Raw genomic sequence first — 41,086 nt, 5'->3', positions numbered from 1 at the left:
TCGGCGGGCTGTCTCCGCGCGACCGTGGCGCGTGCGGCCGCGGAGCGCGCGACCCTGGCGCGACCTCGGCGCGCGCGGTCGTCACGGCGGGAGGAAGCCGAGCGCCCCGGCCCGCGTGATCGCCTCGGCACGGCCGGAGACGCCGAACTTGCGGTAGAGGGCCGAGAGCCGGTTCTTCACCGTCCCCGGCACCTGGTGGAGCTCCGCGGAGATCTGGGCGATCGAGCGGTCGGTGGCGAGGAGATCGAGCAGGTGGGCTTCGGCCTTGCTCAGCTGCGGCATCGACACCTCGGACACCGACACCGCACCGACCTCGCGCAGCCGCGTGAGGAGCTGGGCGCGCCTGGTGTCGGCGAACGCCCGGAACACCGGCTCCCACGCCGGGTCGCCGGCGCTGAGGTCGAGGAGTCGGGCGCGATCGGTCCGGGGCAGCCAGGCCAGCGGCAGCAGGGAGCTGACGAGCGCGGTGAGCCCGAGGGCCGTGCGGAACTCGTCGCGCGCCTCGGCGTCGCGGCCCAGCCGAGCCTGCGCCGCCGCCCGGATCGCGGCGAGCTCGGCCCGTCCGGTGGGGGTGAGCATCGGGTGGTAGAACCACGCCTCGACCTGGGCGATCGCGGATTCGCTGCGTCCGGCGATGAGTTCGACGCGCACGCTGCCGACGACGCGGGCGGCGGAGTCCGGCGACATCTGCTCGAGTTCGACCTCGGCCCACCGCAGCTGACCGAGCGCGGTGAAGACGGCGCTGCGGCTGCCGGACACGAGGTCGCGGCTGAGCCGGGGCAGCGTGGTGGCGCGGTCGTCGAGGTCGTCATGGGCGACGTCGTCGTTGGCGATGATGAGGTCGGCCGGGGTGCGGGCGGCGAGCACGGCGAGTCGCCGCCCGATGACGGGGATCCAGATCCGCAGTCCCATCCCGTCCGGTGCCCGGTCGACGTCGGCGAGGCAGTCCGCGGCGAGGTCGAGATCGAGGCGGTCGAGGGCGCGCAGGGCCGTGGCGATGCGCCAGGGCGAGCGCACGACGTCGTCGACGAGGGTCGGCCGCGGCGCCGTCCGGGCCAGTCGCGCCAGCAACGCGTCGGTGCGCTCGTGGTCCCCGGCGACCGCTGAGGCCAGCGCCGACCACGCGACGGCGGCGGGCACGAGGTAGTCGCCGTCGACGTGGCGCGGGGCGGCCTGGACCTCGACGTCGTGGAGGATCGCCCGGGCGCGGGCGACGTCCCCGTCGTGGAAGGCGCAGATCGCGGCCACGAGGCGGATGCTCAGCTGGGCGCGCTTCGCGCCGGGCCGGATGCGCGCCGACAGGCCGAGGTCGGCGGCCTCGCTGTGGCGTCCGGCGGCGACGAGGGCCGACATGTCCCGCAGCACGGACCCCGGCCCCACCTCGGTGGCGATCGCCTCAGGCTGCGGCGGTGGGGCGGTATCGGGCACGGCGAGGAAGCAGAGCTCGCGGAGTCGCCCGGTCCGCGTCTCCCCGATGAGCGCCTCCTGCAGTCGCGCCTGGTCGAAGTCTCCGCCGAGGAGGTCGATGATGTCCTCGGCGATGCGGGCCATGAGGGCGAGGTCGGGTTCGACCGTCATCGCCTCGGGCGGGAGTCCGCCGTAGGCGGCGCAGGCGGCCTGCGGGGCGAGGAGGAACATCGGCAGTCCGACGGAATCGGCGAGCCGGAGGAGCACGTCCCAGTGCCGGGCGCGGCGGGCGAGGTCGAGGACGTCGGCGAGCACCTGCGCATCGATCGCCTCGGCGGTCTCGAGATGGTCGACGAGAGCGGGGACGAGATGGGTGAGGAGGCCGGACGCCTCGCTCCCGCTGTCCGCGGCGGCCGCACTGCGGCGCAAGCTCGCCGCAAGGAGGACGGGCACCCGCAGGAGTCGCCGGCCGCCGTCGGCTCCGGCATCGGCGACGACACCCGACATGCGCAGGCGCATGAGCACGCCCTCGGGGTCAGGGGGGCCGGACCTCAAGTCGGCCGGCGGGGGCACGGAGGCGAGCGCGAAGAGCGCAGTCCGTTCGGTGAACGCGCCGAGGTGGGACAGCACCGTCGCGACCCAGAGGTCCTCGGCGGAGAGGCCGAGGTCGAGCGGCGGCGCCTGAGCGGCGACGTAGTCGGCGAAGCTGCGGGAGGTGGGATCGACGGAGTGGTCGACGCGGGCGGCGGCAGCGGCTGCGATCCGCCCGAGCGCGAGGCACCCGGCACTCGCGGCGAACAGCTCGGCCGCGAACTCGTCAGGAGCGAGACCGAGTTCGCGGGCGAAGCCGGCGATCTCGGCCGCCCGGCCCGTCGGCGCGGGCCCGCCGGCCGGGCCGCCGGCCTCGGCGGGGTCGGTACCGGGGACCATCTTCTCCAGACCTCCACCTCGGCGGGGAACCACCGCGCTGAGTTGATCGATGAACATCTCGCAGCCTCTCCTCGATCTGCGTCGCCAGCGGGGAGCTCCCCCGTGGGCGGAACCGCTGCTGTGGAACCAGTCTGGGGGACGTGCCCGCCTGAGGCCGCCGTCGCGGGGCCGGCCTGCGGGAAGCCGTCAGGGTTGTGCGGGTCGGCGAAAGAGTCCGCGGGAGCCATGGAGTCGGGCAGCGGGCCTCCCTACGCTTGAGGATCATGCACACGGTTCGCACGATCGCGACAGATGACTACTGGAGATTCCTCGACCGCACGGGGGACGCCAGCTATCAGCAGACCCCCGAGTGGAGTCGCGCCCGCAGCACCGACTGGGAGCACGAGCCCGTGGGCTGGTTCGCCGGCGGCCACGAGCCGGTCGCGGCGGCGGTCATCCGGTATCGGCGGATGCCCGGCAGCCGCCTGCGGTTCGCCTACATCCCCCAGGGGCCGCTCATCGACTGGGCGTCCCCGGACGTCGACGATCAGCTCTCCGCGCTCACGGCCCACCTGCGCGCCCGCCGCGTCTTCGGTGTGCGCATCACTCCCCCGCTCACCGTGCGGCGGTGGGATTCGGCGACCGTGCGCGCGGGCCTCGCCGATGGCGCGGTCCGCCGCTTCTCCGACCTCCCGCCCGATGCCGTCGACGCGACGGCCCTGCAGCTGACCGAGCTGCTGGCCCGGCGCGGGTGGCGGCCGATCGTCGGCGACCCCGACACCGAGGCGAGCCAGCCGCGGCTGAACTTCCACCTGCGCTTCGACGACGGCACCGAGGAGACGGCGCTGAAGAAGATGTCGAAGACGTGGCGGAAGAACATCCGCAAGGCCGCGCGCGCCGAGGTGGAGGTCCGTCCGGGCGGTCGCGAGGACCTCGGCGAGGTCCATCGTCTCTTCGTCGAAACGGCCGAGCGCAACGGCTTCGAGCCGCAGCCGCGCGAGTACTTCGAGGCGATCTGGGCGACGATGGGCGAGGCCTTCCCCGGGGACTTCGCCCTCCATATCGCCCGTCACGACGGGGACGCGGTCGCGGCGAACGCCACCGCGCGGATCGGCGGCCGGGTCCAGGGGGTCCTCGCCGCGACGAGTGCGGTGCGCCCGGAGGCCCGAGGGTCGAACGCGGTGTACTGGGCGATCATCCGCCGGGCCGTGGCTGACGGCGCGCAGCTTCTCGACCTCGGCGGGGTCGAGGACACCCTTGACGCCGGGGACCATGCGTCCGGTCTCATCCGCTTCAAGGCGGAGATGGGTGCCGATGCCCACGAGTACATCGGCGCATGGGACCTGCCGCTGCGGCCCGTCGTCTACCGCGCCTTCACGACGGTGCTGCCGCTGCGCTCCCGCCTGCGGGCGCTCCGGCCGACGACCGCACGCGCACTGACGACCGCACGCGCACTGCGGAGTCCCGCAAAGCCGCTCCGGAGCGAGACCGAGAGGCGGGCATCGCCAGTAGCATCCCGATAAGCGGGGTATGCACCGCCTCCGCCTTCCACCGACAGGACACCCGATATGCCGAAAGCCTCGCTGCTGTTCGTGACTGTCGGCAACATCGCGACGGCCGCCGCGCAGTGGTACCTCGTGTGGCTCTTCGCCCGCCAGGACGGTCCCGCCGCGGTCGGCCAGTATTCGACCCTCATCGCGGCTCTCACGCCGGTGTTCATCCTCTCCCAGCTGGGCCTGCGCAACCTCTATCTCACCCTGCAGGCACGGGTGCGCTGGGGCGTCTACCTCGGTGTGCGGATCTGCAGCGCCGCCGTGGCCGCCGGGATCGGCCTCCTCGTGCTCGGGCTCGTCGTCCCCGAGCTCTCCTGGCCGATGGCGGCCGCCGTGCTCGTCATCAAACTGTGCGACACGATCGCCGACCTCTTCTTCGCCCGCCTGCAGAGGGCCGAACGACTCCGGGCCTTCGGGCTCATCCTCATCGGCAGCGCCGTCGTCACCGCCGTCACCGTCACGCTCGTCATGGCGGTCACGGGGTCCGTGGTCAGTGCCCTGTGGGGAGTTGCCGGAACCGCCCTGCTCGTCACCGTCGTCACCGCCGTCCTCGGGCAGCGCGCCCCCGCCCCCGAACGCGCCGCGGACCCCGGTCCGGCGGCGGACGCCACTTCCACCGGCACCGAGGTGCGCGCCCTCCTCACCGCGGGAGTGCCGCTGTCGCTCATGCAGGGGATCTACTCGCTGACGTCCTACGCCCCGCTCGGCGTCGTCGCGCTCTTCGGGGCCGCCGACGACGTCGGACGGTACGCCTCGGCGGCGTACCTCGTCGTCTTCGCGAACCTCGTCGGAGCGTCCGTCGAGACCGTGATGCTGCCCGTCTACCGCCGTCTCCACGAGGACCCCGCGGCACCGCCCCTGCTGCGGACGTCCCTGGTGCGGGGCGGGATCATCATGGCAGCGCTCAGTCCCCTCATCATCGTCGCCCTCGTCCTCGGCAGTCCGCTGCTCGTTGCCGTCTACGGTGAGGCGTTCGCCCTGTCGGCACCGGCGATCGGCATGCTCGCCGTCGCCGCGGTCATCACCGTGCCCACGTACCTGCTGTCGGCGACGCTGCTCGTGCTCAACCGGTACTGGGCGACGACGTTCGTCGGTGCGTTCTCGGTCGCCGTCGCACTGCTCAGCGGCGGGATCGCCGGAGCCGCCGGCATGCCGGCGGTGGAGGCCGGGTGTCTCGCGCTGCTGTGCGGTTCGGTCGGTCGCTATGCCGGTGAGCTGGTCCTCGCGTGGCGGCCCGCGCGCCCTGCCCGCCGCCTCGATCCGGCCGCGGACCCGGTGCCGAGCCAGGGCGGCAGCCGCTGAGGGTCACCGGTCGACGAGGACGTCGAACGACCCGAAGTACACCGCCCACAGGGTGAACGCGACGAGCAGGCCGAGTCGGACGACGGGGGCGGCCGTCCCGCGGTAGGCGAGGAAGGGGATCGACACGACGGCGGGCACGAGCGACCACGAGTACGCGGCGAGGCGGTCGCTGAAGAAGACGAATCCCATGAGCAGGAAGTACCCGTTGAGGAGGATGAAGGCGTTGAGCAGCTTCGGATACCACTCGGGCAGCACCGTGAGCTTCTTGAAGGCGACATAGGACACGGCCAGCGGGCCCGCGCTGAAGAGCCAGAAGCTCGGACGGTTCGTGCCGCCGGTGTACTCCGCGGCCAGTGAGGGATCGGAGTAGACGTCGACCTGCTCGACGCTCGCGCCGAGCGGCCCGGCCAGGCGCTCGTTCATGCCCGTGAAGTAGGCGGCGGAGAGGATCACCCACACGCCGAGGAGGATGTCGGTGCGCATGCGGATGAGTCGGATGAGGACGATGATGAGCGCCGCGGGAATGGCCGACCAGTGGAAGAGCAGACCGACCCCGACGAGGAGGACGATCCACACGACCCTGGCGCCGCGCAGCACGAGGGCCAGGGCGAGGAAGAGGAACGAGATCGACAGCCCCTGCCGGAGCAGGAAGCTCGAATAGTCCATGAAGAAGCCGAAGCAGAAGGTCACGTAGAGCACGACGGCCGTCTGCCACCCGGAGCCGAGGACGAGCCACAGGGTCGCGGCGAGCATGATCCCGCAGAAGGCCGCCGCGACGACGAAGTAGACGCGGGCATCATGGGTGAAGAGACCGACGATCCAGTTGAACAGCAGGTATGCCGGCTCCCTGCCGTCGGCGACGGTGTCAGCGAAGATCTCGTCCGGCGACGCGAAGCTCATCGACTCGAACTCGAGGGCGTAGCGGTTCTTGTCGACGACGTCGTAGTTCGCCGCCGAGGCGGCGAGCACCGTGATCGTCACGAGCGAGAGGATCGGGAACAGCGCGTTGCTCCAGTGCCGGAACTTCGAGGTCTCCCCGACGACGCAGAAGCCGACGATCCACAGGGTGGCGAGCACGAACCACGAGACGAGGAACATCGCTCACGCCTCGATTCGGTCGAACTGCTGCTCCCATTTGAGAAGCGTCCGGATCGCCGGCATCATCTCATCGAGCATCGTCTGGTGGACCTCGTCGGTGCCGCCGATCGGGTCGACGACGTCATCGTTGCCGCCGTCGCCGGGAGCGGCGTGGCGGTACCGCTGGGCCAGCGCCGCGAGCGACTGCCACCGCTCCGTCGGCGACGAGCCGTTCTCGGGCGGCACGAGGGGCAGGATGCGGGCGAACTCGCGCAGCGTGAACGTGCGCTTGAGGGCCGCCGGGAGCATCTGCACGACGGCAGCGCGCTGTGCCCGCTCCATCGTGAGGACGAGGTCGGCGGTGCGGATGTGGCCGGGTTCGAGCCGCCGCGAGGCGAATCCGTCGAAGGTGAGCCCGTAGCGTCCGGCGATCTGGGCGATCTCCGGGGTCACCGTGTCGTCGGGGAGTCCCTGCGTCCCGGCACTGGAGACCGCGAACTGCATGGGTGCCAGCTCATCGAGCCCGTCCTGGAGCACCCGTTCGGCGAGCGGGGACCGACAGACGTTTCCGGTGCACACGACGAGGATGGCAAATGGCCCCAGGTCGACGTCCCATCCCCCGTTCATCGGCGGCCTCCGACGAGACCGGTGAGACGGAAGAGCGAACGGTACCCGAGGAGGTTGTAGGCGGAGCCGAGCATCCGCCGCCCCGGTCCGAGACCGTCCATCCGCACCGAGGGCACCTCGATCCGGTACTCCCTCGCCCGTGCCAGCCGCTGCTCCCTGGGAACGTCGCAGTCGGGGCGGTGGAGGTCGCGCACACAGGAGAAGACGTTCTTCGCCCTGATGAAGTCGACGGCCGCGACGAGTTCGGGCGATCCCGTGCCCTGCGCCCAGTCCGCGAGCCGCGTCCCGACGATCGTGAGATCCGTGAACTTGTCGGGAAGGTAGCGTCCGGTCGCCGAGGCGGTCCCGCCCCGCCGATAGAAGTGACCGCGGATCGGCACCGTGCGCACCACCTCGGCGCGGGAGATGCAGTCGAGGTTGAAGAGGAGGTCCTCACCCATCCGGATGCCCTCGAGGAAGCGGGTGCCCCCCGCGTCGATCAGGGTGCGCCGGTAGGCCTTGTCCCACACCGCGTTCGCGGTCTCGGCGGCGATCATCGTCGCGATCTCCCGGTGGTCGAGGACGACGTCGACCGCCTCGGCGAGCGCCGCCTGCAGCCGCCGGTCGCCATCGCCTCCGGAGTTGCCGATGGCACCCGGGTCGTCGGTGGAGGCGAAGCCCACGATGTCCGCGTCGTCCCCGCCGGCCCGGACGAGCGCCGTGAGGAGCAGCGGGTCGATGAGCAGGTCGTCGGCGTCGAGGAAGAGGATCCACTCGCCGTGCGCGGCATCGAGGCCGCGGTTCCGGGCGGCGGAGACACCGCGATTCGGCTGGCGGAGGGTGCGGACCCTGGTGTCCGCCGCGGCGAGGTCGGCGAGGAGCGCGGGCGTGGCATCGGTCGAGCCGTCGTCGACGACGATGAGTTCGAGGGCTCGGTGGCGCTGGGCGAGCACCGAGTCGAGCGTCGCCTGCAGGTGCGCCTCGCCGTTGCAGACGGGGACGATGACGGAGACGAGGACCTCGGTGCCGCTCATCGCTCTCCCCGACCGACCGCAGTGCTCGACGCAGGCCGGGACGTGCGGTCGACGAGCGTCTCGAGGAAGACCCTCACCGACTCTGCGGTCTCCGTCGAGTCGAGGCGGGAGCGGTCGTAGGCCAGGGGTGCCGTCATCCTCCCTGTCGACCAGTCCTCGGCGAGCGCGGTGACGAGGGCCGCACTGTCGCGATCGGTCACGAGCCGGGCCTCGGGAATGTCGCGCACGCCTTTGACGTCGAAGGCGTACGAGCGCCGCCCCACGGCGACGGCTTCGAGCATCACCCGCGGCAGACCCTCCCACGCCGCCGTGTGGAGGAGACCGTGACTGCCGCTCAGGGCGTCGACGACCGTGCCGAACCCATGGGCGGTGACGGCATCGGCGAGGCCGAGGCGGCGCACCCGATCGGTGATCCGGGCTCGCAGCGGCCCGTCGCCGAGCATCCGCAGGCGGACGTCGACTCCCACCGCCCGGAGACCGGCGACGACGTCGACGGCGAGATCGGGACGTTTGCGGGGGCTGAACTCGCCGATCCAGACGAGCTCGAGCCGGTTCCCGGCCACCGGGAGCGCCGGTGCCGCAGCGTAGCGCTCGAGGTCGAGTCCGACCCCGGTCTCGAGACGGAGCAGCCGGTCGGACTCCACGTGGGGTGCGAACCACGCATGGTCGTCGGAGTTGATGGTGATGATCCCGCTCGTGCGTCGCAGCAGCGAGCGCTCCACGGTCTGCCACATCCGGTCGGCCGGCCGGGTGCCGGTGTTCCAGTGCAGTCCGTGGCAGAAGTAGACGACGGGAACGTCGAGCGAGGCGGAGCGCACGAGCCCCGACGCCGTTGCGGAGTTCGTGACGACGACATCGATCCCGGCGTCGCGGACCCAGGACCGCAGCCCGGCCCGGGCCGCGACCATGCCCGGCCCCGGGCGTCGGCCGAGGCCGGCGATGACGACGCCGTGACCGTCGGCGGTCGGGGTCCCGGCCGCGGTCGACACCGCGTGCCCCGCAGCCGTCCACGACGCGATGATCTCGGGGAAGAACGAATCGATCATGTGCCCGACGCTGGCGAGCAGGCCGATCCTCATGGCAGTCGTCCCATGCTCTCCCGCCGCGTCTGCCCTCCGGTGCGGGCCAGCCTCCGCGGGCGCAGGTGACGTCCTGCGGTGGCGTCGTCGCTCGTCGTCCAGGTCGGGCTCGCCGCCTCGGCGGTCTGCTCGCTGCCGCGACCGGACCAGGCGTCCTCGGTGCTGCCCGGCCAGGTCCGCGGCACATCGGACGGGGGCACGTCGGAGGGGATCTCGGGTCCCGGCCCCGCGGTCTGCTTCTGCGCCCGGCTCGAGTAGCACTGGTAGTAGCCGTTGGCCTCCGCCGAGGTGCGCGGCACCCGGTTGAGGACGACGTCGACGGGCACATCGAGGACGTCGAGGCTGCGCACCGCCTCCTGGAGGTCGTTCGTGCGCACCTGCCCGACGCTGGCGACGAGGAGGACCCGGCCGACCTGCTTCGACAGCACGAGGCTGTCGGCGACCGGCAGCAGCGGCGGACCGTCGAGGATGACGATGTCGAACTCCCCGGTCAGGCGCTTGATGAGTGTTCCCATCGCTCGCGAATCGAGCAGTTCGGTGGGGTTCGGCGGCATCATCCCGGCGGTGAGGACGTAGAGCTCGTCCTGCCCCCAGGGCTGCATGAGCTCGGAGAGGTCGGCGGACCCGACGAGGGCGGTCGTCAGTCCCACGGAGTTCTCGAGGCCGAGCTTCTCCGCGACCGTCGGCTGCCGGAGATCGACGTCGACGAGGGCGACCCGGCTGCCGGCCTGGGCGAGCGCGATCGCGAGATTGATGCTCGTCGTCGACTTGCCCTCCTGCGCTCCCGCCGAGGTGATGAGGACGGCGGAGTTCGTGTCGTCGACCTGGGCGAAGCCGAGGTTCGTCCGGAGTCGGCGGTAGGCCTCGCCGCGGACGTTGTCGAGCCCCATCTGGGTGAGCAGCGGCTGGTCGGTGATCTTCGGGTCCGTGGGGATCGAGGCGAGCACCGTCGCCGAGGTGATCGCCTCGACGTCCTCCTTCGTCCGCAGCCGGCTGTCGAGGTTCGAGCGCAGCAGGGCGATGCCGAGTCCGATCGCGAGTCCGACGGGCAGTCCGAGGCCGATGCACATCCACAGCGGCAGACCGTCCGGGACCGTCGCCGGGACGGCGGGGTTGGCGACCTTGAGTTCGATCTGCCCGGTGTCGGCGCTGCCCGAGTTCTCCATCTCGCCGATGACCGTGACGAGGCTGCCGGCGATGGCGTCGGAGAGCTCCGCGGCCTCGTCGGGGGTGGCCGCCGCGGCTTCGACGGTGATGAGCACCGTGCGCGGGTCGCTGTACGAGTTGACCTGTCCGGCCAGCTCCTCCGGCGTCTCGTCGAGGTTGAGGCGGTCGATGACGGGTTCGAGCACGGGCCGGCTGCTCGCCATGTCGACGTAGGTCTGGATCCGCTCCTGCATGAAGCTCGAGGCCATCTGCAGCTGGTAGGGATCGCCCGAGGTCGACACCGAGGCGAAGAGCTCCGTGCGCGAGGAGTACGTCGTCGGCAGCAGCGCCCAGATCCCGAATCCTGCGGCGCCGCCGAGCACGGTGGCGATGACGAGGAGGGCGACGTTGCGCCGGATGAGGCGCAGATATTCTTTGAGTTTCATGGCTCGTTCCGCTCCGGTGGGCGACTGCGGGCGATCGGCGCCGCCGCTCGTCGACGAGGTGTTCGTCCTGGTCCCAGGCTATGGGGGTGCCTGAGTGGTCTGATATGCCCCGTGCTCCGGGGTACGGGCGCCCGCATCACCGGTGCGGCCCTCCGCATCGGAACGCCGCGATGGCGGTGAGCACCCGGTCGAGCTGTGCGCTGCTCAGGGCTGACCCGCTCGGCAGCGTCAGCCCGGTCGCGAAGAGCGACTCGGACATCCGCCCGCCGTGCATCGTGCGCCCGCGGTGGACGGGCTGGAGGTGCATCGGCTTCCACAGCGGGCGCGTCTCGATGCTGTGCGCGGCCAGCCACTCGCCGAGCTCACCGGCGGTGAAGCCCGCCGTCTCGGGGTCGACGAGCACCGCGCTCAGCCACGCATTGTCCGCGTGGGGGTTCTCGCGACCGAAGAGCTCGACACCGGCCCAGTCCCCGAAGAGCTCGCAGTAGCGGGTCCGGTTCGCCCGGCGGGCCGCGATCATCGAGTCGAGACGGAGAAGCTGAGCCCGGCCGAGCGCCGCGAGCAGATTGCTCAGACGGTAGTTGAAGCCGATGTCCGTGTGCTCGTAGTGGGCCACCGGTCGCCGGGCCTGTGTCGAGAGGTAGGCCGCGCGGGCGGCGAGGTCGGAGTCGTCGGTGAGCAGCACCCCGCCGCCCGAGGTCGTCATGATCTTGTTGCCGTTGAAGGACACCGCTGCCGCGTGTCCCATGCTCGCGGTGGCCCGGCCGCCGCAGTGGGAGCCCAGGGATTCTGCGGCGTCGACGAGCACCGGCACCCCGAACTCGGCGGCGATCGGCAGGATCCGATCGTAGTCGGCGGGCCTCCCGAGCAGGTCGACGGGGACGACGGCCGCCGGCAGGCGTCCGGCCCGCGCCCCCGCACGCAGCGCCTCGTGGAGGAGCCCGGGATCCATGTTGCCGTCGGCGGTGCAGTCGACGAAGACGGGTTCGGCCCCGCAGTAGATGATCGCGTTCGCGGTCGCCGCGAAGGTCATCGTCGACGTCACCACGGTGTCACCGGCGCCGACGCCGAGACCGAGGAGACCGAGGTGGAGGGCGGCGGTTCCCGAGGCGAGACCGACGGCGTGCCGGACGCCGACCCGCGCGGCGAGTTCGGCTTCGAACGCGGTGAGGTCGGGGCCCGTCGGGGCGATCCATCCGGAGCGGAACGCGCGGATGAGGTACTCCTCCTCGAGCGCTCCGACGTCGGGAGTCGACACCGGGATCGGCTCGAGCTCGGTCGGTGTCGCCGAGGCGGTCGGCTGGGCGTTCGAGATCGTCATGACGCCATCCTCAGGTCGGGGTTCGGTGCGGTCTCGGGCCACAGTGCGCAGCAGAGGAGCTCCCCTCCGACGGCGACCGCGGCCGGCTGGGGCAGGGCGCTGAGCGGCGGCGCCTCGGTGACCGGGCGGAAGCCGTACGAGAGGTAGAGATCCGCCGCCGCGCCGGCCGTGGCGACGGGGCAGAAGGCGAAGTCCGCATCGGTGCCGCGCGCCCGGTTGAGCAGCAGCCGCAGGACCTCGCGGGTGAGCACCTCGTGCTCGTCGGGGGCGAAGGCGGCATCGACCGGGTGCGGCAGGAACCGGATCAGCCGGGCCGATTCGCCGAGGCTGACCATCTCGCACAGCCCCACCCGCTGACCCGCACGGGTCCTCGCCATCCACTGCGTGAGGTCGCGGGTGCGGGCGATCTGCTCGAACTCGATGAGGTCGGAGCGCAGACTGCCGCCGTAGCTGAACGTCGTCGCCGCACCCGGGTGGCTGACCCCGGTGCGCCGGACGACCGTGCCCACGGTCCGGGCGAGGATGCGCAGATCGGTGCGCAGGCTCATGGTCTTCACGTACTCGAGGTCGAGGTCGAAGCGCTCGTCCCACGACAGCGCGTTGCGGCCGCTGACCTGGGCCAGTCCGCTCAGGCCGCCGCGCACTGCGTGACGACGGGACTGCTCGGGGGTGTAGAGCGCGAGGTAGTCGGTCGTCAGGGGACGCGGGCCGATGAGGCTCATGTCGCCGACGAGGACGTTCCACAGGCTCGGCAGCTCGTCGATGCTCGTCGCCCGCAGGAGGCGGCCGAAGGCGGTGAGCCGCGTGGCATCGCTCGTCCAGCCGCGCGCGGGGTCGAGCGGTCGCATGCTCCGGAACTTCCGCAGCCGGAAGATCCGCCCGCCCTGGGTCACCCGCTCCTGCGCGAAGATCACCGGAGCACCGTGGAAGGCGAGGACGAGGCCGGCGGTGAGCAGCAGGAGCGGGGCGCACACGAGCAGTCCGAGTCCTGCCCCGAGGCAGTCGAACGCACGTTTGATGCGGGAGTAGGGCATCTCAGGACCTCGCCGGCTCTGCCTGCCGGGCAGGTGTCGACTCCTCTGACAGTGCGGCCGGTGCCGACCCGCCGGTCGACGGCGACCCGCCGGCTGACGGCGCTGTCTCGGCGGCCTCCGGTGTCAGGAGTTCGGCGCCGCGGCGGTAGGCCGGGAAGAAGTCGCTGCTCTCGTCGAAGTCGAGACCGCGCGCGGCCAGCCGCTGCCGGTGCGCGGCGAGGAGTGCGTCGTAGGCCGGGGCGGAGATGATGCGCTCCCCGGTGAGGTAGTCGACTCGGCCGTGCGGGGCGAACCCCCGCTTGTACCGGTCGAGGCTGTCATCGGGTGCGGCGGTGACGCCGCCGCCGAGCACATAGCTGCGGCACCCCCGGGCCTTGAGCCAGGTCATCGACTCCATCTTCACGAGGTCGTTGGGGCGCGCGCGGAACGCGGCCGCCTCGGTGCCACCGAGGAAGTAGTAGCTGGTGTCGGTGCCGAAGAGGAGGAGGTCGGCGGAGACCAGCCGCCCGTCGAGCTCGGCGTAGACATAGGCGAACTGGCCGGCGAGCGCCGCGTGGAGGCCTTCGAAGAACGGGCGTTCGAAGCGGTACCAGTCCGCGCTGTCGCGGCGCTGCATCGTCTCGGTGTAGATCCGGACGAAGTCGTCGACGAACTCCCCGTCGGTGTCGATGACGATGGTCACGCCCTCGCGCCGGGCGCGGCGGACGTTGCTGCGCACCTTCGGTGCGACCTCCCAGCCGAGCTCCTCGACGGAGACGCTGAGGTCCCGCACGTAGTTGTTCTGACGCTTGCGGGTCGCGCCCCGGTACGGCAGCAGCGTCTCCCCGAAGAGGGACAGGCGGGAGAACTCGCTGACCACGGAGTGCTCCAGCGCCCACGCATCGAAGCGGTGCCAGAACACCTCCGCAGTCGCCTCGACGTCGGTGAGCCCCCAGTGCATCGGTCCGCCGTAGCCGTAGGGGGAGACGATGTCCCGCCAGCCGTCGCTGCCGCTGATCTCGCGGAGGAAGAAGGGGTAGAGGACGTGTCCGCCGCCGTGGGACAGGGCGACCGCCATGAGTCGACCCTCGGCCGGACGCAGGAGGGAGCACACATCCGGGTGGGCGAAGGGCTGGCGTTCGTCCGACGCCGCCCACAGGGCGATCCACGCGTCGCGGTCGGCGGGCACCTCGGCGTCCCAGACCTGCCACTGTTCACTCATGCTGACACCTCTGATTTCACGTGCTTGCGCAGACGGGCGATGGTCAGTCCGGAGGCGGCTGCCGCCTCGGCGACGCGCTGCTGGCGCGCCGCCGCCGGCTCGGCCGGGGTGGTGTCGGCGTCGACGGTGTCAGGTCGCGCAGCCTCGGCGCGCACGACCTCGGCGGCCGCCTCGGTCACGGCCCTGGCCTCGGACGACGGAGACGGGACCGCCCGCTTCCGGGCGGGTGCCTCCGGGGTGCAGATCTGCGTGCAGAAGAGGTCGATGACCTCGCGGGAGGCCGACCGGCTCGGCAGCACCCGCGGATCGAGCTCCGGCGCCTCGACCCGGCTGATCTTCTCGTGGATGCGCATCACGGTGCCCTCATCGACGCCGAAGAGCTCCTCGTCGAGCTTCTCGCCCTCGCGCAGGCCCGTGTAGATGATCTCCATCTGCCGGTCCGACATCGCGACGAGGCTGCGCGCGATGTCGTCGATGCGCACGGGCTCTCCCATGTCGAGGACCATGACGTTGCCGTCCTGCCCGATCGCCGCGGCTTCGAGCACGAGCTGGCAGGCCTCGGGGATCGTCATGAAGAAGCGCCGGACCTCGGGATCGGTGACCGTGACCGGACCGCCGCGCCGGATCTGCTCCTGGAACGACAGCAGCACCGAACCGCGGGAGCCGAGGACGTTGCCGAACCTCACCGAGAGATAGGTGCCCGGCGAGCGCGAGGCGAAGCCGCTGACGAGCTGTTCGGCGATGCGCTTGCTGCGGCCCAGTTCGCTCGTCGGCGCCGCCGCCTTGTCGGTGGAGATGTTGACGAACGTGTCGACACCGGCAGCGGCTGCGGCCTCGAGGACGTTGAGCGTGCCGTGGACATTGGTCTTCCACGCCTCCTCGGGGAACCGTTGGAGCATCGGCAGGTGCTTGAGCGCTGCGGCGTGGAAGACGATCTGCGGTCGCGTGGCCGCGAAGATCCGCTCGAGCGCCTCGGGGTCGCGGATATCGGCGAGCACCGTGTTCGGCGAGGTCAGCAGGGCGGAGCCGAAGAGCGTGAGCTCGACGCCGTGGAGGGCTGACTCGTCCCGGTCGAGGAGGATGAGGGACTCCGGTCCGAGCGCTGAGAGCTGGCGGCACAGTTCGCTGCCGATCGACCCGCCGGCCCCGGTGACGAGGACGCGGCTGCCGGCGATGGTCGCGGCGATCTCCGTGAGATCGGTGTGGATGGGACTGCGGCCGATGAGGTCTTCGACCCTGAGGTCGCGGATGTCGGCGATCTCGACCCGGCGGTCGACGAGTTCGGCCAGCGGCGGGATCGTCCGCAGCCAGCGTCCGGTCATCTGCAGGCTGCTGCGGCAGGCCTGCAGGAACTGCGCGTCGGAATCGGCGATCGCGACGATGACACCGGCGACATTGAGCGCTTCGACCACCTCGGCGATGTCCTCGCTCGTGCCGCGCACGCGCACGCCCTGGATGCTCAGGTGCCGCTTGCGCGGATCGTCATCGATGAGTCCGACGGGCAGGTAGGCGCCCGCCGGATCCGAGAGCATCTGGCGGATGAGGGAATCGGCGGCGTCTCCCGCACCGACGACGAGGACCCGCTCACCCTGTGTGGGCCGCGTCGTCATCTGGTGGATGTAGCGGATGACGTACCGGCTGCCCGACATGAGGATGAGGGCGGAGAAGACGAGGAGCAGGACGAACGGGGAGTCACCCGCGGTGACCAGCAGCAGGACGACGGTGACGGCGAGGCTGAGGAGGACGAGACCTCCGTATTCGGAGAAGCTGCCGTAGTGGTAGCGGCTGCGGTAGAGGCCGAGGCTCAGGCCCCCGAGCAGCTGGAGGGCGAGGGCGACGGCGAGCACGAGTCCGATCGTCCACCCGTCGATCCAGCCGAATCCGAGGACGAACCAGGTGAGGCCCGCGGCGAGGACCCACGCGGCGGCGTCGAGCACGATCTGGAGGCGCGCCCTGCGCTCCCAGACCGCCAGTGCCAGTCGTGACGACCGGCTGCCTGCGGTTCCTGGTTCGGCCTCCGGTTGTGCCGATGCTGTCATTGCGATCTCCAATGCTTCAGTGAGACCGGCAGCGCCGTTCTCGGTTCTGCAGACGCCCGGGCCGCCGAGGGGACGGCAGTGACCTGACCGCTGAGGGGGAACGGCAGGGCCGGGCGATTCGCGATTGCTTCCCAAGCTATTTCCGAAGCGGTGGTGTCGGACCCGTGTGCGCCGGTGATCTGCGGTCATCCGCGATCAGTGTGCGGACTGCCGCCACACCGGGCGCACCGGCAGACGAGGCTCAGACGACCGCGAGGCTCGGGTTGCCGGCCAGGCGGGAGATCAGCTCGGTGCGGGACCCGACGCCGAGCTTCCGGTAGGCGGCGGTGAGGCGCAGCTCGACGGTGCGCAGGGACACGAAGACCCGCCGGGCGATCTCCTTGTTCTTCAGCCCCGCCCGCACGAGTTCGACGACCTTGAGCTCCTCGTCGCTGAGTTCGCGCAGCTGCGGCAGCTCGGGCGCGGCGGTCTCGACCGGGGCGGGCGGTGCCGTGTGATGCCGGGCCAGGCCGTCGGCCCCGAGTTCGAGGAAGGTCGCCGAGGCGACGCTCAGCTGCTCCCGGGCGCGAGCCTGGGCGCCGATCCCGCTCAGCCGCCGGCTGAAGGCGAGCTGCGTGAGCGCCTTCTCATAGAGCGAGTCCTCGGACCGGAACGCCCCCAGGGCGAGCGTGAAGAGCTCGAGGCTCTTCTCTCCGGTGGCGAGCAGCGCCTCGCAGCGGCGCAGCGCGTGTGCGGCCCAGCGCGAGGGGCAGCGGTCGACGCGGCGGCGCAGCTGCGCGACGAGCATCCCGGCGTGTTCGCGCCGTCCGATCTCGATGAGCGCCTCGATGAGGTCGGCTTCGTGGCGCCGCACGTTCGGGTTGAGCTCATGGGCGGAGAGCTCGTCGCAGCGCCGCAGATGGCGGACGGCCTCGGCCGGGTAGCCCAGACGCAGCAGGCAGCTGCCCTGGAGGGCGTTGAGTTCGGCGAGGAGGCGTCGGTTGTCCGTCGTCGTCGCGAGTGCCGCGAGCTCTGCCTCAACGGGTTCGGCGGCGCAGGCCTCACCGCGCATGAGCAGCTGCCAGCAGCGCAGCTGCAGGATCCGGTCGGGCCTGACCTGGCCCGCGCCGGCGGGCGCGTGGCCGATGTCGTCGATGAGCTCGCTGGCCGCCCGCAGGCTTCCGGCCCGCAGGGCGATCTCCGCCTGCAGCCCCAGCGCCCGCGTGCGCCAGATCGTCGCCCCGTCGACCTCCCCGCGCAGCAGGGCGAGCGCGGCCTGCGCGGACTCGTAGTGCTCGGTGAGCATGAGGCCCGTGGCGACCGCGAGGACGAAATGGGGCTCGCACTCCTCGATCTCACCGGTCCGCAGCGCGGTGAAGCACCGCAGCGCCGTCTCGTCGCGACCGCGGGCGGCCTCGAGCCTGATCGTCGCGGCGTCGAGCAGCTGGTCTTCGGCGTCGCCGAGGTGGTCGCCGGCGTCGCGGGCGGCGGTGAGCAGCTCCTCGGCCTCGGCGTACTCGCCGCGATCGCAGCGGCCGATGCTGAGGAGGAGCTGGAGCCGGGCGACGTCGGCCGGGGCATCGCGGAGCTCCTGCTTCGACCAGCTGTTGACGAGGTGGGGCGGAAGCGTCTGGCGGCGGGTGAACGTGATCTCGACGTCGAGGGTCCGCGCCCGCACGGCGAGCGAGGGCTGCCGGGACCGCGCCGCGAGGTGCCCGTAGCGGGAGGCGAAGACGAACTCGCCGCGGTCGTAGAGATCGCGGGCGACGGCGAGGAGGTCGGCGGCGAGGGCTTCGTCATCGGTGCTCACGCGGATCGCGCGTTCGACGAATTCGATGCCGTCGGCGGTCATCCCCTCGCGGATGAGGAGACGCGCGTCGGCGATGAGGGTCGGCGCCGAGTCCTCCGTCGGCCGCGAGAAGGACGCGTGCCAGTGAGCCAGCCGCGGATCGACGCCCGCGCAGTCCTCGGCGAGCCGGACGTGGCCGGCGATCCGCTCGGTCGCGCTCATCGTCTGGTGGGTCCACGCCCGCACCAGGCCGTTGGTCAGTCGCAGGTGCGCGTCGCGTCGCTCGACGAGGTCGCGCATCTCGAGGTCGTCGACGATCTCCCAGAAGCCGTCGACCCGTGCCGCGAGCGGGCCGCAGGGCGTCGACGGAGCCAGCGCCAGCAGCCTGAGCAGGCTCTGCGTGTCAGCGTCGGGGGTCCCGACGATGTCGCGCACGAGCGCGTCGGCCTGCGCGCCCGGGCGCGGCGGGATCGTCAGCGGGAGTTCGCCGAGGCGTTCACGGCGATTCATCGCATCGAGGATGTGGCGCAGCGCCAGGGGCAGCCCGGACGACGCCGCTGCGGCGACGTGGGCCGCCGCCTCGGAGAGTCCGCCGCCGCATTCCTCCTGGGCGAGCGCGACGAGTTCGCCGTGGTCGAGCTCGCGCAGCTCGACGGTGGGCAGAGGCGCCAGCGGACTGTCGGTGGGCAGGGCGTTGACGGAGATGACCATCCGGGTCCGCCCGGACTGCGATCGTCGCAGCCACTGTCCGAGGACGTCCTGGGAGGGGCGGTCCATCTTGTCGGCGCCGAGGATGACGATGAGGCCGTCGTCGGGCAGCTCGGCCGCCCGCAGTGCGCTCAGCACCGCATCGGGGACGGCGGCCGCGTCCTCGATGCTCGGGGCGCCGAGGGAGGCGAGCAGGACGTCGATGCCGGAATAGTCGGTGCCGGCCTCGGCGCGGTTGTAGTGCACGCGGAAGACCGGGCCCTCCCAGCGCGCTTCGAGGGCTCTGAGGAGTCCGGTCTTGCCGAGGCCGACGCGACCGACGACGGCCGCGGCCGTATGGCGATCGAGCAGGGTCTGGAGATGGTCGGGGTCTGGGGTGGGGATTGTGGGGATGTGCATGAGGTCCATCCTCGTGACCTGCGAGATCGGTCACTAGGTGGTCATTACGGGATGTTCTTCGGTCATTACTCGACTCGGGGCGCACGCGCACGGGCAGTCACTACTCGGTCATCGTGCGATGTCGATTGCGTGACCTTCGGCGACTACTCGAATCACGTGCCTGTCGTTCTCCGCTACTCGCTCGGCGCCGGTCGGCATGCGCGCTGAACTGGGATTTCACCGCGCCCGTCAGCGGCTCGTCGACGGCGGCCGCTCACGCGGGTGCGTCATTGCGCAGTCGTGTGATCGCCTCGGCGACCTCGGACCGGGAGGTGATGTCGAGCTTGCGGTACAGCCGGTAGGTGTGGCCTTCGACGGTGCGCACGGCGACTCCGAGCTCGTCGGCGATCTCGGCGTTCGTCAGGCCCGCGATGATGAGGCGGGAGATCTGCTGCTCGCGACTCGTCAGCTCGACGTCGTGCACGCGGTGGCGGTGGGGCGGCGGGCTCTCCGCCCAGGACTCGGCGTGGGTGAGGCAGCGGTCGACGAGCGCGGGCAGCTGCGGCGACAGCCGCTGAGCGAAGGCGACGAGGCCTCGGCGTCCTCGGCGCACAGGGCGGCGCCGAGCTCGCCGAGGAGGCGCCCGTCGCGATCACCGCCGTCGAGGGACGCGGCCAGTCGGCACATCGCCTCGACGTCGTAGTCCCCGAAGTGGACGAAGATCTCGATCCGCGCGCAGGCGGCGGCCGCGAGCGCCCCGCGCTCCTCGACGGCCAGCAGCGCCGCATCGAGCTCCTCGCGATACCGCTGCCGGCCGGTGAGCTTGGCGCGGACGACGAGCCGGAGGATCTGCGCGCGACGGGACTCGACGTAGGCGGCACCCGGCGGCAGGTCGAGGTAGCGGGCGTCGAAGTCATCGGCGGCCTCGGCGTTGCCGACCATCATCGCGGCGTACTGGGCCTGGGCGAGGGCGAGCGCGGCGAACTCGTACTGCTGCCAGTACTCGATCGCCTCGGCGGCGGCGCAGGCCCGGCGGAACGCCCGGTCCCAGCGTCCCGCCTCGGCGTGGAGCCGGGTGACGATGAGGTCGCGCGCGCCGCTGCCCGCCGCCCGATACGCGAGGTCGGTGCTGCGGGGCACGGCGAGCACGGCGGCGGCAGCCTCCCGGTCCCCGCTCTGCAGGTGGGCCCACGAGCGCGCGAGGTCGAGGATGATCGTGCCCGAGCCGATGTTCTCCGAGACGCCCTCGATCCGGTCGAGGAGGTCGCCGACGACGTTCCCGTGACCGCGTTCGAGCTCCTTGGCGGCGACGACCATGGTGATCGCCACCCGCAGGGTCTCGGGGATGCCCTCGGCGCCGAGCCAGGTGAGCACCGAGCCGTCGTCGCCGGGCAGACCCTCCCACGAGCTCTCGCTGACCCGCTCGAGGGTCGCGCGGGCGAGGTCGATGGCGTCGACGGCGTCGTCGAGGCGCCCCGCGGCGGCGGCCTCGGCCTGGATCCGGTCGAGGGCGGCGACGAAGTCGGCCCCCGACAGCGGCGGGGAGATGCGCTCGACGTCCCGGAGCACCCAGACGACGAAGGCTTCGACGACGAGGAACGGGTCGTCGGTCTTCCGGATCGCCTGGGCGAGGACGTCGCAGCCGACGGGGATGAGGTTGACGTCGCAGTAGAGGGTGCCGAGGTCGAAGAGCGCGGGGGCGTCCATGACCTCGGAGGGCACCTCGGCGAGGATCCGCAGCGCCCGCTGCCACTCCCCCATGCCGGCGGCGACGCGGGCGGCCTCGACGGAATCGGCGACCGAGACCTTCGCCCCGCAGCTGAGCGCCCAGTCCGCACGCAGCATCCGCGCCCGCTTCGACGGGGTGCCGGGGTGGGATTCGACGAGGGCGAACATCTGCCGGCTGCGTCCCACGGGGACCGTGTTCCGCACGGTCTCCGTCGAGTAGCTCTCGATGCACGTGTAGATCGGTCGGCCGCGACCGCCGAGGTCGAGGACACCGGCGGCGACGAGCGAGTCGGCGGCTTCCCCGAGTCCCGCGGCGAGCATGAGCTCGACCTCGACCTCACCGGCGAGGACGACGAGTTCGAGCGCTTCGCGCTGCTCGTCGGTGTACCGGGAGAGATCGCTGCTGACGAGGTCGCGGGCCCGCTGATCGTAGTCGATGTCGAGGCCGTCGAGCAGCCACACTCCGCGCTGGAGGACCAGACGGCGGCGCCGGCGGGCGTAGCGGAGCAGTTCGATGATGAGGCCCGGGACTCCCGAGGACTGGAAGGCGGCGACGTCGAGGGCGCCGTGGGAGACGATCCCGCCGAGGTGGTGCTCGAGCATCGCGGAGACATCGTCGAGGGTGAGCGGTTCGAGGAGGATGTGGTGGACGACCCCGTCGGCGACGAGTTCGCCGAACGACCCGGTCCGGCCGTCGACGGTCGGGGTCATCGTCGCGACGACCTTGATCTCCCCGTCGCTGGCGAGCTGCCACAGTGCCGAGAGGCTGCTCTCGTCGAGGCAGTGGGCGTCGTCGGCGAAGACGACGGGAGTGCCGGGCCCCTCCGTCAGCGCTGCGACGACGCGGGCGAGGACCGTCTCGGGTTCGCCGTCGAGGTCGACGAGGAGCCCGAAGGCCCCGAACGGCACCGCCTCGAGCACCCGGTCACCGCGGATCCAGGTCTCCTGCCCGCCGCGGTCGGCGTGCACCCGCGCGGCGATCCGGGACTTGCCCATTCCGTGCTCGCCCTCGATGACGACCCCGGAGACCTCAGTGCCGCGCAGGGCGGCGTCGATCTCGGCGAGTGCGCGATCACGGCCGAAGATCGCAGTGTCGACGACGTCGCTCACGGATCATCCCCCCACGCGGCGACGACGTCGCGCAGTTCACGGCGGTTGGCCACCTGCAGTCGGCGGTAGATGCGGGTGAGGTGCCATTCGATCGTCCGGGCGGAGAGATGGTGGAGCTCGCCGAGGTCGTGGCTGCTGCGTCCGGCCATGACGCCGTCGACGAGCTTGCGCTCGAACTCGGTGAGCACGGCATGGAGCTTGGGGCCCGGAGTGGAGAAGCGCACGGTGCGGGTGCTGTTGCCGATGAGGATGCGCGCCTCCCGCGCCGCCGTGCGGTCGCCGTCCTCGACGGCCCGCTTCTGGGCGCGCTTGGCCAGTTCGGCGCACGCGACGACGGCGCCGAACTCGAGGGCGAGGCGGGCGGCGTCGAGCAGGGCGGAGGGATCGCTGCCGCCGATCCCCTCGGCCGTCGCCCGGGCGAGGTCGCCGATGCCGCCGTCGATGCGGTCGGCCACCTCGGCGAGCGCATGGGCGGCCGTCTCATGGCCGAGCCGGGCGGCCTCCATGAGCGCCCCGGCGGCCATCGTCGTCGCCCCGATCTCCGCGGCCTCGACTCCGAGGGCGTGCAGGCGGGCCGCCGCGGGGTCGGGGCGGGTGACGGCGAGGGCCTGGAGGTCGAAGAGCCGCGCCTCGAACTCCGACCACCACGAGTACTGGTCGGGACGGGTCTCGACCGAGGTGGACTCGAGGAGGGCGTCGGGGTTCGACAGGCGACCGAGCTGGGCGTCGACGTAGCGCTTGGCGGCGTGGCCGACCCGCGTGATGTCGATGAGGTCGGTCTCCTGGAAATGGCTGAGCAGCGTGTGCAGGGTCGACTGCGCACGGGCGGGGTGGCCGGTGCGCGCATCGACGAGGGCGCCGGCGAAGTCGATCATCCGGTCCCCGGTCCGCGCCTGCCGAACCGAGCGGCGGGCACCGGCCCAATCCCCGGCGAGGTACCGCGCGACGAAGATCTGCGGGGCGGCGTCCTCGACCTCGTAGCTCGTCAGCCCGGCGAGGCCGAACATCAGCTCGGCCTGGTCGATGTAGCGCAGGCCGAGGTCGACCTGCCCCCTCGTGACCTGCCCGATGCCGATGATCGCGCAGGCCCGCAGGCGGTGTCGGGTCAGGCACGCGTGATCGCGGTACACCGCCTCGGCGAGCCGCATCCCCTCCTCGAAGCGGCCTCCCCGCTGTTCGTACCGGGCCCGGGTGACGTCGAGGCGGCCGGTGTCGGCGGGACTCGTCAGCCTCTCGCGCGCCCACTGCACGACGAGGTCCTCCGGCGTCCGGGGATCGGTCAGCCGGATGTCCATGCAGGCCAGGCGCGACAGGTAGCTCGCGTCATCGGCGTCGGAGCCGGTGACGTCCTCCCCCCGCGTGCTCGCCCCGTCGGGGCTGCCGTCGGCGAGCCGGGCGACGAGGCGGTCGAAGGTCCGACGCCCCTCGTCGACGTTGCCGCGCTCCTTGTCGGCGCGGACGAGTTCGAGGAGGATGCGGCTCGTCTGCCACCGGGAGGCGGTGATGAGCTCGGCGGCGTCGGAGTACCGGCCCTCCGTGTTCGCGGCACCGACCGCGGTGAAGACCGTGTCCTCCGCCTGGCCGAAGCCGAGGGAGAGCCCCCAGCGCAGGTAGCCGAAGAGCGCGCGGCCGGCCAGCGCGGCGACGTCGACGACGGACTCGTAGACCTTGTAGAGGCTGAGGCTGTGGGCGGGCATGACATGGGCTTTGAGCGTCTCGGCGATGACGCGCTCCGACAGGCGCACCCCGGACCCGCGTCCGCGGTCCATCGTCACGAGTCCCTTGTCGGCGAGATCGTCGAGCTCATCGGCCGAGCAGAGCTCGGCGAGGGCTTCGTAGGGGGCCGCGTCGACCATCGCGATGATCTCGAGGATCGGCCGCAGCTCGCTCGGGATGTTCCACAGGATGCGCTCGTGCGCCCGCGTCTGGTCGAGGCCGAAGACGAGCTGGTTGACCAGCCGCGGATTGCCGCCGGTGTCCTGCAGCACCTCGGTGGTCGACCGGTCGATCGCCCCGGGCGATTCGAGGAGGGCGGCGATCGCCCCCTCGTCGAGGCCGTCGAGGTCGATGCGCACCATCGACCCGCCCAGCCACAGCGTCGCGATGAGATCGACGGGCGGGCGGATCGACTCGGCACCGACGACGAGGCGGATGCGGTGGGCGTCGGCGAGCTGGCAGAGCACGGAGATCGACTCGACGTCGACGAGGTTGGCGTTGTCGAGCTGGACGATCGGCACCCCGGGGCTGCGGCCGACGACGCGGGAGACGACCGAGAGCGCGGCACCCGGTCCGATGTCCCGATTGACGCCCTCCCGCGACAGGAGGATCTCGAGGATGCCGAGCGCGCGGTCGCGCAGCAGCTCGGATCCGCGCAGGCGGAAGATCGCGGCGTCCCGGTCGAGCTGGTCGAGAGCGCGATTCATCACGGTCGTCCGTCCGCTGCCGGCGGGTCCGATGATGAGGCACCCGCTGCGGTCGGGATCGGCCAGGGTCTGGCGAAGTGCGGAGACTTCGTCGGCGTACCCGAATGCACGGCCCTGGGGTGAGGGGACGGTTACCGACATTCGCGCTTCTTTCGATGTCACCGATCCGCTGGTCCGACGAGTTCTCGCTCGCCCGACGCAGCTCTCGGCCGGGTACCTCGCGATCGACTCGGCATCGGCGGCATGGGTGGCCGTGATTCCAGGTCAGGTGTCTGCGGTGGGGTGGACCGTCGACGACCGCGAAGCTGGGGATGTGGGGACACAATAACCGCATATGCCATGGCACGCAATGAGCTTCCCGCATCCCGGGCATCGGGGCGGGCCGCTCCACTTGTGAGTGACCTCACGCGACCGTACTATGGGAGCTAACTTACTGAACGATCTATCAGGAGCTTTCATGGACACCCTTCTGAGCGCAGAAGAGCGCGAATTCGCGCAGCAGATGCGTCAGTTCTACCGCACGGAGATCCCCGAAGAGCTGCGCTTCAAGGTCGCCACCGGGCAGGAGCTGACCAAGGACGACATGGTCGCCTCGCAGCGCATCCTCAATGCGAACGGCTATGCGGTGCCCCACTGGCCCGTCGAGTGGGGCGGCCAGGACTGGACACCTGTGCAGCGCCACATCTGGCTCGAGGAGATGCAGCTGGCGAGCGTGCCCGCGCCCCTGCCGTTCAACGTCTCGATGGTCGGTCCGGTCATCGCGACCTTCGGGTCGCAGGAGCTCAAGGAGCGGTTCCTCCCCGCCACGGCGAACCTCGACATCTGGTGGTCGCAGGGCTTCTCCGAGCCCAACGCCGGGTCCGACCTCGCCTCCCTGACCACCTCGGCGGTGAAGTCGGGTGACAAGTACATCGTCAACGGTCAGAAGACGTGGACGACCCTGGGCCAGTACGGTGACTGGATCTTCATGCTCGTGCGCACCGACCCCGACGTCAAGAAGCAGGCGGGCATCTCGTTCCTCCTCATCGACATGAAGTCCCCCGGCGTGACCGTGCGCCCGATCCAGCTCATCGACGGCGGCCACGAGGTCAACGAGGTCTTCTTCGACAACGTCGAGGTGCCCGTGGAGAACCTCGTCGGCGAGGAGAACAAGGGCTGGACGTACGCGAAGTTCCTCCTCGGCAACGAGCGCACCGGCATCGCGCGCATCGGCGCCTCGAAGGTCAACCTCGCCCGCGCCAAGGCCTACGCCGCGGTGACGAAGACGGCGACCGGCACGCTGCTCGACGATCCTCTGTTCTCGGCGCGCCTGACGAGGCTGGAGGCCGAACTCACGGCCCTCGAGATGACGCAGCTGCGCATCCTGTCGACGCAGGCCGCCGGATCCGAGAAGCCGGATCCGCGCTCCTCGGTCCTCAAGCTCAAGGGCTCGCAGCTCCAGGAGGACATCAGTGAGATCCTCGTCGACGTGCTCGGTCCGCAGGGACTCGACTTCGTCACCGACCGCGTCCAGGGCGACGGTCTGACCGACCTGCCGCTCGGCGCCGTCGACGCGCTGCCCGCCTACTTCAACACCCGCAAGGTCACCATCTACGGCGGTTCGTCCGAGGTGCAGCGGGGAATCATCTCGAAGGCCCTGCTCGGTCTCTGACTCGGTCACTGAAAGGTACGAACACAGATGGATCTTGAACTCAACGACATTCAGCAGGAACTCGCCAGCACGCTGGGGAAGTATCTGCGCACCGAGTACGACACGGCCGCCCGCGAAGCCATTCTTGCCAGCGACGAGGGCATCTCGCGTGAGAAGTGGCAGCAGTTCGCGGAGATGGGTCTGACCGGTCTGACGATCCCCGAATCCTACGGCGGAGCGGAGATGACCTTCGCCGAGGTGGCTGTCGTCCTCGAGGCGTTCGGTCGGGCGCTCGTGCTCGAGCCCTTCGTCGCCACTGCCGTCCTCGGCGCGAACGCCGTGCTGCTCGCCGGCAGCGAGGAGCAGAAGCAGGCGATCCTGCCCGGCGTCGCCGAAGGGGAGACCTTCCTCGCCGTCGCGGCCCTCGAACCGGGACAGCGCTACGCTCTGGCGCAGCCGACGACGACGGCGACAGCGGCCGGTGACGGCGTCACCCTCTCGGGTGAGAAGAACGGCGTGCTCGGCGGCGACGTCGCCGACCACTTCATCGTCACCGCCGTCGAGAACGGGGAGCTCGGGCTCTTCCTCGTCGCCGCCGACGCCGCGGGGCTCACCCGCGTCGCCCACCGCCAGGCCGATGGCCTCGGCAGTGCGAGCGTGCGCTTCGCCGACACTCCGGCACAGCGCCTCAACGCGGCCGATGCCCGTGCCGTGCTCGACGAGGTCTTCGACCTCGGCAACGCCGCGATCATGGCTGAGGCCGTCGGCGCGATGGAGGCCTCGCTGACGATGACGGCCGAATACCTCAAGACGCGCGAGCAGTTCGGGGCGCCGATCGGCGCGAACCAGGCCCTCCAGCACCGGGCCGCCGACCTCTACGCGGATCTCGAGTACGCCCGCAGCATGGCGCTCTTCGCCCGCCTCGCGGTCACCGCCGAGGGCGAGGGCGCGGAGAAGGATCGGCACCGCGACGTCATCGCGGCGAAGATCGTCATCGATTCGACCTCGCGGCACGTCGCGCAGGAGTCGATCCAGATGCACGGCGGCATCGGCATGACGATGGAGTACCCGATCGGGCACTACGCGAAGCGCCTCACGGTGATCTCGCGGACGTTCGACGACGCGGATTCGCTCACGGCGGAGCTCGCACAGATCGGCGGGCTCATCGAGCCCCACGCCGCAGACCTGTCCTGATCGGGCGGGTCGGGCCGCAGATCTGTCCTGACCGGGCTGGGCTCGGCGGGCGGTCCGGCCCGGCTCGCAGAGGTTCGACAGCACGACGGCGCCGGGAGACCATCTGAGTCTCCCGGCGCCGTCGCGTGTTCGGGTGCCGTCTTGTGTTCTGGCTCGGGCTGGGACTGAACGACGCGCCCGCCGGCCCGGCGTTCGAGCGGGAGCCTCGCCGGGCCGGCGAGTCGGGGCTGACCGCTCACCGCCTCCGCCGACCCCGTTTGTGGTCACAGAACCGAGGAAATGGAGTCGAATCGAGCGATTCGCCTCGGTTCTGTGACCACAAACGCGGCGAGCCGGTTGAGGCATGTCCGCAACGCGCAATCCGGCTGGGACGATTCCGCGCCGCCTCCGAGGTGAATGTGCGCCGCGCCTATGGCGAATTCGATGCCGATTCCACCCTCAACCTTCCGCGCAATCCGGGCGGTCGCCCTACCCGACGGGCTGGTCGAAGACGTGGCGGCGCACCCACGCGTGCATCGTGATCGCGGCCGCTGCGGCGGCATTCATCGACCGCGTCGATCCGTACTGCGCGATCGAGAGCACCGCCGAGCTCGCCCGGTGCGCCTCCTCGCTCAGGCCCGGCCCCTCCTGACCGAAGAGGAGGAGGCAGCGCTCCGGGAGGTCGTAGGTCTCCAGCGGCACCGAGTCCGGGAAGTTGTCGACCCCGATGAGCGGCACGTCGTTGTCGGTGCACCACTGGAGCAGGTCGTCGACGCTCGGATGGTGGATGACGTGCTGGTATTTGTCGGTGACCATCGCTCCGCGCCGATTCCAGCGCCGACGCCCGACGATGTGGACGGCGGCGGCGTTGAAGGCGTTCGCCGTGCGCACGACCGACCCGATGTTGAGGTCGTGCTGCCAGTTCTCGACGCCGACGTGGAATCCGTGCCGTACCGTGTCGAGGTCGGCGACGATTGCGTCGTGCCGCCAGTAGCGGTACTTGTCGACGACGTTGCGCCGGTCACCCTCGGCGAGCAGCTCCGGATCGTAGTGCTCGCCGACAGGCCAGGGGCCGGTCCACGGACCGACCCCCACCTGCTGTGATTCGTGACCGTCGGTCACTTCGCGTCGTCGCTGTCGGCATCCTTCGCGGGGTTCCCTGCGCCGGTTGCCTTGGTCCCCTTCGCCGAGGTCGTCCCCTTCGATGCGGCGGCGGACTTCGCAGACGCGGTCCCCTTCGCCGAGGTTATGACGGTCTCGGACTCCTCGACCGTCACCTCGTCGGACGCGTCCGCGTCACTGTCGTCGGCGTCCGACTTCTTCGAGACAGTGTCCTTCGAGTCAGACTTCTTAGAATCCGCATCCTTCGAATCCGTGCCCTTCGCATCGGCGTCCTTGGCCGCAGCGACCTTCTTGGCCCGCTTGCTCATCTTCACGGTCTTGCCGCCGCGCCCGCCGCCGGCGAGCACCGACCGGACGTAGGCGCCACCGGCGAGCGCGTGGATGATGAAGGCGAGCACCGCGGCGATGGCGGCGGCCACGAGACCTTCCCACCATTCCGGCTGGGCGGCGAAGTAGCGGTCGGCGATGCCGATCGGCGAGGTGAACGGAGCCCAGCCGAGCACTCGGCCGACCGTTCCCGAGGCACCGACGATGACCGGGGCCATCGCACCGCCGACGGTGAGCACGCCGATGATCGCGACCATCGTCTTGCGCGCCTTGTCACCGGTGATCGTCGAGGCCCACACGAGGAGGGCGAAGATCGTCCAGGCGGTGAAGAACAGGGTGAGCGCGAACCAGCCGAGCCCCGGCAGCATCGCGAACGCGAGCGAGGTCTGACCCGAGATCGAGAGACCGAGCTCGAGGACGACGGCGGCCACGAGAAGATGGATGACGACGAGCGTGAGCATGCCCGTCACCCGCCCCGAGGCGGCGGCGCGCGGTGGAATCGTCGCGGCGATGATCTCCGTGATCCGGTTGCGCTTCTCGAGCCGGAGGTTCTGGTAGAGCGCGGTGCCGAGCGTGGCGATGACGAGGAGTGAGAACACGACCATGCCCCACAGCAGCGGGACCGCCACGTCCTCGGGCACGGCCGGGGTCTGCAGCAGCGTCGCCTCGGTCTGCGGGGCGAGCCGCTCGAGAAGCGCCGTGGGCTGCTTGTCGAGGGCGATGATCGTCGGCTGCGACTGGCCCGAGGGGTCCTGGATGAACGCAGCGTCGACTGTGCCGTCGCGGACGAGCTGCTCGGCCGCCTGCGCATCGGGAGCATCGGTGATCGAGACGCCGAGCTGCTGCTCGTACATCGCGGCCTGCTCGCCGACGCCGACCATCGCCATGCTCGGGGTGCCCGAGTTCGCCTGGGCGTCGCGGACGATCCCGCTGACGATCACCGCGACGATGCCGAGGACGACGACGGCGACGGTGACGAGGAAAAACGGACTGCGCATCGTCGTCGAACTCTCCCGGTTCGACACGAGCCACGAAGCCTGGCGCTTGCCGACGTCGACGAACTCCGAGACGAGTCCCGTCTCAGGCAGATCCTCGGGGTCCGGGGTGTCTTCGGCGAGTTCGTAGGGAACCTCGTCGAGACCGAGCGTCGAATCCGCGGAATCCTCGCCGAGGCGGTCGTCCGCGTCCGCCGAAGCGGCCTTTCCGGCACCGTCTTTCCCGGCCGCAGTCTTCCCGCCGGCAGTCTTTCCGGCGCCGGTCTTCGCGGCGCTGGCCTTCCCCGCACCCGACTTCCCCGCCGTCGAGACTCCGCCGGTCACTCCGCCGAGGTCGTCGAGGCTCGTCGGGGCAGTGCCCTTCGACGTCGTCGTCTTCGTCGCGTCGTCGTCGGGCGTCTGCTCGTCCCGCGCATCGTCCTTGCGTGCCATCACAAAGTCTCCTTGAACTGCTCGGCCAACGTCGGGCGCACCCGCTCGAAGCGCTCCACCTTGCGCAGCGTCGCCACCGACGCGGCAGCGGAGCCGGGATCGTCGCTGCGGAAGCGGATGACGGTGTCGATGACCTCGATCTCCGTGATCCCCGCGCGTCCCCGCAACGACGTCGCGGCCGCCTCGGCGTCGGCGAGGGCGACCTCGTAGCGGTGCTCGCCGAGGAGGTCGTCGACGCTGCCGGCGGCGGTGACCTTGCCCTGGCTGAGCACGACGATGTCGTCGGCGAACTTCTCCGCGGCCTCCCAGTCATCGGTGGCGAGGATGACGGGCACGCCCGAGGCGGCATGGGCCCGCAGCAGGGACATGACGAGTTCGGTCGACTTCGTATCGAGGCCGTTGAACGCGTCGTCGATGACGACGACGTCGGGGTCGGCGGCCAGGGTCGCTGCGATGTCGACGCGGGCGATCTCGGCGCCGCTGAGGTTCTTCAGCGGGGCGTAGCCGCGGTCGGCGAGTTCGAGCCGGCCGAGCAGGGTCAGGGCATTGCGCTCGGCAGCGCCGAGGGTGATGCCGTGGAGGCGCGCGAGGTAGACGATCTGATCGATGACGCGCATGTTCGGGTAGCCGCCGCGCTCACCGGGCAGGTAACCGAAGTTCTGCCGGTCGCCGAAGTCGAGTTCGTAGCCCTCGAGTTCGACAGTGCCCTCATCAGCGGTGATGAGGCCCATGATGACGCGCACGAGTTCGGTGCGGCCTGCCGATCGGGTTCCGACGACGGCGGTGATCCGACCCGGCTCGGCGGTGAAGCTCACCTCATCCAGATATGTCCGCTTCCCCTTGCGCAGGGAAATCCCTTTCAGTGTGAGCACACGCGATCCTTACGTTGTCCAACGGGCGCCGTTTGCAGCCACGGCCCTTGAGAGTTTCTCATCTATCGTGGTGAATCGCGCAGGGCGATTCAAACCAGGTCCGGGATTTCAACGGAATTGACAGTCGAGTCCCAGCTGGTGGTCGCGAGCTCAGTCGAGCCCGAGGTCCTTCGTCGTCAGAGCTGTGAGATAGGGGATCCCGGTGGCTTCGACCTTCTCCTTCGCCCCCGTGTCACGGTCCATGACGACGGCCACGGCGACCACCTCGGCGCCGGCCTCCTTGAGCGCCTCGACCGCGGTGAGCACGGAACCGCCCGTCGTCGAGGTGTCCTCGACGGCGATGACGCGCTTGCCGGCGACATCGGGACCCTCGACGCGACGGGACATCCCGTGCTTCTTCGCCTCCTTGCGGACGACGAACGAGTCGACGGGGGTGCCGCGGACGACGGAGCGGTGCATGACGGCGGTGCCGACGGGATCGGCCCCCATCGTCAGTCCGCCCACGGCGTCGATGGAGTCGAGCAGGCCCTCAGCCTCGAGGAGGTCGAGGACGACGTCGCCGATGAGCGGGGCCGAGCGGTGGTCGAGGGTGACCCGGCGCAGATCGAGGTAGTAGTCGGCCTCGCGGCCCGAGGAGAGGGTGACCCGACCGCGGACGACGGCGAGTTCGTCGATGAGGTCGAGGAGTTGGCGGCGGGAGTCAGCGCTGTCGGTCATGCCCTCAGTCTAGGCGGTGATGGCACGCCGAGGCGGCGGCAGGGTGGCACCGTCCACCGCGGTCAGGCTTCACCGAGGTGGCTCAGCTCGCCGCGGCCGACGTTCACCGAGGTGGCTCAGTTCCCCGCGGCCGCGCAGTCAACAGCTCAGCTCGCCGCGCCGCGGCTGATGACGCGGAGGTCGATCTCGACCGGTTCGCCGACCTCACGGTCGACGGCGGCGAAGATGTCGTCGACGACGGCGGCCACGGACCGCGAGTCGTCGAAGTGGGCGTCGATGCGCACCCGGTACCCGTCGTCGGACTGCGTGAGGTCGATGCCGGTCGGCTCACCGCCGGCACGCCGCAGCACCTTCGCCGTCGCGCTGACGACGAGGTCCTTCATGCCCGGAGCCAGCGAGGCGACGCCGGGAATGTGGGAGACCGAGCGTGACAGCTCCTGCGCGGTGTGGGTAAGCGGGCTGACCACCTCAACCGATTCGTCGGCCGCGGCACTGTCGACAGCCGAGTCCCCGGTCAGGGCAGTTGCCCCGTCGGCGTCAGTGGTCCCGCGGCTGCCGGCCGCGCGGCCCGTGCCGGACGGCGCGGTTGTCGCGTCCTTCTTCACACGCCCCGAGTCGGCTGCGGCGCCTGACTTCGCTGCGGCGCCTGACTTCGCCGTGGCGCCTGACTTCGCCGTGGCGCCGGTCGACTTCGCCGAGGCATCAGTCGACCTCGCCGCGGCACCGGTCGACGTTGTCGCGGCAGACGAATGTGCGGCCGGCAGCGGGGCAGAGGGCTGATCCTCGTGGACGAGTTCGGGTTCGAGGACCGACTCGTGGCTGACCTCGAGCGGCGTGGGGGCCTCGGCTTCGGTCTCGCGCTTGTTCTCGGGCGACATGGGCTCATTCGACATAGGCATCCTCGACTTCGATATCGATCCGGGAAGCGGGCACCCCGAGCTCGCGCACGAGCGCCTCGGAGACAGCGGTCCTGATCTCGTCTGCTGACGTGACGAAATGGATGTCCGCGCGCATCGTCACGGTCAGCGCCACCTCGGCGGCACTGCCGTTGGGCTCCCCGGCGGACACGATCCTCACACTGCGGGAGCGGATGCCGTCGACCGTGTCGACGGCGTCGCGGACGATCGCGCGCACAGCCGTCGACGCGATCGAGTATTCATGCCCCTCATCGGTGCGCAACTTCGTCGACGGCCCCCGGTAGAGGTCGTTGCGGACGAGGTGGAGGATGCGCTCGCGGATGCCCGCGGTCTGTTCCGGGTCGGGAACGAAATGACCCATGTAATCGTCGATGACGTCGCGCAGCTGCGCGTCGAGGTCAGGTGCGGCGCGCTCACCATCGGCGCGCCGGCGATCATCACTCATGTCCATCCCTTCATCCCTTCGACGATGGCGGCCCGGGCGCGGTGGATGCGACCGCGCACGCTGCCTTCCGTGATGCCCAAGGTGTCAGCGACCTCAGCGTAGCTCAGGCCCTCCATCTGGCAGAGCACCCACGTCACCCGCTGCTCCGACGACAGCGTCGAGAACACCTGGGCGAACCGCTCGAGCGCACTGCGGGCCTCGACGCGCTTCTCGACCGAGGCGCGATCGTCGGCGTGCGCGCCGAAGTCCTCGGGGTCGAACGGGTCGGACGGGCGGCTGACGCGCTTGCGGAGGACATCGGTGCACCGGTTCGAGGCCATGCGGTAGAGCCAGGTCCCGAAGGCTTCGGGCGAGGCGAGTGCGTTGAGCGACTTCCAGGCCTGGACGAACGTGTCCTGCACGACGTCCTCGGCGTCCTGCCGGTCACCGAGGGTGCGCATGCAGAACCGCAGCAGCTTCGTCTCATACCGATCGACGAGGGAGGCGAAGGCATCGACATCGCCTTCACGCGCCCGCACGACGAGTGTCACGATGTCCAATCGATCATCTCCTCTTGCCATGCTCCTGATGATAGGCGAGAGGAGCCGATGGGAACACTCCTTGTCGGATAGTTGCCGCGAAGTTCATCAGATCGAGACTTTCGGGCCGCGTCGGACGCACTCGCAGGTCCTGTCTCCGGCCCGGTCATCGGCCGTCCCACCCGGGCCGTCCGGCGGTAGCCGACCTCGCCTCCGACCCACCCCGCACCGGGCGGCCGAGAAATCCGGCGAAAGAAATTTCACCAACCTGCGTGAGGATCTCCGAACAGCCCCGTCTGTACCTATGTCAGCACATCCGACACGAAAGGGAATGAACGATCATGCCTGCCAACACCGATTCCTCCACTTCCTCCACCACCTCGGCGTCGACTGCGAACGCTGGCCAGGACATCAACAGCCCCCTCGTCACCGACAAGGGCAACACGACGATCGCTGAGAACGTCGTCGCCAAGCTTGCCGGCATCGCGGCTCGCGAGGTCCCCGGCGTCTTCGGCATGGGCAATGCCGCACGCCGCGCCTTCGACACCCTCACCGATCGGATCCCCGGCTCGCAGACGAACGTCTCCGGCGGAGTCTCCGTCGAGAAGGGCGAGAAGCAGACCGCGATCGACCTGACGATCGTCGTCGAGTACGGCACGTCGATCGTCGATGTCGCCGAGGCGATCCGTCGCAACGTCATCCGCGCCGTCGAGCAGGGCACCGGACTCCAGGTCGTCGAGGTCAACATCGACGTCACCGATGTCCACCTCCCCGATGACGACAACGATGACGATCAGAAGAAGAGCGACAGCACCAACGAACTCTCCTGACACATCCATTCGTCGCTGATGCCCCGGGGCGCGGCCCCACCCGGCACTCGCCCCGGGGACATCACGACCGCAGCGGAAGGACTGCCATGTCGAAAACACTCATCGGACTGCTTGTCGGACTCACCCTCGGCATCGTCGCGTACTTCGGAGGATTCGTCGCATTCCTCGTCGTCGCGATCTGCGGCGGGCTCGGTCTCACGATCGGCTTGGTCCTCGACGGCCGACTCGACCTCGGAGCCCTGAGCTCACGTTCGACGACGCGGAGGTGATCGCTGTGGCTGCATCACGCGGTAGCCTCACGATCGCCGACCGAGTCATCGAGAAGACCGCCTCGGAGATCCTCAAGGGCCTCCCCGGGGTCGGCGGGTCGACGTCGGGCTTCCTCGGCATCGGCGGGAACTCGAGTCTCGACACCCGACCGAGCGTCGACGTCACGCTCTCAGGCCGCAGCTGCACCCTCGATGTGAAGCTCGGCCTGTCCTACCCGCTGCCGATCTCGGCGACCACCGAAACCGTTCGGCAGCAGCTGAGCACCGAGGTGGAATCGCTCACGGGCGTGACCGTCCGGCAGGTCGACATCGACGTGACCTGGCTCAAGCCCGAATCGGCGAGCCATCCCAGCGAAGTGAGGAGTCTGGCATGAGCGCTCATCTCCTGCGCGCCCGTCCCGCACGGGTCGTGCCATCAGTCATCGTCGCCGTCGTCTTCCTCCTCGTCGCCGTCGGGCTCGGGTGGGCGGGCATCGCCGCCATCGCCCGGTCCGGCGCCGAGGCAGCGCTGACGACGACGCTGCCGGGTGTCTCCGGCGCCGAGTCCCTCCAGTGGGGGATGCCGATCGTCATCGGCGCAGGCATCGTCCTCGGTGTCATCGGACTCATCCTCATCATCCTCGCGATCTCCCCGGGACCCCGACGCATCGTCGGCTTCCGGGCACCGACGAGCGAATACATCGAACAGTTCGAAGTCGCCCTGCCGACCTCGGCGGTCTCGGACCTCGCGGCAGCCGCCGCGGACTCCGTCGACGGGGTCTCCCGCGTCCGCGCGGCCTCGAACGCGCGGTCGACGATCGTCACCGTCGCGACCCCGGTGCGCGACACCGCCGCGATCCGCAGCGATGTCGGCCAGGCCGTGACGGACCGTCTCTCGGCGATCGGCTTCGACAGGCAACCGAGCGTGCGCGTGCACGCCCAGAGGAGGCAGTGATGAGAAGAATGGCCGCAGGTGCCAATCGCACCCTGCTCTTCATCGTCGGACTCGTGTGCCTCATCGTCGGCGCCGGTGCCGCGGCCGCAGGCTTCGGCTTCCTGTCGGCGATCGTCGCCGGACTCGAACCGTCTGACACCCTCGGCGTCCTCGCGGTGCCGTTCACGTGGTCGTTCTCGGCCCTCGTCGCGGTGCTCATCGCGGTCGTGCTCGCGATCATCGGGATCTGGTGGCTGTCGCTGCAGATCCCGCGCAAGGACGCGGCGAAGCCGCTGCGTCTGCAGCAGGATGCGCGCACCGGCCTGACCACGGTGACGGCCAATGTCATCGCCGAGGCGGTCTCCGACGACCTCGAGACCATCGAGGGCGTCGACTCCGCTCAGGTCATCGTCCGCGGCACCGCGCGTCGTCCCGAGCTCGTCATCCACATCGACGTCGACGATCGCGCCGACATCGATGCGATCGTCGCCGAGGTGGCCGACAGGGTCGCCCGCAACGCGAGCAGTGCGCTCGGGGAGCCGCTGGCGGCGGTCGGTCTCGAGATCGGCATCGCCCGCACACCCAACCGCAAGCAGCGCAGCGTCACCCTCGCCTAGCGCAGTCAGCGGGTCTCACCGCCGGATCCCCGGCGGTGGGACGGCGCTCAGTCGCCGGTCTGATTCCCGGGAGCAGTCCCGGACCCCCAGCCGGTCGTCGATTCGGCCGGCACTTCCACCGCCGCCGGCCGGATCGGCGGCCTCCGCCGTCCAGCCGACGGCACCATCACCCCGACCCGGGTCCCTGCACAGGACCTGGTGTCGGGGTGATGTCGTCTCAGCTGCCGAGTTCGGCGCTGCCAGGGTCGGTGCTGCCGGGGTCAGTGCTGCCGGGGTCGACCTCGAGGACGACCTTCCCGACGGTGTGTCCGCTCTCGATGTCGGCGAGCGCCGCGGCGGCCTGCTCCAGCGGGTGCGTCGCTGAGATGTGCGGGGTGACCGTCCCGGCGGCGACGAGTCCGGCGATCTCGGCGAGCTCCGCGCCGTCGGCTTCGACGGTGAAGCGCAGCGCCCGCACCCCATGGGCCCGAGCCTCCTCCTGCGAGGGCGCGTCGCGCGTGGTCACGAGCACACCGCCGGGTGCGAGCACGGCCCATGATGCCGCTCTCGCCGCACCCCCGACGAGATCGAGGACGACGTCGACGCCGGTCACGCCGGAGAGGTCCTGCGTCTCGTAGTCGATGACGACGTCGGCGCCGAGCTCCCGGGCGAAGGCGACGTGCGGCGTCGACGTCGTCATGATGACACGGCCGCCGGCCGCCTTCGCGAACTGGATCGCGAAGTGCCCGACCCCGCCGGTGCCGCCCTGGACGAGCACGGTCGAGCCCGCGCTGACCCGTCCGTAGCGGAAGAGCCCCTGCCACGCGGTGAGGCCCGCGGTCGGAATCGACCCGGCCCGGACGGCGTCGACGCCGGCGGGTGTCGTCGTCAGCGCATGCTGGTCGACGACGACCCGTTCGGCGTATCCGCCGCCGTGCATGTCGACCATCCCGAAGACCGCGTCGCCGACGGAGAACTTCTCCGCTTGCGCCCCGCGCTCGACGACGACGCCGGCGACGTCGCGCCCGAGCGTGTACGGCAGCCGGTCCTCGCCGACTCCGGGATACCGGCCGGACCGGATCCGGACGTCGACCGGATTCACCCCGGCCGCCGCGACGGCGACGCTGACCTGCAGAGCGTCCGGGGCCGAGACTCCGAGCCGGCTGACGTGGAGGACGTCGTCGCCGCCGAAGCGGTCGAAGCGGACCATCCGCGCCGTCACCGGTTGGTCCGCGCTCACAGCTCCCACGCCTCGGCGAGCAGTTCGAACGACCGCGCGCGCATCGCCGGGTCGAACGTGTACGTCGTGATGATGAGTTCGTCGACGCCGAGGTCGGCGATGATCTCCTGCAAGGCGGTGACCACGGTCTGCGGGGATCCGACGGCCCGCACCTGCTGGAAGTCCTCGATGAAGGCGAGCACGCCGGCATCGACGACCTCCCGGATGTCGCCGACCGGCGGGGCGAGCGGGGTGCGCCGGCCGGTGCCGATGCCGGCAGCGAGCTGCTGTGCGGTCGTGAAGAGGTGCTCGGCCTCCTCGTCGGTGGGGGCGACGAGGACGTTGACCCCGGCCATGACGTAGGGCGCGGAGAGCTCCGCGGTGACGTAGTCGGTGGAGAAGTTCTCCCGGTACCGGCGGATCGCTTCGTGACGGGCGGCCGGCGCGAAGTGCGAGGCGAAGACGTAGGGCAGGCCCATGGCCGCGGCGACCGTCGCCCCGTCGAGGCTCGACCCGAGGATCCACAGCGGCACCCGGGTGCCCTGCCCGGGATGTGCTGTCGTCTCGCCCGTCCCGTCGCCGAGGTGGCGCTGGAGTTCGACGACGTCCTCGACGAAGGTGTCCGCCGAGGCCTGCCCCCGGCGCAGCGCCGCCGCCGTGCGCGGGTCCGTGCCCGGGGCGCGGCCGAGTCCGAGGTCGAAGCGGTCGCCGTACATTGCGGCGAGCGTGCCGTAGTACTCGGCGACCATGAGCGGGGAGTGGTTGGGCAGCATCACTCCCCCGGAGCCGAGCCGGATCCGACTCGTGTTCTCCGCGGCCCGCCCGATGAGCAGGGACGTCGCCGAGGAGGCGAACGTCGGCACGTTGTGGTGCTCGGCGTACCAGTACCGCCGGTAGCCGAGGCGGTCGGCGAGCTTCGCCAGGGCCAGCGATTCGTCGAGTGCGGTGCGGGTCTCCATTCCCTGGGAGACGGGGACGAGGTCGAGGATGGACAGCGGGGTCATGATGGTGCTCCTCTCTTCGGGGACATCGCGGCGAGTGCGGCGGCGATGATGACGACTCCGACCTCGCAGAGGCCGTAGACGATGAAGGTCGGGACGAGGCCAAAGTGCTGGGCGGCGAGGCCGGCGAGCACGGCGGGGACGCTGAACGCGGTGTAGGCGACGATGAATGTCGTCGCGAAGGTGCGGGAACGGTCCGCGGCGGGAGCGGCCTGGCCGATCGTCCCCATGACCCGGGAGAACCCCGCACCGAAGCCGGCCCCGGCCAGCGCCGAGGCGAGGATGTAGAGGGCGAGCGAGTCGACGAGGACGGCGACGACGGTGCAGAGGACGCCGAGCCCGAGCAGCCCGAAGCTGAGCAGTCCGTGCCGCCGCGGGGTCATCCCCCGCATCCGCCACGTGGCCACCGGCGCGGGGAGGAAGAAGACGGCCAGGGTGAGCCCGACGACGAAGGTGTTGTCGACTCCGAAGGTGGTGTGGACGAGCGAGGCCCCGAGGGACAGATAGAGCCCGGCCGGTGCCCAGATCGCGAGCAGCGCGGGGATCCGGCGGATGAAGAGCGGGCGCACCGCTGCGGGAAGCCCGACCCGCGGGACGAGGGCCCGCAGGCGCACCGGCTGCCGCGGCACTGGATCGCGGGGCAGGAGGATGAGGGCGATGAGCAGAGCGGCATAGGTGCCGAGCAGCACCGAGTAGACGAGCTGGCGCGGCCACGGGGCGTACTCGACGAGGAGACCGGCGAGCGCGGCGCCGAGCGCGAGCCCGATCGGCGAGGAACCGCCGGAGACGAGGGCGCCCGCCGGCTGACTGGGCTGGTGGGCGACGATCATCGCCGACGCCGCCCCCGTGCACAGTCCCGTCGCCGCTCCCTGGACGAGGCGGGCGACGATGAGGGGACCGACGCCGTCGGCGAGGATGAAGAGGACCATCGCCGCGATCTGGACGAGGAGTCCGGCGACGAGGACGAAGCGGGTGCCGACGACGTCGGCGAGCGAGCCCAGCGTGATCATCGTCGCGAGCAGGGCGAGGACGTAGATCGCGAAGATCACCGTGAGAGTGAAGTCGGAGAACCCCCACAGCTGCTGGTAGACGGGATAGAGGGGGGAGGGGGCGGCCGCGGCGGCGAGCAGCGCGACCATGATGAGTCCGGCCACGGCGAACCTCGCGGTCTGCGCCTCCTTGACCATGCTCACCCCCTAACCCCCGCCGTCCGGTCAGAATATACCCAGGCCGGGGACTTAGACTCAGGGTTCCCTGACAATGCACCTTCACGCGATGGGCTGATCTCGATGGCGAGAATCCTCTGTGTGCTCTACCCCGATCCGCAGTCGGGCTACCCTCCGCCCTATGCCCGCGATGAGATCCCGGCGGTGACATGGGACGTCGACGGCGCACCGGCGCCGATGCCGCAGCCGCCGCTCGGCTTCGTCCCCGGCCAGCTCGTCGGCTGCGTCTCCGGAGAGCTCGGGCTGCGCGAGTACCTCGAGTCCCACGGCCACGAGTTCGTCGTCACGAGCGACAAGGAGGGCCCGAACTCCGAGTTCGCGCGCCTCCTGCCGAGCGCCGACATCGTCATCTCGCAGCCGTTCTGGCCCGCCTACCTCACCCGGGAGCGGATCGCCTCCGCCCCGCATCTGAGGCTCGCGCTCACCGCGGGCATCGGGTCCGATCACGTCGACCTCGAGGCCGCGGCGGAGGCGGGCATCACGGTCGCCGAGGTGACCGGGTCGAACTCCGACTCCGTGGCCGAGCACATCGTCATGATGATCCTCGCCCTCGTGCGCAACTATCTGCCCTCGCACTTAACGGCGGCCAGCGGCGGATGGAACATCGCCGAATGCGTCTCCCGCGGCTACGACGTCCAGGGGATGGCCTTCGGCGCCGTCGGCGCCGGACGGATCGGCCGTGGGGTGCTCAGGCGGCTCGCGCCCTTCGGACTTCAGCTCCACTACTCGCAGCGGCACCGGCTCGACCCCGCACTCGAGGAGGAGCTCGGCCTCACCTTCCATCCCGACATCGGTCAGATGGCTCAGCATATGGACATCATCAGCCTGCAGGTTCCGCTCTATCCGGCGACGCGGCATCTCTTCGACGCGGAGCTCCTCGGCTCCCTCAGGCGTGGAACGTACCTTGTCAACTGCGGGCGGGCCGAGCTCGTCGACCCCGCCGCCGTCGATGCCGCCGTGCGCTCGGGGCATCTGGCCGCGTACGCCGGCGATGTGTGGAATCCGGAGCCGGCCGGCGCCGACGACCCGTGGCGGTCGATGCCGTGGAACGGGATGACCCCGCACATCTCGGGAACGACGCTGTCGGCCCAGGCGAGGTACGCCGCCGGCACCCTCGACATCCTCCAGCGCTTCCTCGAGGGGCGCCCCATCGAAGAGGACTACCTCATCGTCGAGGGCGGCGGGCTCGCCGGAACGGGCGCCCAGTCGTACGGACTTCGCTGACCTCGTTGCGATCTCAGCTGATCGCCCGTTCGAACCGGTCGGTCATGTCCCGTTCGTGACCTGTCAGCGACTTGTTCATGACGTGCGTTTGTCGTGAATGACAAAGACCCCGGGGCGCGTAATCGCGTCAACCCGGGGTCCTCGCAGCACTCCCCTCGAGTACCCGGACGCATCCCCATACGTCCGTTATGTCCACCCGATCCCCACCGGGCGGACATCACAATTCCACCACACTTCACGGCCTGTTGTAAAGAATGATTTGAGACATATTTGGTCTCATTGAACAAGAATGCTGAACGCGAACTTCCGCGAATTTCCAGTTCAGAGCGGTGGGTCAGATGGTTCAACCCTCAACTTCTCTTACCGCGTGCGGCCGAAAAAACTTTGCGAA

General features: G+C 70.5%; 34 protein-coding genes. 10 read left to right on the top strand and 24 right to left on the bottom strand.

Annotated features, from left to right (window positions below; genetic code table 11):
* Positions 1-81: 81 nt before the first annotated feature.
* Positions 82-2,394 carry a helix-turn-helix transcriptional regulator gene (locus ABD154_RS08675; protein ID WP_344251089.1) on the bottom strand — a complete coding sequence of 771 codons (2,313 nt, stop codon included), beginning with the start codon at positions 2,392-2,394 and terminating at the stop codon, positions 82-84.
* Positions 2,395-2,600: 206 nt separating this feature from the next.
* Here ABD154_RS08675 and ABD154_RS08670 point away from each other — a divergent pair, with 206 nt between their 5' ends.
* Both ABD154_RS08670 and ABD154_RS08665 read left to right on the top strand, forming a co-directional pair.
* Positions 2,601-3,839 (top strand): lipid II:glycine glycyltransferase FemX, encoded by a 1,239-nt coding sequence (locus ABD154_RS08670; RefSeq protein WP_344251088.1) that lies wholly within the window; start codon positions 2,601-2,603, stop codon positions 3,837-3,839.
* A gap of 45 nt (positions 3,840-3,884) precedes the next feature.
* On the top strand, positions 3,885-5,171 hold the full coding sequence (locus tag ABD154_RS08665) for a lipopolysaccharide biosynthesis protein (RefSeq protein WP_344251087.1): 1,287 nt from the start codon (positions 3,885-3,887) through the stop codon (positions 5,169-5,171).
* A 3-nt stretch (positions 5,172-5,174) separates the two neighbouring features.
* On the opposite strand, the gene ABD154_RS08660 is transcribed toward ABD154_RS08665, so the two are convergent.
* The 13 genes from ABD154_RS08660 to ABD154_RS08600 form a co-directional block, all read right to left on the bottom strand.
* A complete protein-coding gene (locus ABD154_RS08660) occupies positions 5,175-6,269 on the bottom strand; it encodes an EpsG family protein (protein ID WP_344251086.1) in 1,095 nt (364 codons plus the stop codon).
* Positions 6,270-6,272: 3 nt separating this feature from the next.
* Complete coding sequence (locus ABD154_RS08655) at positions 6,273-6,875, bottom strand: arsenate reductase/protein-tyrosine-phosphatase family protein (RefSeq protein WP_198499841.1); 603 nt, start codon at positions 6,873-6,875, stop codon at positions 6,273-6,275.
* The gene (locus ABD154_RS08650; RefSeq protein WP_344251085.1) at positions 6,872-7,888 is read right to left on the bottom strand and encodes a glycosyltransferase family 2 protein; all 1,017 of its coding nucleotides are present in this window, start codon (positions 7,886-7,888) and stop codon (positions 6,872-6,874) included. The genes ABD154_RS08655 and ABD154_RS08650 overlap by 4 nt, the downstream gene beginning before the upstream one ends.
* Entirely contained in the window at positions 7,885-8,967 is a 1,083-nt protein-coding gene (locus ABD154_RS08645; RefSeq protein ID WP_344251084.1) for a glycosyltransferase, read from the bottom strand. Before ABD154_RS08645 ends, ABD154_RS08650 begins: the two co-directional genes overlap by 4 nt.
* Complete coding sequence (locus ABD154_RS08640) at positions 8,964-10,559, bottom strand: tyrosine-protein kinase domain-containing protein (RefSeq protein ID WP_344251083.1); 1,596 nt, start codon at positions 10,557-10,559, stop codon at positions 8,964-8,966. Before ABD154_RS08640 ends, ABD154_RS08645 begins: the two co-directional genes overlap by 4 nt.
* 136 nt (positions 10,560-10,695) lie before the next feature.
* Complete coding sequence (locus ABD154_RS08635) at positions 10,696-11,880, bottom strand: DegT/DnrJ/EryC1/StrS family aminotransferase (RefSeq protein ID WP_344251082.1); 1,185 nt, start codon at positions 11,878-11,880, stop codon at positions 10,696-10,698.
* On the bottom strand, positions 11,877-12,914 hold the full coding sequence (locus ABD154_RS08630) for a sugar transferase (protein WP_344251081.1): 1,038 nt from the start codon (positions 12,912-12,914) through the stop codon (positions 11,877-11,879). Before ABD154_RS08630 ends, ABD154_RS08635 begins: the two co-directional genes overlap by 4 nt.
* A gap of 1 nt (position 12,915) precedes the next feature.
* Positions 12,916-14,115 carry a GNAT family N-acetyltransferase gene (locus tag ABD154_RS08625; protein WP_211978682.1) on the bottom strand — a complete coding sequence of 400 codons (1,200 nt, stop codon included), beginning with the start codon at positions 14,113-14,115 and terminating at the stop codon, positions 12,916-12,918.
* Positions 14,112-16,154: a nucleoside-diphosphate sugar epimerase/dehydratase gene (locus tag ABD154_RS08620; RefSeq protein ID WP_211978681.1), complete on the bottom strand. Its 2,043-nt coding sequence runs from the start codon at positions 16,152-16,154 to the stop codon at positions 14,112-14,114. The genes ABD154_RS08625 and ABD154_RS08620 overlap by 4 nt, the downstream gene beginning before the upstream one ends.
* 241 nt (positions 16,155-16,395) lie before the next feature.
* Positions 16,396-19,029 (bottom strand): LuxR family transcriptional regulator, encoded by a 2,634-nt coding sequence (locus tag ABD154_RS08615; RefSeq protein WP_211978680.1) that lies wholly within the window; start codon positions 19,027-19,029, stop codon positions 16,396-16,398.
* A gap of 253 nt (positions 19,030-19,282) precedes the next feature.
* Entirely contained in the window at positions 19,283-19,492 is a 210-nt protein-coding gene (locus ABD154_RS08610; RefSeq protein WP_344251080.1) for a response regulator transcription factor, read from the bottom strand.
* Positions 19,474-21,846 (bottom strand): ATP-binding protein, encoded by a 2,373-nt coding sequence (locus tag ABD154_RS08605; protein ID WP_344251079.1) that lies wholly within the window; start codon positions 21,844-21,846, stop codon positions 19,474-19,476. Before ABD154_RS08605 ends, ABD154_RS08610 begins: the two co-directional genes overlap by 19 nt.
* A complete protein-coding gene (locus ABD154_RS08600; protein ID WP_344251078.1) occupies positions 21,843-24,410 on the bottom strand; it encodes a helix-turn-helix transcriptional regulator in 2,568 nt (855 codons plus the stop codon). Before ABD154_RS08600 ends, ABD154_RS08605 begins: the two co-directional genes overlap by 4 nt.
* Before the next feature lie 316 nt (positions 24,411-24,726).
* Between ABD154_RS08600 and ABD154_RS08595 the strand changes: the two genes are divergently transcribed.
* A complete protein-coding gene (locus ABD154_RS08595) occupies positions 24,727-25,920 on the top strand; it encodes an acyl-CoA dehydrogenase family protein (protein WP_344251077.1) in 1,194 nt (397 codons plus the stop codon).
* A 27-nt stretch (positions 25,921-25,947) separates the two neighbouring features.
* Positions 25,948-27,093 (top strand): acyl-CoA dehydrogenase family protein, encoded by a 1,146-nt coding sequence (locus ABD154_RS08590; RefSeq protein WP_344251076.1) that lies wholly within the window; start codon positions 25,948-25,950, stop codon positions 27,091-27,093.
* 468 nt (positions 27,094-27,561) lie between these two features.
* Here ABD154_RS08590 and ABD154_RS08585 read toward each other — a convergent pair whose 3' ends face one another.
* The 7 genes from ABD154_RS08585 to ABD154_RS08555 all read right to left on the bottom strand — a co-directional run bounded on the left by ABD154_RS08585 (position 27,562) and on the right by ABD154_RS08555 (position 33,429).
* Positions 27,562-28,194 carry a TrmH family RNA methyltransferase gene (locus tag ABD154_RS08585; protein ID WP_344251075.1) on the bottom strand — a complete coding sequence of 211 codons (633 nt, stop codon included), beginning with the start codon at positions 28,192-28,194 and terminating at the stop codon, positions 27,562-27,564.
* Positions 28,191-29,948, bottom strand: a complete 1,758-nt coding sequence (locus ABD154_RS08580) for an ABC transporter permease (RefSeq protein WP_344251074.1) — start codon at positions 29,946-29,948, stop codon at positions 28,191-28,193. The genes ABD154_RS08585 and ABD154_RS08580 overlap by 4 nt, the downstream gene beginning before the upstream one ends.
* Positions 29,948-30,820, bottom strand: coding sequence for an ABC transporter ATP-binding protein (locus tag ABD154_RS08575; RefSeq protein WP_211978674.1), 873 nt, complete (start codon positions 30,818-30,820; stop codon positions 29,948-29,950). Before ABD154_RS08575 ends, ABD154_RS08580 begins: the two co-directional genes overlap by 1 nt.
* 150 nt (positions 30,821-30,970) lie before the next feature.
* Positions 30,971-31,537 carry an orotate phosphoribosyltransferase gene (pyrE, locus tag ABD154_RS08570; protein ID WP_137824424.1) on the bottom strand — a complete coding sequence of 189 codons (567 nt, stop codon included), beginning with the start codon at positions 31,535-31,537 and terminating at the stop codon, positions 30,971-30,973.
* Positions 31,538-31,683: 146 nt separating this feature from the next.
* Entirely contained in the window at positions 31,684-32,415 is a 732-nt protein-coding gene (locus ABD154_RS08565) for a hypothetical protein (protein WP_344251073.1), read from the bottom strand.
* Between the two features lie 4 nt (positions 32,416-32,419).
* Positions 32,420-32,899, bottom strand: coding sequence for an Asp23/Gls24 family envelope stress response protein (locus tag ABD154_RS08560; protein ID WP_344251072.1), 480 nt, complete (start codon positions 32,897-32,899; stop codon positions 32,420-32,422).
* Complete coding sequence (locus tag ABD154_RS08555) at positions 32,896-33,429, bottom strand: RNA polymerase sigma factor (protein WP_232623872.1); 534 nt, start codon at positions 33,427-33,429, stop codon at positions 32,896-32,898. The genes ABD154_RS08560 and ABD154_RS08555 overlap by 4 nt, the downstream gene beginning before the upstream one ends.
* Before the next feature lie 329 nt (positions 33,430-33,758).
* Here ABD154_RS08555 and ABD154_RS08550 point away from each other — a divergent pair, with 329 nt between their 5' ends.
* The 5 genes from ABD154_RS08550 to amaP all read left to right on the top strand — a co-directional run bounded on the left by ABD154_RS08550 (position 33,759) and on the right by amaP (position 36,046).
* On the top strand, positions 33,759-34,247 hold the full coding sequence (locus tag ABD154_RS08550; protein ID WP_137824420.1) for an Asp23/Gls24 family envelope stress response protein: 489 nt from the start codon (positions 33,759-33,761) through the stop codon (positions 34,245-34,247).
* A gap of 86 nt (positions 34,248-34,333) precedes the next feature.
* A complete protein-coding gene (locus ABD154_RS08545) occupies positions 34,334-34,516 on the top strand; it encodes a DUF2273 domain-containing protein (protein WP_137824419.1) in 183 nt (60 codons plus the stop codon).
* Between the two features lie 5 nt (positions 34,517-34,521).
* Positions 34,522-34,890 (top strand): Asp23/Gls24 family envelope stress response protein, encoded by a 369-nt coding sequence (locus tag ABD154_RS08540; protein WP_344251071.1) that lies wholly within the window; start codon positions 34,522-34,524, stop codon positions 34,888-34,890.
* The gene (locus tag ABD154_RS08535; RefSeq protein WP_344251070.1) at positions 34,887-35,450 is read left to right on the top strand and encodes a DUF6286 domain-containing protein; all 564 of its coding nucleotides are present in this window, start codon (positions 34,887-34,889) and stop codon (positions 35,448-35,450) included. Before ABD154_RS08540 ends, ABD154_RS08535 begins: the two co-directional genes overlap by 4 nt.
* The gene (gene amaP / locus ABD154_RS08530; RefSeq protein WP_344251069.1) at positions 35,450-36,046 is read left to right on the top strand and encodes an alkaline shock response membrane anchor protein AmaP; all 597 of its coding nucleotides are present in this window, start codon (positions 35,450-35,452) and stop codon (positions 36,044-36,046) included. The genes ABD154_RS08535 and amaP overlap by 1 nt, the downstream gene beginning before the upstream one ends.
* 217 nt (positions 36,047-36,263) lie before the next feature.
* Here the strand turns inward: amaP and ABD154_RS08525 are convergent, their stop codons facing one another.
* Genes ABD154_RS08525 through ABD154_RS08515 form a run of 3 tightly spaced genes read right to left on the bottom strand, consistent with a single transcriptional unit; the run spans position 36,264 to position 39,432 of the window.
* Positions 36,264-37,265 carry an NADP-dependent oxidoreductase gene (locus ABD154_RS08525; RefSeq protein ID WP_344251068.1) on the bottom strand — a complete coding sequence of 334 codons (1,002 nt, stop codon included), beginning with the start codon at positions 37,263-37,265 and terminating at the stop codon, positions 36,264-36,266.
* Positions 37,262-38,248, bottom strand: coding sequence for an LLM class flavin-dependent oxidoreductase (locus ABD154_RS08520; protein ID WP_198499862.1), 987 nt, complete (start codon positions 38,246-38,248; stop codon positions 37,262-37,264). Before ABD154_RS08520 ends, ABD154_RS08525 begins: the two co-directional genes overlap by 4 nt.
* Positions 38,245-39,432, bottom strand: a complete 1,188-nt coding sequence (locus tag ABD154_RS08515; protein WP_344251148.1) for an MFS transporter — start codon at positions 39,430-39,432, stop codon at positions 38,245-38,247. Before ABD154_RS08515 ends, ABD154_RS08520 begins: the two co-directional genes overlap by 4 nt.
* 102 nt (positions 39,433-39,534) lie before the next feature.
* On the opposite strand from ABD154_RS08515, the gene ABD154_RS08510 reads away from it, so the two are divergent.
* On the top strand, positions 39,535-40,695 hold the full coding sequence (locus ABD154_RS08510) for an NAD-dependent formate dehydrogenase (protein WP_344251067.1): 1,161 nt from the start codon (positions 39,535-39,537) through the stop codon (positions 40,693-40,695).
* The last annotated feature ends 391 nt before the right edge of the window (positions 40,696-41,086 follow it).

Source organism: Brevibacterium sanguinis (assembly GCF_039528855.1).
Taxonomy (GTDB): Bacteria; Actinomycetota; Actinomycetes; order Actinomycetales; family Brevibacteriaceae; genus Brevibacterium; species Brevibacterium sanguinis.
The sequence above is the reverse complement of the archived record's forward strand: the minus strand, read 5'-3'. Positions and strand labels throughout refer to the sequence as shown.

What these genes read in the sequence shown, in the direction of transcription:
- ABD154_RS08675 (WP_344251089.1), bottom strand. Translation starts at nt 2,394, where the DNA reads ATGTTCATCGATCAACTCAGCGCGGTGGTTCCCCGCCGAGGTGGAGGT.
- ABD154_RS08670 (WP_344251088.1), top strand. Translation starts at nt 2,601, where the DNA reads ATGCACACGGTTCGCACGATCGCGACAGATGACTACTGGAGATTCCTC.
- ABD154_RS08665 (WP_344251087.1), top strand. Translation starts at nt 3,885, where the DNA reads ATGCCGAAAGCCTCGCTGCTGTTCGTGACTGTCGGCAACATCGCGACG.
- ABD154_RS08660 (WP_344251086.1), bottom strand. Translation starts at nt 6,269, where the DNA reads ATGTTCCTCGTCTCGTGGTTCGTGCTCGCCACCCTGTGGATCGTCGGC.
- ABD154_RS08655 (WP_198499841.1), bottom strand. Translation starts at nt 6,875, where the DNA reads ATGAACGGGGGATGGGACGTCGACCTGGGGCCATTTGCCATCCTCGTC.
- ABD154_RS08650 (WP_344251085.1), bottom strand. Translation starts at nt 7,888, where the DNA reads ATGAGCGGCACCGAGGTCCTCGTCTCCGTCATCGTCCCCGTCTGCAAC.
- ABD154_RS08645 (WP_344251084.1), bottom strand. Translation starts at nt 8,967, where the DNA reads ATGAGGATCGGCCTGCTCGCCAGCGTCGGGCACATGATCGATTCGTTC.
- ABD154_RS08640 (WP_344251083.1), bottom strand. Translation starts at nt 10,559, where the DNA reads ATGAAACTCAAAGAATATCTGCGCCTCATCCGGCGCAACGTCGCCCTC.
- ABD154_RS08635 (WP_344251082.1), bottom strand. Translation starts at nt 11,880, where the DNA reads ATGACGATCTCGAACGCCCAGCCGACCGCCTCGGCGACACCGACCGAG.
- ABD154_RS08630 (WP_344251081.1), bottom strand. Translation starts at nt 12,914, where the DNA reads ATGCCCTACTCCCGCATCAAACGTGCGTTCGACTGCCTCGGGGCAGGA.
- ABD154_RS08625 (WP_211978682.1), bottom strand. Translation starts at nt 14,115, where the DNA reads ATGAGTGAACAGTGGCAGGTCTGGGACGCCGAGGTGCCCGCCGACCGC.
- ABD154_RS08620 (WP_211978681.1), bottom strand. Translation starts at nt 16,154, where the DNA reads ATGACAGCATCGGCACAACCGGAGGCCGAACCAGGAACCGCAGGCAGC.
- ABD154_RS08615 (WP_211978680.1), bottom strand. Translation starts at nt 19,029, where the DNA reads ATGCACATCCCCACAATCCCCACCCCAGACCCCGACCATCTCCAGACC.
- ABD154_RS08600 (WP_344251078.1), bottom strand. Translation starts at nt 24,410, where the DNA reads ATGTCGGTAACCGTCCCCTCACCCCAGGGCCGTGCATTCGGGTACGCC.
- ABD154_RS08595 (WP_344251077.1), top strand. Translation starts at nt 24,727, where the DNA reads ATGGACACCCTTCTGAGCGCAGAAGAGCGCGAATTCGCGCAGCAGATG.
- ABD154_RS08590 (WP_344251076.1), top strand. Translation starts at nt 25,948, where the DNA reads ATGGATCTTGAACTCAACGACATTCAGCAGGAACTCGCCAGCACGCTG.
- ABD154_RS08580 (WP_344251074.1), bottom strand. Translation starts at nt 29,948, where the DNA reads ATGGCACGCAAGGACGATGCGCGGGACGAGCAGACGCCCGACGACGAC.
- pyrE (WP_137824424.1), bottom strand. Translation starts at nt 31,537, where the DNA reads ATGACCGACAGCGCTGACTCCCGCCGCCAACTCCTCGACCTCATCGAC.
- ABD154_RS08565 (WP_344251073.1), bottom strand. Translation starts at nt 32,415, where the DNA reads ATGTCGCCCGAGAACAAGCGCGAGACCGAAGCCGAGGCCCCCACGCCG.
- ABD154_RS08560 (WP_344251072.1), bottom strand. Translation starts at nt 32,899, where the DNA reads ATGAGTGATGATCGCCGGCGCGCCGATGGTGAGCGCGCCGCACCTGAC.
- ABD154_RS08550 (WP_137824420.1), top strand. Translation starts at nt 33,759, where the DNA reads ATGCCTGCCAACACCGATTCCTCCACTTCCTCCACCACCTCGGCGTCG.
- ABD154_RS08545 (WP_137824419.1), top strand. Translation starts at nt 34,334, where the DNA reads ATGTCGAAAACACTCATCGGACTGCTTGTCGGACTCACCCTCGGCATC.
- ABD154_RS08535 (WP_344251070.1), top strand. Translation starts at nt 34,887, where the DNA reads ATGAGCGCTCATCTCCTGCGCGCCCGTCCCGCACGGGTCGTGCCATCA.
- amaP (WP_344251069.1), top strand. Translation starts at nt 35,450, where the DNA reads ATGAGAAGAATGGCCGCAGGTGCCAATCGCACCCTGCTCTTCATCGTC.
- ABD154_RS08520 (WP_198499862.1), bottom strand. Translation starts at nt 38,248, where the DNA reads ATGACCCCGCTGTCCATCCTCGACCTCGTCCCCGTCTCCCAGGGAATG.
- ABD154_RS08515 (WP_344251148.1), bottom strand. Translation starts at nt 39,432, where the DNA reads ATGGTCAAGGAGGCGCAGACCGCGAGGTTCGCCGTGGCCGGACTCATC.
- ABD154_RS08510 (WP_344251067.1), top strand. Translation starts at nt 39,535, where the DNA reads ATGGCGAGAATCCTCTGTGTGCTCTACCCCGATCCGCAGTCGGGCTAC.